49 protein-coding genes (2 of these 49 only partly in view) are annotated in these 56,721 nt (G+C 74.7%); 27 read left to right on the top strand and 22 right to left on the bottom strand.

Going from position 1 to position 56,721, the window contains the following annotated elements; genetic code table 11:
* The 3 genes from GA0070609_RS34800 to proC form a co-directional block, all read left to right on the top strand.
* Positions 1-111: the 3' portion of a hypothetical protein gene (locus tag GA0070609_RS34800; protein WP_269459275.1), read on the top strand. The gene continues 18 nt to the left of window position 1, outside the view; the window shows 111 of its 129 coding nt (coding positions 19-129); the start codon falls outside the window, past its left edge; the stop codon is at positions 109-111.
* Between the two features lie 167 nt (positions 112-278).
* On the top strand, positions 279-1,307 hold the full coding sequence (locus GA0070609_RS05070; RefSeq protein WP_088992713.1) for a 6-phosphofructokinase: 1,029 nt from the start codon (positions 279-281) through the stop codon (positions 1,305-1,307).
* Positions 1,308-1,377: 70 nt separating this feature from the next.
* Positions 1,378-2,184, top strand: coding sequence for a pyrroline-5-carboxylate reductase (gene proC / locus GA0070609_RS05075; RefSeq protein ID WP_088992714.1), 807 nt, complete (start codon positions 1,378-1,380; stop codon positions 2,182-2,184).
* Position 2,185: 1 nt separating this feature from the next.
* On the opposite strand, the gene GA0070609_RS05080 is transcribed toward proC, so the two are convergent.
* The gene (locus tag GA0070609_RS05080; RefSeq protein WP_088992715.1) at positions 2,186-2,773 is read right to left on the bottom strand and encodes a flavoprotein; all 588 of its coding nucleotides are present in this window, start codon (positions 2,771-2,773) and stop codon (positions 2,186-2,188) included.
* A 255-nt stretch (positions 2,774-3,028) separates the two neighbouring features.
* Positions 3,029-4,321 carry an exo-beta-N-acetylmuramidase NamZ family protein gene (locus GA0070609_RS05085; protein ID WP_088992716.1) on the bottom strand — a complete coding sequence of 431 codons (1,293 nt, stop codon included), beginning with the start codon at positions 4,319-4,321 and terminating at the stop codon, positions 3,029-3,031.
* Positions 4,322-4,454: 133 nt separating this feature from the next.
* Here GA0070609_RS05085 and GA0070609_RS05090 point away from each other — a divergent pair, with 133 nt between their 5' ends.
* Positions 4,455-4,805 carry a DUF2203 domain-containing protein gene (locus tag GA0070609_RS05090; RefSeq protein ID WP_088992717.1) on the top strand — a complete coding sequence of 117 codons (351 nt, stop codon included), beginning with the start codon at positions 4,455-4,457 and terminating at the stop codon, positions 4,803-4,805.
* 227 nt (positions 4,806-5,032) lie between these two features.
* Here the strand turns inward: GA0070609_RS05090 and GA0070609_RS34805 are convergent, their stop codons facing one another.
* Positions 5,033-5,893 (bottom strand): class F sortase, encoded by an 861-nt coding sequence (locus GA0070609_RS34805; RefSeq protein WP_269459276.1) that lies wholly within the window; start codon positions 5,891-5,893, stop codon positions 5,033-5,035.
* Positions 5,893-6,885, bottom strand: coding sequence for a DUF4397 domain-containing protein (locus GA0070609_RS05100; RefSeq protein ID WP_088992718.1), 993 nt, complete (start codon positions 6,883-6,885; stop codon positions 5,893-5,895). The genes GA0070609_RS34805 and GA0070609_RS05100 overlap by 1 nt, the downstream gene beginning before the upstream one ends.
* Positions 6,886-7,128: 243 nt before the next feature.
* Here GA0070609_RS05100 and GA0070609_RS05105 point away from each other — a divergent pair, with 243 nt between their 5' ends.
* Entirely contained in the window at positions 7,129-7,935 is an 807-nt protein-coding gene (locus tag GA0070609_RS05105; RefSeq protein ID WP_088992719.1) for an SGNH/GDSL hydrolase family protein, read from the top strand.
* A gap of 190 nt (positions 7,936-8,125) precedes the next feature.
* Here the strand turns inward: GA0070609_RS05105 and GA0070609_RS05110 are convergent, their stop codons facing one another.
* On the bottom strand, positions 8,126-8,620 hold the full coding sequence (locus GA0070609_RS05110; RefSeq protein ID WP_088992720.1) for a glutathione peroxidase: 495 nt from the start codon (positions 8,618-8,620) through the stop codon (positions 8,126-8,128).
* A 154-nt stretch (positions 8,621-8,774) separates the two neighbouring features.
* Here GA0070609_RS05110 and GA0070609_RS05115 point away from each other — a divergent pair, with 154 nt between their 5' ends.
* From GA0070609_RS05115 to GA0070609_RS05130, 4 genes are all read left to right on the top strand, one after another.
* Positions 8,775-10,400 carry a glycosyl hydrolase family 18 protein gene (locus GA0070609_RS05115; RefSeq protein WP_088992721.1) on the top strand — a complete coding sequence of 542 codons (1,626 nt, stop codon included), beginning with the start codon at positions 8,775-8,777 and terminating at the stop codon, positions 10,398-10,400.
* A 147-nt stretch (positions 10,401-10,547) separates the two neighbouring features.
* Complete coding sequence (locus tag GA0070609_RS05120) at positions 10,548-11,030, top strand: hypothetical protein (protein ID WP_088992722.1); 483 nt, start codon at positions 10,548-10,550, stop codon at positions 11,028-11,030.
* An 87-nt stretch (positions 11,031-11,117) separates the two neighbouring features.
* Complete coding sequence (locus GA0070609_RS05125; RefSeq protein ID WP_088992723.1) at positions 11,118-12,524, top strand: class II 3-deoxy-7-phosphoheptulonate synthase; 1,407 nt, start codon at positions 11,118-11,120, stop codon at positions 12,522-12,524.
* Between the two features lie 43 nt (positions 12,525-12,567).
* A complete protein-coding gene (locus tag GA0070609_RS05130; RefSeq protein ID WP_088992724.1) occupies positions 12,568-13,590 on the top strand; it encodes a threonine aldolase family protein in 1,023 nt (340 codons plus the stop codon).
* 75 nt (positions 13,591-13,665) lie between these two features.
* Here GA0070609_RS05130 and GA0070609_RS05135 read toward each other — a convergent pair whose 3' ends face one another.
* Positions 13,666-14,541 (bottom strand): deoxyribonuclease IV, encoded by an 876-nt coding sequence (locus GA0070609_RS05135; protein WP_088992725.1) that lies wholly within the window; start codon positions 14,539-14,541, stop codon positions 13,666-13,668.
* Positions 14,541-16,526 (bottom strand): Stk1 family PASTA domain-containing Ser/Thr kinase, encoded by a 1,986-nt coding sequence (gene pknB, locus GA0070609_RS05140; protein WP_088992726.1) that lies wholly within the window; start codon positions 16,524-16,526, stop codon positions 14,541-14,543. Before pknB ends, GA0070609_RS05135 begins: the two co-directional genes overlap by 1 nt.
* 153 nt (positions 16,527-16,679) lie before the next feature.
* Between pknB and GA0070609_RS05145 the strand changes: the two genes are divergently transcribed.
* A complete protein-coding gene (locus tag GA0070609_RS05145) occupies positions 16,680-17,072 on the top strand; it encodes an Rv2175c family DNA-binding protein (RefSeq protein ID WP_088992727.1) in 393 nt (130 codons plus the stop codon).
* Positions 17,073-17,221: 149 nt separating this feature from the next.
* Here the strand turns inward: GA0070609_RS05145 and GA0070609_RS05150 are convergent, their stop codons facing one another.
* The gene (locus GA0070609_RS05150) at positions 17,222-18,304 is read right to left on the bottom strand and encodes a polyprenyl synthetase family protein (RefSeq protein ID WP_088992728.1); all 1,083 of its coding nucleotides are present in this window, start codon (positions 18,302-18,304) and stop codon (positions 17,222-17,224) included.
* Positions 18,305-18,313: 9 nt separating this feature from the next.
* A complete protein-coding gene (locus tag GA0070609_RS05155) occupies positions 18,314-19,723 on the bottom strand; it encodes a helix-turn-helix domain-containing protein (RefSeq protein WP_231928539.1) in 1,410 nt (469 codons plus the stop codon).
* A gap of 262 nt (positions 19,724-19,985) precedes the next feature.
* Here GA0070609_RS05155 and metF point away from each other — a divergent pair, with 262 nt between their 5' ends.
* Complete coding sequence (gene metF, locus GA0070609_RS05160; RefSeq protein WP_088992729.1) at positions 19,986-20,903, top strand: methylenetetrahydrofolate reductase [NAD(P)H]; 918 nt, start codon at positions 19,986-19,988, stop codon at positions 20,901-20,903.
* Between the two features lie 44 nt (positions 20,904-20,947).
* Positions 20,948-21,670 (top strand): CDP-alcohol phosphatidyltransferase family protein, encoded by a 723-nt coding sequence (locus tag GA0070609_RS05165; RefSeq protein ID WP_088992730.1) that lies wholly within the window; start codon positions 20,948-20,950, stop codon positions 21,668-21,670.
* Between the two features lie 21 nt (positions 21,671-21,691).
* Here the strand turns inward: GA0070609_RS05165 and GA0070609_RS05170 are convergent, their stop codons facing one another.
* The 6 genes from GA0070609_RS05170 to GA0070609_RS05195 all read right to left on the bottom strand — a co-directional run bounded on the left by GA0070609_RS05170 (position 21,692) and on the right by GA0070609_RS05195 (position 27,079).
* The gene (locus tag GA0070609_RS05170) at positions 21,692-23,176 is read right to left on the bottom strand and encodes a phytoene desaturase family protein (RefSeq protein WP_088992731.1); all 1,485 of its coding nucleotides are present in this window, start codon (positions 23,174-23,176) and stop codon (positions 21,692-21,694) included.
* An 8-nt stretch (positions 23,177-23,184) separates the two neighbouring features.
* Entirely contained in the window at positions 23,185-24,312 is a 1,128-nt protein-coding gene (locus GA0070609_RS05175) for a glycosyltransferase (RefSeq protein WP_088992732.1), read from the bottom strand.
* A gap of 67 nt (positions 24,313-24,379) precedes the next feature.
* Positions 24,380-25,246 (bottom strand): carotenoid biosynthesis protein, encoded by an 867-nt coding sequence (locus GA0070609_RS05180; protein WP_088992733.1) that lies wholly within the window; start codon positions 25,244-25,246, stop codon positions 24,380-24,382.
* Positions 25,243-25,848 carry a GNAT family N-acetyltransferase gene (locus tag GA0070609_RS05185; protein WP_088992734.1) on the bottom strand — a complete coding sequence of 202 codons (606 nt, stop codon included), beginning with the start codon at positions 25,846-25,848 and terminating at the stop codon, positions 25,243-25,245. Before GA0070609_RS05185 ends, GA0070609_RS05180 begins: the two co-directional genes overlap by 4 nt.
* Positions 25,845-26,594, bottom strand: a complete 750-nt coding sequence (locus GA0070609_RS05190; RefSeq protein WP_088992735.1) for a monooxygenase — start codon at positions 26,592-26,594, stop codon at positions 25,845-25,847. The genes GA0070609_RS05185 and GA0070609_RS05190 overlap by 4 nt, the downstream gene beginning before the upstream one ends.
* The gene (locus GA0070609_RS05195) at positions 26,591-27,079 is read right to left on the bottom strand and encodes a YbaK/EbsC family protein (protein ID WP_088997510.1); all 489 of its coding nucleotides are present in this window, start codon (positions 27,077-27,079) and stop codon (positions 26,591-26,593) included. Before GA0070609_RS05195 ends, GA0070609_RS05190 begins: the two co-directional genes overlap by 4 nt.
* Before the next feature lie 437 nt (positions 27,080-27,516).
* Between GA0070609_RS05195 and GA0070609_RS05200 the strand changes: the two genes are divergently transcribed.
* From GA0070609_RS05200 to GA0070609_RS05215, 4 genes are all read left to right on the top strand, one after another.
* Positions 27,517-27,966 carry an SAV_6107 family HEPN domain-containing protein gene (locus tag GA0070609_RS05200; protein WP_088992736.1) on the top strand — a complete coding sequence of 150 codons (450 nt, stop codon included), beginning with the start codon at positions 27,517-27,519 and terminating at the stop codon, positions 27,964-27,966.
* Positions 27,967-28,062: 96 nt separating this feature from the next.
* Positions 28,063-28,854 carry a hypothetical protein gene (locus tag GA0070609_RS05205; protein ID WP_088992737.1) on the top strand — a complete coding sequence of 264 codons (792 nt, stop codon included), beginning with the start codon at positions 28,063-28,065 and terminating at the stop codon, positions 28,852-28,854.
* Positions 28,855-29,042: 188 nt separating this feature from the next.
* Positions 29,043-30,794, top strand: coding sequence for a DNA polymerase Y family protein (locus tag GA0070609_RS05210; protein ID WP_088992738.1), 1,752 nt, complete (start codon positions 29,043-29,045; stop codon positions 30,792-30,794).
* Between the two features lie 471 nt (positions 30,795-31,265).
* The gene (locus GA0070609_RS05215) at positions 31,266-34,625 is read left to right on the top strand and encodes an error-prone DNA polymerase (RefSeq protein ID WP_088992739.1); all 3,360 of its coding nucleotides are present in this window, start codon (positions 31,266-31,268) and stop codon (positions 34,623-34,625) included.
* 10 nt (positions 34,626-34,635) lie between these two features.
* On the opposite strand, the gene GA0070609_RS05220 is transcribed toward GA0070609_RS05215, so the two are convergent.
* A complete protein-coding gene (locus tag GA0070609_RS05220; RefSeq protein ID WP_157748063.1) occupies positions 34,636-35,355 on the bottom strand; it encodes a sulfite exporter TauE/SafE family protein in 720 nt (239 codons plus the stop codon).
* Positions 35,356-35,519: 164 nt separating this feature from the next.
* Between GA0070609_RS05220 and GA0070609_RS05225 the strand changes: the two genes are divergently transcribed.
* From GA0070609_RS05225 to GA0070609_RS05245, 6 genes are all read left to right on the top strand, one after another.
* Entirely contained in the window at positions 35,520-36,872 is a 1,353-nt protein-coding gene (locus tag GA0070609_RS05225; RefSeq protein ID WP_088992740.1) for an extracellular solute-binding protein, read from the top strand.
* Positions 36,873-36,880: 8 nt separating this feature from the next.
* Complete coding sequence (locus GA0070609_RS05230) at positions 36,881-37,834, top strand: carbohydrate ABC transporter permease (RefSeq protein ID WP_088992741.1); 954 nt, start codon at positions 36,881-36,883, stop codon at positions 37,832-37,834.
* Between the two features lie 76 nt (positions 37,835-37,910).
* Entirely contained in the window at positions 37,911-38,078 is a 168-nt protein-coding gene (locus GA0070609_RS33515) for a hypothetical protein (RefSeq protein ID WP_172899292.1), read from the top strand.
* Positions 38,075-38,998, top strand: coding sequence for a carbohydrate ABC transporter permease (locus tag GA0070609_RS05235; protein ID WP_088992742.1), 924 nt, complete (start codon positions 38,075-38,077; stop codon positions 38,996-38,998). The genes GA0070609_RS33515 and GA0070609_RS05235 overlap by 4 nt, the downstream gene beginning before the upstream one ends.
* A 9-nt stretch (positions 38,999-39,007) precedes the next feature.
* A complete protein-coding gene (locus GA0070609_RS05240) occupies positions 39,008-39,775 on the top strand; it encodes a methyltransferase domain-containing protein (RefSeq protein WP_088992743.1) in 768 nt (255 codons plus the stop codon).
* Positions 39,772-40,950, top strand: coding sequence for an alkaline phosphatase family protein (locus GA0070609_RS05245; protein ID WP_088992744.1), 1,179 nt, complete (start codon positions 39,772-39,774; stop codon positions 40,948-40,950). The genes GA0070609_RS05240 and GA0070609_RS05245 overlap by 4 nt, the downstream gene beginning before the upstream one ends.
* Before the next feature lie 104 nt (positions 40,951-41,054).
* Here GA0070609_RS05245 and GA0070609_RS05250 read toward each other — a convergent pair whose 3' ends face one another.
* Positions 41,055-41,621, bottom strand: a complete 567-nt coding sequence (locus tag GA0070609_RS05250) for a TetR/AcrR family transcriptional regulator (protein ID WP_088997512.1) — start codon at positions 41,619-41,621, stop codon at positions 41,055-41,057.
* Between the two features lie 83 nt (positions 41,622-41,704).
* Between GA0070609_RS05250 and GA0070609_RS05255 the strand changes: the two genes are divergently transcribed.
* From GA0070609_RS05255 to GA0070609_RS05265, 3 genes are all read left to right on the top strand, one after another.
* Entirely contained in the window at positions 41,705-43,237 is a 1,533-nt protein-coding gene (locus tag GA0070609_RS05255) for an MFS transporter (protein WP_197700216.1), read from the top strand.
* A gap of 88 nt (positions 43,238-43,325) precedes the next feature.
* Positions 43,326-44,585, top strand: coding sequence for a DNA polymerase IV (locus GA0070609_RS05260; protein WP_088992746.1), 1,260 nt, complete (start codon positions 43,326-43,328; stop codon positions 44,583-44,585).
* Positions 44,586-44,700: 115 nt separating this feature from the next.
* Positions 44,701-45,096 carry a DUF3040 domain-containing protein gene (locus GA0070609_RS05265; RefSeq protein WP_088992747.1) on the top strand — a complete coding sequence of 132 codons (396 nt, stop codon included), beginning with the start codon at positions 44,701-44,703 and terminating at the stop codon, positions 45,094-45,096.
* A 412-nt stretch (positions 45,097-45,508) separates the two neighbouring features.
* Here the strand turns inward: GA0070609_RS05265 and GA0070609_RS05270 are convergent, their stop codons facing one another.
* Genes GA0070609_RS05270 through GA0070609_RS05280 form a run of 3 tightly spaced genes read right to left on the bottom strand, consistent with a single transcriptional unit; the run spans position 45,509 to position 50,355 of the window.
* On the bottom strand, positions 45,509-47,986 hold the full coding sequence (locus tag GA0070609_RS05270; protein ID WP_088992748.1) for a transglutaminase TgpA family protein: 2,478 nt from the start codon (positions 47,984-47,986) through the stop codon (positions 45,509-45,511).
* A gap of 16 nt (positions 47,987-48,002) precedes the next feature.
* Entirely contained in the window at positions 48,003-49,301 is a 1,299-nt protein-coding gene (locus GA0070609_RS05275) for a DUF58 domain-containing protein (RefSeq protein ID WP_088992749.1), read from the bottom strand.
* 1 nt (position 49,302) lies between these two features.
* Positions 49,303-50,355: an AAA family ATPase gene (locus GA0070609_RS05280; RefSeq protein ID WP_088992750.1), complete on the bottom strand. Its 1,053-nt coding sequence runs from the start codon at positions 50,353-50,355 to the stop codon at positions 49,303-49,305.
* A gap of 446 nt (positions 50,356-50,801) precedes the next feature.
* On the opposite strand from GA0070609_RS05280, the gene leuS reads away from it, so the two are divergent.
* Positions 50,802-53,642, top strand: a complete 2,841-nt coding sequence (gene leuS, locus GA0070609_RS05285; RefSeq protein WP_088992751.1) for a leucine--tRNA ligase — start codon at positions 50,802-50,804, stop codon at positions 53,640-53,642.
* 108 nt (positions 53,643-53,750) lie between these two features.
* Here the strand turns inward: leuS and GA0070609_RS05290 are convergent, their stop codons facing one another.
* Both GA0070609_RS05290 and GA0070609_RS05295 read right to left on the bottom strand, forming a co-directional pair.
* A complete protein-coding gene (locus GA0070609_RS05290; RefSeq protein ID WP_088992752.1) occupies positions 53,751-54,605 on the bottom strand; it encodes an ABC transporter permease subunit in 855 nt (284 codons plus the stop codon).
* Positions 54,602-55,507 carry an ABC transporter ATP-binding protein gene (locus tag GA0070609_RS05295; protein WP_172899293.1) on the bottom strand — a complete coding sequence of 302 codons (906 nt, stop codon included), beginning with the start codon at positions 55,505-55,507 and terminating at the stop codon, positions 54,602-54,604. The genes GA0070609_RS05290 and GA0070609_RS05295 overlap by 4 nt, the downstream gene beginning before the upstream one ends.
* Before the next feature lie 131 nt (positions 55,508-55,638).
* Between GA0070609_RS05295 and GA0070609_RS33785 the strand changes: the two genes are divergently transcribed.
* Positions 55,639-56,721, top strand: the 5' portion of a protein-coding gene (locus GA0070609_RS33785) for a sensor histidine kinase (RefSeq protein WP_197700217.1). 135 nt of this gene lie beyond the right edge of the window; 1,083 of the gene's 1,218 nt are visible here — the first part of the coding sequence; its start codon is at positions 55,639-55,641; the stop codon falls past the right edge of the window.

Consider the following 56,721-nt stretch of genomic DNA (forward strand, 5'->3'; position numbering starts at 1 on the left):
GAGTACTGGGACTCGCCGGGCGGCGCGGTGGTCAACCTGCTCGGCTACGCCAAGGCCGCGGTGACCGGCACGCCGCCGGGGCCAGGGGAGAACCGCGAGGTCAGCTACTGACCGGTAGCCGGTCCGGCCCCGGGGTGCGGTGTCGACGCCCTGCCGCGCCGACTACAGTGCCCACTGACGGCCCGCCCCGGGCCGGCAACGGCGCCGATGGTCTGATCCGACACATATCCTGGGGCATATCGGGCTTCATCTGATGCTCCCAGGAGGATGAGCAGATCATGCGTATCGGCGTGCTCACCGGCGGCGGCGACTGCCCGGGTCTGAACGCGGTCATCCGGGCGGTGGTCCGCAAGGGCGTCGCCAGCTACGGCCACGAGTTCGTGGGTTTCCGGGACGGCTGGAAGGGTCCGCTGGAGGGCCTGTCCCGCCCCCTGGGCATCGCGGAGGTCCGCGGCATCCTGCCGCGCGGCGGCACCATCCTCGGTTCCTCGCGGACCAACCCCTTCAAGATCGAAAACGGCGTCGAGCGGATCAAGGACAACCTCGCCGCCCAGGGCGTGGACGCGCTGATCGCCATCGGCGGTGAGGACACCCTCGGCGTCGCCACCAAGCTGCACGAGCTCGGCGTCCACGTGATCGGCGTGCCGAAGACGATCGACAACGACCTCGGCGCCACCGACTACACCTTCGGCTTCGACACCGCCGTCAACATCGCCATGGAGGCGATCGACCGGCTGCACACCACCGCCGAGAGCCACCACCGCACCCTGGTGGTCGAGGTGATGGGCCGGCACGCCGGCTGGATCGCCCTGCACGCCGGCCTGGCCGGTGGCGCCAACGTGATCCTGCTGCCCGAGCGGCAGTTCGACGTCGACCAGGTCGCCGGCTACGTCGAGAAGCGCTTCCAGCACCAGTACGCCCCGATCGTGGTGGTCGCCGAGGGCGCGCAGCCGCTGGCGGGCCAGATGGTCCTGCAGAACCAGGAGCTGGACGCGTTCGGTCACGTCCGCCTCGGCGGCATCGGCCAGTGGCTGGCCGAGCAGTTGGAGGCGAAGACCGGCAAGGAGGCGCGTACCGTCGTGCTGGGCCACATCCAGCGCGGTGGCACTCCCACCGCCTTCGACCGGGTGCTGGCCACCCGGCTCGGCCTGCACGCGATCGACGCGGCGCACGAGGGCGACTGGGGCAAGATGGTCGCCATGCAGAGCACGGACATCGTCCGGGTGCCGCTGGCCGAGGCCACCCGCGAGCTGAAGACCGTGCCGCTGGAGCGGTACGCCGAGGCCGAGGTCTTCTTCGGCAGCTGAGTCGACCGGCGGCGGCGCGGCGGGCCACCCGGCCCACCGCGCCGCCGGCCACGGCAGGAGGGGGTACGCGGTGCACACGGTCGCCGTGATCGGCGCCGGCAAGATCGGTGAGCTGATGCTCTCCGGGCTGCTGCGCTCGGGTTGGCCGGTCGACCGGCTGCTGGCCACCGCCCGGCGCCCGGCCCGCGCCGAGGAGCTGACCGCCCGCTACGGGGTACGCGTGGTCGACAACCTCACCGCTGTCGACGAGGCGGAGGTGCTCGCCGTCTCGGTCAAGCCGCAGGACGCGGCGGCGCTGCTCGACGAGATCGGGCCCAAGGTGCCCGCCGACAAGCTGGTCATCTCGCTCTGCGCCGGCCTGCCGACCAGCTTCTTCAACCGGCGGCTGCCCGAGGGCACCCCGGTGGTGCGGGTGATGACCAACACCCCCGCCCTGGTCGACGAGGCGATGACCGCCATCTCCGCCGGCGCCCACGCCACCGGGACGCACCTGGCCCTGGCCGAGGAGATGTTCAAGCCGCTGGGCGCCACCATCCGGGTGCCCGAGTCGCAGCAGGACGCGGTCACCGCGCTCTCCGGCTCCGGCCCGGCCTACTTCTACCTGCTGGTCGAGGCGATGATCGACGCCGGCATCCTGCTCGGCCTGCCCCGACAGGTGGCGCACGAGCTGATCGTGCAGACCGCCATCGGCTCCGCGGTGATGCTGCGCGACTCCGGCGAACACCCGGTGAAGCTGCGCGAGGCGGTCACCTCGCCGGCCGGCACCACCATCTCCGCCGTGCGAGAGCTGGAGAAGCACGGCGTACGCGCGGCGCTGCTCGCCGCGCTGGAGGCGGCCCGGGACCGGGCCCGCGAGCTGGCCGACCAGGCCGACTGAGTCAACCGGACTGCAGGGCCAGCTCCTCGACGCCGCGCACCGGCTCAGCCGGCTGCTGGGCGGGGACCCGGGCGAACCGCGTCCACCCGGCGATCACCCGCACGGCGACGTGCCACGGCTCCGGGTCGTCGACGTCGCCCGGCTCGGCGGGCGAGGGGACCGCCACGCCCCAGTGCCGCAGCCGGTCCAGGCTCTCCAGGAAGGCGGGGTGCCGGGCGAACGCCGGATCCGGCGCCGGCACGGCGACGACCGGCAGGCCGATCGAGGTCGCCTCGTTGAGCAGCCGCAGGGCCAGGTTGTCGTTGAACCCGTACGCCCACTTGTTGACCAGGTCGAAGCTGGCCGGCGCGACCGCGTAGGCGTCGGCCGGCGGCAGCGGGTGCAGCGTCTCGGCCTGCTCGTCCGTCCAAATCGGATGGTCGGTGAGGTCGGTGAGGGCGGCGAGGTCGACCGACTCGGCGGGGGCGGCGACCGCGTGCACCTGCCAGCCCAGTTCCTGGCAGGCGGCGATGAACTCGGCGAGCTCGGCGGCGGGTTCGGTGTGGCAGACGATGAGGTGCAGGGCGGGGGATCGGGTCTTCCCGGGCATGGCGCTCCTATCGGCATGGGTGTCCCGCGCGCCAGTCGTACGGCCTGCCGCCGGTGTGTTCCGGCGGGACGTCGATCGCCTGGTCAGCGGCGATCGCGCCGATCGAGTGGCGGCCGGATGTCCGTGTGGGTCCCGAGGCCGAGGGTAGCGAGCCGCCCGCCGACGTGAGTCGGTTTCCGGTGAACTGGCCGGCTGATGAAAAGGCGGCGCCGGGCTGACCAACTGATCAGCCCGGCGCCCGCGTCGGATGCGTCCTCAGTAGAGCAGGTACGGGGCCCGTCGCCGGTTGAAGTCGGCCAGCTCGTCGGCCCAGGCGCCGACCACGTCGTCCACGTCGGCGCCCGCGTCGATCATCGTGCGCAGCCGGGGCGAGCCGGTCAGCTTGTCCACCCAGTACGGCCGGGCGGCGTCCCAGGAGTCCTGCCGCCAGGCGAACGCCGGGTACTTGTGCGCCTCGACCAGCATGGCCACCGCGGTGCGGATCGGGTCGTACGTCGCCCGGTCGACGACCTTCACCTCGACGCCGGCGCAGAGCTTGTTCAGCAGCGCCGGCTTCTGCCCGGCCGAGGTCGGCGTGAAGTACGCCTCGCGGAACTCGACGCCCGGCAGTTCGCGGGCGTTGAGCCGGTCGGACCAGTGGTAGTCGAAGTCGGCGGCCAGGCCGCCGATCAACTCGAACGGCCGGCAGGTGCCCCGCCCCTCGGTGATCGAGGCGACGCCCTCGAACAGCCCGGTGCCGGGGTAGACCAGCGCGGTGTCCGGAGTGGGCATGTTCGGGCTGGGCATCACCCAGGGCAGGTCGGTGTCGGCGGCCAGCTTGTCGCGCTTCCAGTGTCGACACCGGACGACGTGCAGGTCCACCTGGCCGCCGGCCTCGGCCGGCAGGAACTCGGCGTTGAAGAACCGGGCCAGCTCGCCCACGGTCATGCCGTGCTGCTGGACGATCTCCTTGAGCCCCACGCCGGAGGTGTAGGCGCTGGCCATCATCGGCCCGTACGCCCGGCCGCCGATCGGGTTGGGCCGGTCCAGCACGACGTACCGCTTGCCGGTCCGGGCGGCGGCCATCATCGAGGTGTACATCGTCCAGATGTAGGTGTAGAAGCGGGCGCCCACGTCCTGGATGTCGAAGACGACGGTGTCGACGCCGGCCTGGCCGAACATCGTCTCCCACTTGGCCAGCGACGCCCCGTACGCGTCGTAGACGGTGATCCCGGTGCGCGCGTCGATGCCGGTGCCCTCGCTGCCGCCGGCCTGCGCCGAGCCGCGGAACCCGTGCTCGGGGCCGAACGCGGCGGCCAACTGGACCGCGTCGGAGGCGTGCATCAGGTCAACCAGGTGCCGGTAGGACCCGTCGACACCGGTCGGATTCGAGATCACACCGACCCGCTGGCCGGCGAGTTCGGCGAAGCCGGACCGGACGAGCACGTCCAGGCCGGTCTCCACGCGGCGGATGCCGGGCGCTGCGGCGCCCGGTGAGCCGGGGGCCGCCGCCGCGACCGCTCCCGCGGTCACCGCACCCGCACCGGCCAGGAATTTCCTACGCTCCACGGTCGACCTCCCGTTCTGGTTTCGTTGAAACTTAACTACACGTCAATGGCCCGTCAAGGAAGGTTAGCTACAGAATCGGCGGGTGAACTGCGGGTGCTCCGGCGTCCGGCGCGAAGTGCCCCATACTGGCCGGGTGTTCACACTCGCCCAGGCCCGGCACCTGGTGGCCACGCTGCGCCCACGCGTCGACGAGCTGATCCGGCTCCGCGCCGACCTGGCCGAACTCCGCGCCGACCTGGCCCAGGACGGTGCCAGCCCGCTCGGCGGGCGGGCCGAGGTCAAGGGGCTGGAGGCGCGGCTGCACGCGGTGCTGGACGACCTGCACCAGCACGACATCCAGGTGAAGGGGATCGCCCCGGTGCTGCTCGACTTCCCCGGCGAGCGGGACGGCCGGCCGGTGCTCTGGTGCTGGCTGGAGGGGGACCCGGAGCTGAACTGGTACCACCGGGTGGAGTGCGGCTTCGCCGGCCGCCGCCCGGTCTGACCCGCTCCGCCGGCCGCCCACCGGCGTGGATCCGCTGCGGCCTGACCGACTCCGTACTCGCCGGCGGCCGGCATTGACGGGCTCTGTCCTGGTGGGGCATCGTCCCGGTCCGGCTACTCGGGGAGCGCCACTGTGGCCGGTTGGGTGCGCTCGGTAACCGGTGCCGGAGGTGTGGCCTGCGCGGCACCGCGTTGGACGCCACGCACGAGCACTTCTGGCCGCGCGGGTCAGCCGGCGGCCGACCGGGGCAGCGCGTCGCCGGTCGGCTCGGCGACGGCGAAGACCACCAGGTTGTCCCGGTAGTGGCCGCGGCGGCGGTCGAAGTCGCCACCGCAGGTGACCAGGCGCAGCTCCGGGCCCGGCGTCGGGCCGTACACGGCGGTGGTCGGGAAGCGGTCCTTGCCGGCGCGCAGCGTGCCGGTGACCCGGAACGACACCATCCGGTCGCCGCGCCACACCTGCACCCGGTCGCCCGGGCGCAGCTCGCCGAGCCGGGCGAAGACGGCCGGCCCGTCCCGCGAGTCCAGGTGGCCGGCGAGCACCGCCGGGCCCGGGTCGCCGGGGGCCGGGCCGCCGCCGTACCAGCCGGCGGTGTCGAAGTCGGACGGTGCGGCCAGGGCGCCGCTCGCGTCCAGTCCGAGCACGGTGAGCGGGGCGTCGACGCCGATCCGCGGCACCCGCACCCGGTTCGGCGGGCCGGCGGGTGCTGCGTCGGCCGATGCGCAGTCCGTCGCGCAGCCCGGCCCCGCCGCCGCCGCGGGCCAGGTGGCCCCTGGGGCCGGCGCGGGCGGGGCGGAGCCGCCCGCCGCCGGTAGGTCGGACCCGCCCAGGCCTGCCGGTAGGTCGGACCCGCCCAGGCCTGCCGGTAGGTCGGACCAGGCCAGGGCTGCCGGTAGACCGGACCGGCCCACGGCCGGACCGGGCGGGGCGGAGCCGCCGGGGGCACGTGGGGCGGAGTCGCCGGGGGCGGGCGGGGCGGAGCTGCCGGGGGCGGGCCCGACGCCGGCCGCCAGGCAGAGGGCCGTGCCGGCCGCGACCAGCGCCGCCGGGCGCCGCCGCCGCGGCCGGAGCGGCTGACCGCCGGTCATCAGGTGGTACGCCGCCGGCGCAGCAGCACCAGTCCCGCGCCGGCGATCATGGCTCCGGCCATACCGAGCAGCGGATAGGCCGACCGCTCCGGCCGCTGCGGCCGCGCGGTGCTACCCGCGCCGGTGTCCACGCCGCCGGCCGGCACGACGGAACCGCCGCGGGCGTCCTGGCGTAGTTCGGCGGTGAGCCCGCCCCGCTTCGCGTCGAGCACCAGCAGCGAGTAGACCCCGCCGCCGGCCAGGTCGACCTCGGTCTCGGTGGTCGGGCCAGCGGCGCCGCCGCCGAGGCGCAGCCGCCACCGGCCCGGCTTCAACTCCTGGTAGTCCGTGGTGGTGGCGAACGGCACGCCCTCGGCGATCCGTGGCCCGTCGGCGGCCGCCACGTCGAGCACCGGGGCGCGTACCGACGCCTGCACGACGCGGAGCTTGGCCCGACCGGGTGGTGGCGCGCTGAGGTCGTCGTGCAGCACCCGCAGCCCCAGGTCGGCGTGCCGCCCCACCCCAGCCACCGTGTACGCCGCGCCGCTGCTCACCGCCACCTCGGTGGTGAGCACCGGCGGTTCGTCGGCGGGTGCGCCCGCCTCCCGCATGGCCACCGCGTACCGCCCGGCCGGCAGCGGGAGGTACTGGGAGACGACTCCGTAGCCGACGGCCGGAAAGACCTGCGGCTTCGGCCGGTCGGGAGCGGCCAGGTAGACGTCCACGGCCGGGGTGTCGGGGGAGAGGTGCGCCAGCCGGACGTACCCGACGGTCGCCACGCCGACCTTGCTGGTGACGGCGTTGGCGGTGGTGGCGGTGGCCGTGGTCGTGGCGCTGGCGGCGGTGGCCGTGGTCGCGGCGCCGGCCGTGGTCGCGCCGGCGGCCGTGGTCGCGGCGGCGGCGGTGGTCGCGGCGCCGGCCGGCGCGGCGGTGGTGGTCGTCAATCCGGCGCCGAGCAGGAGCGTTCCGACGCCGGCGAGCAGGCGGCGCGGCGCGGTGCGGGGCAGATGCATGTCTCCTCCGGAGTGGACGGTGCGGACGCGTCCGGACGAGAGTCCCGTGAACGGGACTGCGGCGCAATTCTCGCGCCTTCGACACGCCGGGATTCCGTCCGATCACCCGGCGTCCGCAAGCCTCGGGCGGCCGGGGGTCGGCGGAAATCGCCAGAGATAAGCGGCGCGCCGCAGGATCTTTCCATCATCGATATTTAGTGATATCTATCTCGCACCGATCCTCCTAAGCCCCTGGAGCGCGACGTGCGGAGATCCCGTCTGGCGACCCTCGCCATCAGCCTGGTCACCACCGTGGCCGCCACCCTCACCATCGCGGCCGGCCCGGCGCAGGCCGCCCCCGCCGACCACTACGTCGCTCTCGGCGACTCGTACTCCTCCGGCGTGGGCGCCGGAAGCTACACCGCCGAGAGTGGCTCCTGCCAGCGCAGCACCAACGCCTATCCGGCGCTCTACGCCGCAGCCGTGCGGCCGGCGTCGTATCGCTCGGTCGCCTGCTCGGGGGCCACCACCAGCAGCGTCGTCAACACCCAGCTCGCCGCGTTGAGCGGCACCACCACGCTGGTCAGCGTCACGGTCGGCGGCAACGACGTGGGCTTCGCCAACATCATGACCACCTGCGTGCTCTACGGCACGACCGAATGCGTGGCGGCCGTGCAGGCGGCCGAGGACAAGGCCCGCGCCGAACTGCCCGCCCTGCTGCGTACCGTCTACACGGGAATCCGCAACCGGGCGCCCTCGGCCCGGGTGGTGGTCGTCGGCTATCCGGTCTTCTACCAGCTCGGCACGGTCTGTGTCGGACTCAGCGCCACCTCGCGGGCGAAGATCAACGAGGGCATCAACCTGGTCGACGACATCACCCGCAGCGCCGCCCAGGCGGCCGGGTTCACCTTCGCCGACGTCCGGTCCCAGTTCGTCGGCCACCAACTGTGCAGCTACGGGGAGAAGTGGCTGCACGCCCTCAACTTCGCCAACCTCGGCATCTCCTACCACCCGACGGCGGCCGGGCAGTCCGGCGGCTACTACCCGGTTTTCCGCTCCGTCGCCGGCTGACGCCGGTGGCTCGCGGGGCGTGACCGAAAGCGGTCACGCCCCGCGCGCCGTTCCGCCTCCACCACCGGCGCTGGCTGTGATCCCACACCGTGCCGGGGATATGGGGCTGTCCTCAGGCTCGGGACGCCGCCACATCGCCGACATGGGGTGGATCACGACGGGCCGCTGGGTTGACGCGGGACAGCGGCGGTCAGACCGCGTCCGGCAGCACCTTCTCGATCGCGGCGCGCAGCTCGGCGGAATCCGGGGTCACCGTCGGGGCGAATCGGGCGGCGACCGTGCCGTCCGGCGCGACGAGGAACTTCTCGAAGTTCCACCGCACGTCGCCGGTGTGCCCGTCGGCGTCCGAAGTGGACACCAGCGCCGCGTAGAGCGGGTGCCGGTCCGGGCCGTTGACGTCGACCTTTTCGGTCAGCGGGAAGGTCACCCCGTAGTTGACCTGGCAGAAGTCGCTGATCTCGGCGGCGGTGCCCGGCTCCTGTCCGGCGAACTGGTTGCACGGGACGCCGAGCACCACCAGGCCGCGCTCGGCGTACTCCTCGTGCAGCGCCTGGAGGCCGGCGTACTGCGGGGTGAGGCCGCAGCGGGAGGCGACGTTGACTACCAGCAGGGCCCGGCCGCGGTAGCGGGCGAGGTCGGCCGGGCCGCCGCCGAGGGCGTCGATCGGGGTGTCGAAGACGGTCATGCGCCGAGGCTACGCGCTCAGATCACCCGCCGGTCAGCCTCCCCGGCGGCGCGCCGGAAATCGAAACATGCGCATCTTGACGAAGTGATGACGTCGTGAGTAGCGTCTCAGCAATCATTTTGGAAAGTTTCCTAACTGTTTGGGGAGACGCCACATGAAGAGATCGCTCCGCCGGGCCCTCTGGGCCGGCGTCGTGGTCGCCGTCACCGTCGCCACGGTGCCGATGGCCTCGGCGTTCGGCGCCGGCACCGTCACCACCACATTCACCAAGGTGCAGGACTGGGGGACCGGTCACGAGACCAGGGTGACGATCACCAACGGCTCGGACGCCTCGGTCAGCACCTGGCGCATCGAGTTCGACCTGCCCGCGGGCACCAGCATCGGCAGTTCCTGGGACGCGGACGTCACCCGCACCGGCGACCACTACGTCGCGGTGAAGAAGAGCTGGGCCGGGCCGCTCGCCCCCGGCGCCAGCTTCAGCTGGGGCTACAACGGCACCGGACCGTACCGGGCCCCGCTGAACTGCACCATCAACGGCGCCCCGTGCGGCGGCGGCGCGCCGCCCACCACCACCGCCCCGCCCACCACCACGCCGCCGACGACGACCCCGCCGACCACCACCCCGCCCACCACGACCCCGCCGACCACCACCCCGCCGGACCCGGGCGGCAAGAAGGTTGTCGGCTACTTCGCCCAGTGGGGCGTGTACGCCCGCAACTACCACGTCAAGAACATCCACACCAGCGGCTCGGCCGCCAAGCTGACCCACATCCTGTATGCCTTCGGCAACACCACCGGCGGCCGCTGCACCATCGGCGACAGCTACGCCGACTACGAGAAGGCGTACACCGCGGCGGACAGCGTGGACGGCGTCGCCGACACCTGGGACCAGCCGCTGCGCGGCAGCTTCAACCAGCTGCGCAAGCTCAAGAAGATGTACCCGCACCTGAAGGTGATCTGGTCCTTCGGTGGCTGGACCTGGTCCGGCGGCTTCACCCAGGCCGCGCAGAACCCGGCCGCGTTCGCGGAGAGCTGCCACAACCTGGTCGAGGATCCGCGCTGGGCGGACGTCTTCGACGGCATCGACGTCGACTGGGAGTACCCGAACGCCTGCGGCCTCACCTGCGACAGCAGCGGCCCGAACGCGTTCAAGAACCTGGTCAGCGCGCTGCGCACCCGGTTCGGCTCGTCGGCGCTGGTCACCGCGGCGATCACCGCGGACGGCAGCAACGGCGGCAAGATCGACGCCACCGACTACGCGGGCGCCGCGACGCACCTCAACTGGATCATGCCGATGACGTACGACTACTTCGGCGCCTTCAACGCGCAGGGCCCGACCGCCCCGCACTCCCCGCTCTACTCCTACCCGGGGATCCCGCAGCAGGGCTTCTGGTCCGACGCGGCGATCCAGAAGCTGAAGAGCAAGGGCATCCCGTCCAACAAGCTCCTGCTCGGCGTCGGCTTCTACGGCCGGGGCTGGACCGGGGTGACCCAGAGCGCGCCGGGCGGCACCGCCACCGGCCCCGCCCCGGGCACCTACGAACAGGGCATCGAGGACTACAAGGTGCTCAAGAACAGTTGCCCGGCGACGGGCACCGTCGGCGGCACCGCGTACGCCAAGTGCGGCAGCAACTGGTGGAGCTACGACACCCCGTCGACCATCAACGGAAAGATGACGTACGCGAAGAACCAGGGCCTCGGTGGCGCGTTCTTCTGGGAGCTCTCCGGTGACACCGGCAACGGCGAGCTCATCGGCGCCATCAAGGGCGGTCTCGGCTAGGCCGCAGGCCGACGCACCACCCACACGGCGGGGAGGGACCACGCACCGGTCCCTCCCCGCCCGGCGCGCTCCGGGCGCGCCTGGCGGCCGGCCCGGCGGGTCCGTGTGACAGACTCGCGGCTCGATGGCCCGTCGACGGAGGTGGCGATGCGCGTGACGCACCGGAGGCTGGCGGCGACCGCCGCCCTGCTCGCGACCCTGCCGTTTGCCCTGCTCGGCTGCGGTCTGATCAAAAAAGACGACCCGGCGGCCAAGCCCGGCCGGGCGCCCGCCGAGGAGGCGAGCGCGCGGGCCCGGGAGCGGGTGCAGGCGTACCTCGACGCGATGACCGCCAAGGACGTGGCCGCCGGCCGCAGCCAGTTCTGCGCGACCGCGCACGAGAGCTTCGACGCCGCCGCGACCGGCCCGAACGGTGACTTCGCCGACCACTTCCAGGTGCCGCAGGCGGAGATCACCGACGTCCGGCCCGGCCCCCGGGGGCAGGAGGTCAGCACCTCCGTCTCGATCACCGCCGGTTCCCGCAAGGCCACCCGGCCGCTGCTGTTCACGGTCACCCGGGACGGCGCCGACTGGTGCATCGCCGCCGAGGAGCCGGGCGGGCACCCTCCGGCCCCCGCCGTCACGCCCTGACCTGCGGGTGGGTGAGACACCTCTCACCAGCCGGAACCGTGCCCCTCGGCGGTCGGCGGCCCCGGCGGTCGCCGTACGCTTTCTGGCATGCGCCATGAGTGGCACCAGCTGAGCCATCCCGCCGTGGGCAGCCCCGGCCTGCAGACCAGCCGTCCGACCGTCGACTCCGCCGAGGACGCGGCCCTCGGTCTGGACCGTTGGCGGGAGCTGCCCCGGGCGCAGACCCCGCCCTGGCCGGACCCGGCCCAGGTCGCCGAGGTCTGCAAGGTGCTCGACGTCGTCCCGTCGGTGGTGGCGCCGTACGAGGTCGACCAGCTCCGGCAGCGGCTCGCGCTGGTCTGCGAGGGCAAGGCGTTCCTGCTCCAGGGCGGCGACTGCGCGGAGACCTTCGCCGACAACACCGAGAGCCACCTGCTGGCCAACGCCCGCACCCTGCTCCAGATGGCGATCGTGCTCACCTACGGCGCGTCGCTGCCGGTGGTCAAGGTGGCCCGGGTCGCCGGTCAGTACACCAAGCCGCGCTCGCTGCCGACCGACGCCCGGGGCCTGCCGGCCTACCGCGGCGACATGATCAACTCGCTGGAGGCCACGCCGGAGGCGCGGGTCGCCGACCCGCAGCGCATGATCCGGGCGTACGCGAACTCGGCCGCCGCGATGAACATGCTCCGCGCGTACCTGGCCGGCGGGCTGGCCGACCTGCACGCGGTGCACGACTGGAACAAGGGCTTCGTCAAGAACTCGCCGGCCGGCGAGCGCTACGAGGCGATCGCCCGGGAGATCGACCGGGCGCTGGCGTTCATCCGGGCCTGCGGGATGACCGACGACGAGGCGCTCCGCACGGTCACCCTCTACTGCTCGCACGAGGCCCTCGCGCTGGAGTACGACCGGGCGCTGACCCGGGTCTCCGACCGCCGGGCGTACGGGCTGTCCGGGCACTTCCTCTGGATCGGCGAGCGCACCCGGCAGATCGACGGCGCGCACATCGACTTCATCTCCCGCATCGCCAACCCGATCGGCGTCAAGCTCGGCCCGACCACCACCCCGGACGAGGCGATCGAGCTCTGCGAGAAGCTCAACCCGGACAACATCCCCGGCCGGCTCACCCTGATCAGCCGGATGGGCAACCACCGGGTCCGCGACGCCCTGCCGCCGATCGTGTCCAAGGTCACCGCGGCCGGCGCCAAGGTGGTCTGGCAGTGCGACCCGATGCACGGCAACACGCACGAGTCGTCCAACGGCTACAAGACCCGGCACTTCGACCGCATCGTCGACGAGGTGCTCGGCTACTTCGAGGTGCACCGCGGCCTGGACACCCACCCCGGCGGGCTGCACGTCGAACTCACCGGCGAGGACGTCACCGAGTGCCTCGGCGGTGCCCAGGGCATCGAGGACCTCGACCTGCCCGACCGGTACGAGACCGCCTGCGACCCGCGGCTGAACACCCAGCAGTCGCTGGAGCTGGCCTTCCTGGTGGCGGAGATGCTCCGTGGCTGACGCGAGGAGTGAGCTGGCGAGCCCCGCGGCCGCGAGCGCAGACATGATCGTCGACCTTCGGTCGGACACGGTGACCCGGCCGACCGCCGGGATGCGGGAGGCGATGGCCACCGCCGAGGTCGGCGACGACGTCTACGGCGAGGACCCCACGGTCAACGCGCTGGAGGCCGAGATCGCCGCGCTCTTCGGGCACGAGGCGGCGCTGTTCGCGCCGAGCGGCTCGATGGCCAACCAGATCGCCCTGCAACTGGTGGTGCCGCCGGCCAACGAGCTGCTCTGCGACGCCGACGCGCACGTGGTCACGTACGAGATCGGCGCCGCGGCCGCGTACGGCGGCATCTCGTCGCGGACCTGGCCGGCGGTCGGCGCGGACCTCGACCCCGACGTGGTCGCCGCCATGATCCGGCCGGACGGCTACTTCGCGGTCCCGACCCGGGCGATCGCGGTGGAGCAGACCCACAACCGGGGCGGGGGCGGGGTGATCCCGCTGGACACCCTGCGTCAGCTGCGTCGGGTCGCCGACGACGCGCGGCTCGCGCTGCACTGCGACGGCGCCCGGATCTGGCACGCGCACGTCGCCGACGGCGTGCCGCTGGCCGAGTACGGCGCGCTCTTCGACACCCTGTCGGTCTGCCTCTCCAAGGGGCTCGGCGCGCCGGTCGGCTCGCTGGTGGTCGGCAGCGCCGAGAAGATCGAACGCGCCCGGTGGATCCGCAAGCGGATGGGCGGCGGCATGCGCCAGGCCGGCATCCTGGCCGCGGCCGGCCGGTACGCCCTCGCGCACCACATCGACCGGCTCGCCGAGGACCACGCCAAGGCGGCCCGGCTGGCCGAGGCGATCGCCCCGTTCGGGGTGCTCGCCAGCCCGGTGCGCACCAACGTGGTGCCGCTCGACCTGACCAAGGCCCCGCTGGACGCGCACGCGCTCGCCGCCGCCGCCCGCGCCGAGGGGGTGCTGGTCTCCGTGCTCGGCCCGCGCACCGCCCGCCTGGTCACCCACATGGACGTCGACGACGCGGGCATCGACCGCGCCGTCACCACCCTCACCGGCATCCTCCGCGCCTGACCACCCGCCCTCGTTCACGGAAAGAGTGGCTGTTCCGCGCGGAACAGCCACTCTTTCGCCGAAAGCGCCCGGTGCTCAGGGGTGGAGGCGGGTGAGGGTGGCGATGTCGGCGGCGTGGCCGACGTGCTTCTCCGTCGGGGTCTCCACCACGATCGGCAGGCCGGCGGTGGCGGGGTGCCGCATGAGCTCCGCGAACGCCGGCTCGCCGATGGTGCCCTTGCCGATGTTCTCGTGCCGGTCCCGGGTCGAGCCGCACAGATCCTTCGAGTCGTTGGCATGCACCAGCTTCAGCCGGTCGGCCCCGACCGTCGCCACCAGGGTGTCCAGCGTCGCGGTCATGCCGCCCTCGGCGGCCAGGTCGTGCCCGGCGGCCCAGGCGTGGCAGGTGTCGAAGCAGACCCCGAGCCAGGGGTGCCCGTCCACGGCGTCGAGGTAGGGCCCGAGGTGCTCCACCCGGGAGGCGAGCGACCGGCCGCCGCCCGCGCTCGGCTCCACCAGCAGCATCGGCCCACCCTCGGCGGCGGCACCGTCCAGCAGCGGCAGCAGCGTCTCGCGGACCTGCCGCATCGCCGCCTCGGCGTGCCCGGCGTCCACCGCGCTGCCGGCGTGGAACACCACCCCGCGGGCGCCGATCGCGGTGCCCCGGCGCAACGCGTGGGCCAGCGTCAACGCCGACCGCTCGACCGTCGCGGCGGTCGGCGAGCCGAGGTTGACCAGCAGCGAGGCGTGGATGAAGACCGGTACGTCCCGTTCGGCGCAGCCGTCGCGGAACAGCCCGTCCTGCACCGGGTCGCCCGGCGGCAGCGCCCAGCCGCGGGAGTTCGAGACGTAGACCTGCACGACCTCGGAGCCGGCCGCGTCCAGGTACGGCAGGGCCGCCTTCGCCAGGCCGCCGGAGGTGGGCGTGTGCGAGCCCACCCGCCGGCGCCCGCCGGGTCGCGCCCCGGTCATCACAGGCACCCGAGGGTGACCTGGGTGCCCGGCGGCACCTGGCTGTTCTCGTTCGGGTTCTGGAAGCGCACGATGCCGTTCGGGTTGAACTGCACAGCGACCGGGAAGCCCTGGCTCTCCAGCAACTGCTTGGCCTGCGGGCAGGGCAGGTCGATCACCCGGGGCACCACCGTCAACGGCGGGCCCTTGCTGACCTCCAGCTTGACCTGGGCGCCCTTCTCGACACCGGTGCCGTCGGACGGGCTCTGCCCGAGGACCTCGTCCCGGGGCTTGTCGGAGTCCTTGTAGTTCTCCACCGGCACCAGGCCCAGCTTGGTCAGGGCCTCCCGGGCCTCGGTGAGGCTCTTGCCGACGAGGTTGGGCACCGAGACCGGGGCCCGGCCCTTGCTCAGGATGAGGGTGACCTTGGCGCCCGGTTTGACCTCCGTGCCCACCTTCGGGTTGGTGTCGATGACCACTCCGGCCGGCAGGTTGTCGTCGTAGCGCGCCGCGCCCTTGACCGCCACCAGCTTGAGGTTGGCCAGATCCGCCTCGGCCAGTTCGAAGTCCTTGCCCACCACGTCCGGCACCGGGAACCGCTCCGGACCCAGGGAGAGGGTGAGGGTGATCGTCCCACCCTTGACGATCCGGGTCGCCGAGGCCGGATCCTGCACCAGCACGGCGTCCTTCGGGACCTGCTCGTCGTAGCGCGGCTCGGCGTACACCAGGGTGAAGCCGGCGCGCTCGGCCTGCGCCGCCGCCTCGGCCTTGGTCAGGCTCACCAGCTGCGGGGCGACCGTGTAGCGACCCACCCCGAACCACCATCCGGTCAGGGCGGCCACCAGGCCGAGCACCACCACGGCCGCGGCGACGGCCTGCCGGCCGCGCCGGTCGGCCATCACCCGGGTGCGCAGCGCCACCAGCCGGGACCACAGGTCCTGCCCGTCCTCCGGGACGGCCCGCCGCCGGCCGGTACGGGGTCCGCCGTCGGAGGGCAGCCGGGCCCAGGACGGCCGTTCGGCCGGCTTGACCGCCGCGACCACCATGGTCGGCTGGGCCACCGGCGGCTCGTCGGTCACCCGGCGCAGCACGGCGGTACGGGTGTTCGGGTTGCCCAGGTCGTCCCGGGCCACCTGCACCTCGGCCAGCAGGGCACCGGCGTCGGTGGGCCGGGCGCCCGGATCACGTCGGGTGGCCCGGCCGACCAGGTCGTCGAGGACCTTCGGCAGGACGGGCACCAGCGTCGACGGCGCCGGTACGTCCTGGTCGACGTGCTGCCAGGCGACCTCCACCGGGCGGTCCCCGTCGTACGGGACCCGGCCGGTGAGCATCTCGAACAGCACGATGCCGGCCGAGTAGACGTCGGTGCGCGGGTCGGCGTGCCCGTCGGTGACCAGCTCCGGCGCGACGTACGCCACGGTGGCCATCAGCTGGTTGCCCTGCGTCTCGTCGGCGCTCGCCTCGACCGCCCGGGCCAGCCCGAAGTCGGCCACCTTGACCACGCTGTCGACCAGGTTCGCCACGCCGCCGGTCGGCGCCTCGGCGACCAGCACGTTCTCCGGTTTGACGTCCCGGTGCACCAGCCCGGCCCGGTGCGCGGCGGCGATCGCGGCGAGCATCTGCTCGAAGATGGCCAGCGCCTCGTCCGGGTTGAGCCGGCGCCGCTCGGCGAGCACCTCGCGCAGGGTGCGGCCGCGCACGTACTCCATGACCAGGTAGGGCAGCCCGTTGTGGGTGCCCTGGTCGTAGACCGCCACCACGTTGGGGTGGGTGAGCCGGGCGATGGTCTTCGCCTCGTCGGTGAACCGCTCGAGGAACCCGGCCAGGCGGGCCCGCGCCTCCGGGGCCTGGGTCGGATGAATGATCTTGACCGCCACGGTGCGCTCGAGGCGCTCGTCGGTGGCGGTGTACACGGTCGCCATGCCGCCACGGGCCACGCGACCGCGAATGCGGTAGCGCCCGTCGATCAGCGAGCCCAGCAACGTGTCGGCGACCTGTGTGTCCATCGGCAGGGAGTCTATGTGTCCGGAGGGTGAAGGTTGAACAGGATGCTACAGCCGGGGGGCGAACACACCGCTGCCCGCCGCGCGCCACCTGCGGACATGGCCCGCCCGGGGTGCCGTTGACGCAGGCCGGGCAGGGCATGGCAGGGTGGTCGGGTGACCGACTCCGTACCCGCCGACCGGGCCGTGCCCGGCCCCGATCTCGCCGGCCCGGCCGACCCGGCCGACTGGCTGACCCTGCCGGACGTCGCCGAGCGCCTCGACGTGTCGATCAGCAAGGTGCACCAGATGGTCCGGGACCGGGAGCTGATCGCGGTCCGCCGCGACGGCGTCCGCCGGATCCCCGCGGACCTGGTGGCCAACCGTACGGTGCTCAAGCACCTGCCCGGCGTGCTCACCCTGCTGGCCGACGCCGGTTACGACGACGAAGCCGCGCTGCGCTGGCTCTACGAGCCCGACGACTCCCTCCCCGGCGCCACCCCCGCCGCCGCCCTCGCCAGCGACCAGGCCCGCGAGATCAAACGCCGCGCCCAAGCCCTCGGCTTCTAACCCACCCCACCCCACCCGCCCTCCTGCCCCCCGCCCCTCCCCGCCTCCGTTGATCATGAGGTTAGCGGGGGGAAATGTCCGTTACCGGACCGCTAACCTCATGATCAACGGCGCGGGGGGCGGGGGTGGGGTGGGGACGGGGGCGGGGGTTAGTCGGCGCGGCGGGTGGCGGCGATGGCCAGGTCGACCAGGGCCTGGCGGGCCTCGGTGTCCAGGTCGACGGTGGTCAGGGCGGCCAGCGCGGCGTCGGTGAGGGTGACGATCCGCTGCTCGGTACGGGCCAGCGCGCCGCACCCGGTGATCAGCTCGCGGAGCCGGGCCACGCCCTTCTCGTCCAGTTCCGGGTCGCCCAGCCGGCCGAGCAGCAGCTCCCGGCCCGCCTCGTCGGTCGCCTCCAGGGCGGCCGCCACCAGGTAGGTGCGCTTGCCCTCGCGCAGGTCGTCGCCGGCCGGCTTGCCGGTCTGGGCCGGGTCGCCGAAGACCCCGAGCACGTCGTCGCGGAGCTGGAACGCCTCGCCCAGCGGCAGCCCGTACGCCGAGTACGCCGTCCGCACGTCCGCCGACGCGCCGGCCAGCGCGGCGCCGAGCAGCAGCGGCCGCTCGACCGTGTACTTCGCCGACTTGTAGCGGGCGACCTTGCCGGCCCGCTCCACCGAGGTGTCCCCGGTGGCCTGGGTCAGCACGTCGAGGTACTGCCCGACGGTCACCTCGGTGCGCATCTCGTCGAAGACCGGCCGGGCCCGGGCCACCGTGTCCGGCTCCAGTCCGGCCGAGTGCAGCAGCTCGTCGGACCAGACCAGGCACAGGTCGCCGAGCAGGATCGCCGCCGCGTCGCCGAAGCCGTTCGGGTCTCCGCGCCAGCCGGCCGACCGGTGCTGGCCGGCGAACCGGCGGTGCACCGCCGGCTCGCCCCGCCGGGTGTCGGAGCGGTCCATCAGGTCGTCGTGGATCAGGGCGCTGGCCTGGACGAACTCCAGCGCGGCCAGGGCGCTCACCACCTGGTCGGAGTCCACCCCGCCGGCGCCCCGGTAGCCCCAGTAGGCGAACGCCGGCCGGAGCCGCTTGCCGCCGCCGAGGACGAACGCCTCGATCGCCTCGGCGACCGGTGCCAGGGCGTCGTCGACCCCGGCCATCCAGGTGCGTTGGGTGGCCAGGAACTCGGCCAGGGCCTTGTCGACCCGTTGGCGCAGCCCGGCGCGGTCGACGGGGGAAACAGGAGCAGCGTCGGTCACGCCCCGACGCTAGCCGGTCCGCCCCCGCGCCGCCGTACCCGTGGGTATCCGACTCGCCGTGACGACCCTGCCGCGACCCGGTGGCGCGCCCGAGCGGGCCCGGCCCGGCGGTGCCGCCGGCGCGCGGGGCAGGTACGGCCCGGCCGCCGCGACGAGCGCCGTGTACCGCCGTGCGGCCGGCTCGTGCGGGTGCCCGGCGAGCCGGCGGCGCAGCTCGGACAGCGGGCCGAGCGCCCGCGGCGAGCCGGCGCGGACCGCGTCGAGCAGCGCCTCGCCGGCCACCGCGCCGGCCCGCTCGACCTCGCCGAGTTGCAGGTAGCCCCGGGCCAGCCAGCCGCCGTAGATCGCCGCGCCGCGCGGGTGCCCGCGCCGCCGAGCGGCGACCAGCGGCGCCTCGGCCGGGCCGGGGTGGCCCAACGCGACCAGCGTGCGCCCGGTCATCGCCGCCAGTTCGACGCCGTCGAGCCAGTAGAGCCAGGACGGCTCCCGGCCCGGTTCCGGCGGGTCGCCGCCCGCGCGCCGCGCCCCGTCGAGCGCCTGCCGGGCCGCGGTGGCCCGCCCGTCGAGCGCAGCCGCCAGCGCCACCCGGTGCAGCAGCAGCGCCCGCAGGCCCGGCGTGGCGTGCCGGCGCACCCCGGCGTACCCGGTGTGGGCCAGCACCAGCGCGCCGGCCGGGTCGCCGAGGCCGGCCAGCAGGTGGCTGGCGGAGCCGAGCACGTGCCCGGCGAGCGCCACGTCCCCGGCCGCCGTGGCGGCCCGCAGCGCCAGGCGGTAGGCGTCCAGCCCGCCCACCGGGTCCCCGGCGTCGGCGGCGAGCCAACCGGCCAGCTGGGCGGACTCGGCCAACACCGGCAGCAGCCGGCGGCGGGCCACCGGGGCCGCACCGGACAGCGCCCGGACCGCCCGCCGCATCCGGCCGGCCGCCAACCCGGCCAGGTCGGCCCCGCCGCACAGGTCGTCGAGCCGGCGCAGTTCGTCGGGCGGCCGCCGGTCCCGGTCCGGCGGGTCGGATTCGGCGGGCCCGGGTGGCGCGCCGACCGCCAGCCCGGCCGGCGCGCCGACCAGGAGCGGGGCCTGCGGGTCGGCCAGCCACCGCTGGGCCAGCGCGAGCAGCGCGGCCCGGGACCGGGCGCCGGCACCGGGCACGGCCGGCGGGGCGCCCAGCGCCCGGGACCGGGTCGCGGCGGAGCGCAGCAGCTCGACCGGCGCGCCCAGCACGACGGCGAGCCAGCCGAGCCAGAAGTCGCCGGGCACCCGCAGCTGGCGTTCCCACCGGGAGACCTCGTGCCGGCTCAGCGTCGGCACGCCGGCGGCCGCGCAGAGCTCGGCGGCCAGCCGTGGCTGGCTCCAGCCCCGGGCCAGCCGGAGCTGGGCGAGCAGCGGCCCGAGCAGCCGCGGGCCGGGCGGGAACGGGGTCATGGGTCCTCCGGACGGGCGTCGGCACGGCGGCGGCGCGCCCCGCCGGGCGGGACCGTGCGCCACCGATCGGATCTCGACCCCCGCGCGCCCCCCGGTGCGGCCGGCCCCGGCCGGCCCACCCGCGCTGACCCCGTTCCTACCCCGCGGGTACGACGCTCTCCGGCGCCCGCCGGCCCGATCACGGTGTCATCGGGGGTGGCCCGGTGTCCGACGGGGTGGGAAGGGCGTGGGTGCGACCGGCGCCGCCCGCTAGAGTCGGGGCGTGGCGCTCGGTCTTCCCTCCGTCCTTCCCCAGTCGCAGCCGGCGATCGGGGAGCTGATCCGTGACCGCCAGCCGACCTTCTCCTTCGAGTTCTTCCCACCGAAGACCGAGCAGGGCGAGCGGCTGCTCTGGCAGGCGATCCGCGAGCTGGAGCCGTTGCGGCCCTCGTTCGTCTCGATCACCTACGGCGCGGGCGGGTCGACCCGGGACACCACGGTCGCGGTCACCGAGCGGATCGCCACCGAGACCACCCTGCTGCCGATGGCCCACCTCACCGCGGTCAACCACTCCGTCGCCGAGCTGCGGCACGTGATCGGCCGGCTCGCCGGGGTCGGCGTGCGCAACGTGCTGGCGGTGCGGGGCGACCCGCCGGGCAACCCCGGCGGCGAGTGGGTCCGCCACCCCGAGGGCGTGCTCTACGCCGAGGAGCTGGTCCGCCTGGTCCGCGAGTCCGGTGACTTCAGCGTCGGGGTGGCCGCCTTCCCGTACAAGCACCCCCGGTCGCCCGACGTGGCCAGCGACACCGAGCACTTCGTCCGCAAATGTCGGGCCGGTGCCGAGTTCGCGATCACCCAGATGTTCTTCGACGCCGACGACTACCTGCGGCTGCGTGACCGGGTGGCGGCCGCCGGCTGCGACACCCCGATCCTGGCCGGCGTGATGCCGGTGACCCAGATGAGCACCATCGAGCGGTCGGTGCAGCTGTCCGGGGCGCCGTTCCCGCCGGCCCTGGCCGAACGGTTCGAGCGGGTCGCCGACGATCCGGAGGCGGTGCGCCGGCTCGGCATCGAGCAGGCCAGCGAGATGTGCCGGCGGCTGCTCGACGAGGGCGTGCCGGGGATCCACTTCATCACCCTCAACCGCTCCACGGCCACCCGCGAGGTCTGGCAGAACCTCCAGGTGGGCGCGCGGGTGTGAGCGTACGGGCCGCGACACCTCGGCCGCGGTGCGACGGTTGATCTGTGGTGGGCACACAGCTGCTGAAGTGGGACGACTACGCGACCGCCTGGGCCCGGCTGCACGGCGGGTTCGATCCCCGGGTGGCGGCTCCGGTGGTGCGCGCCTGGCTGCGGTTCGCCTACCACGTCGGGTACGTGCTCGGCCGGCTCCGGATCGGCCCGACCCCGGTGACGGCGGCCGGCGTGCTGCTCTGCGTCCTCGTGCCGGTGTTCGCGGTACGCCCGGGGGACGGGCCGTTCCTCGGGGCGTTGTTCGTGCTGCTCGCCGCGGTGGCGGACAGCGTCGACGGCGCGGTGGCGGTGGCCACCGGCCGGACCACCCGGCTCGGCTACGTCTACGACTCGCTCGCCGACCGGCTCGGTGAGGTCGCCTGGCTGGTCGCGTTCTGGCTGGTCGGCGCGCCGGGCGCGTTGGTGGCCACGGCCGGCGCGCTGTCCTGGCTGCACGAGTACGTCCGGGCCCGGGCGGTCGCCGCGGGCATGCGGGAGATCGGCGCGGTGACCGTGGGGGAGCGCCCCACCCGGGTCTCGGTGGCCCTGGCCGGGCTGCTGCTGGCCGGGCTGACCGGGCTGATCGAGCCGGACCTCGCCGCCGGCACCATCACCATGGCCACCGCCGTCTGGGTGCTGCTGGCCGCCTTCGGCCTGGGTCAGCTCCTCTCCGCCGTCCGCCGCGCCCTGCTCGACGCGGAGCGGCCGCCGGACCGGGCCGCGGCCCCGCGATGACCGGCAGCGGGTGCGGCCCGGTCACCAGGCGGGGCCGATCTCGTCGGCGACGATCTGCGCGGAGAGGGTGACCATCGGCAGGCCGCCGCCGGGGTGGCTGGAACCGCCGACCAGCCACAGCCCGCGTACCGGGCCGCGGTTGGCCGGGCGGAGCAGCCCGCCGGCCGTACCGTAGATCGACCCGCCGGGCGCGCCGGTCGCGGTGTCCAGGTCGGCCGGGGTACGGATCTGGCGGAACAGCAGCCGGTCGCGCACGTCAACGCCGCGCTCGGCCAGCACGTCCAGGATCCGGTCGGCGTACGCCTCGGCCAGCCCGGGCCGCCGCCAGTCCACGGCGCCGGCGGCGGTGCCCTGCCGGGGCGCGTTGACCAGCACGAACCAGGCCTCGTGCCCGGCCGGCCGGACCAGTGGGTCGTCGGCGACGGTGACGAACACCGTCGGGTCGGGTGCCGGGCGGGCGCGCACCCCGCGCCCCGGGTCACCGAAGACCGCGTCGAACTCGGCGTCGTAGTCGCGCGGGAAGAACACGGTGTGGTGGGCCAGGCCGGACTCGCCGGTGACCCCGAGCAGCAGCACGAAGCCGGCCAGGCTGCGGTCGGCGAGCCCGGCCAGCCGGCGCGGGCTGGGCAGCAGGTCCCGGTAGACGGTGAGCGCGTCGGCGTTGGCCACCACCACGTCGGCCGGGACCGGCGTGGCGACGCCGGCGAGGCGTACCCCGGTCACCCGGCCTCCGGCGGCGTCGATCCGGGTGACCTCGGCGCCGGTCTGCACCACCACGCCGAGGTCCAGGCAGCGGGTCAGCAGCGCGTCGGCGAGGGTGCCCAGCCCGCCGCGCAGGTACCAGCCGCCGAAGGCCAGCTCGGCGTAGGGTACGGCGACCAGCGCGGCCGGGGCCCGGCGCGGGTCGGCGCCGGTGTACGTGGCGTACCGGTCCAGCAGCATCCGCAGCCGAGGGTCGGACAGGTGGCGACGGCCCAGCCCGCGCAGGCTCCGGCCGGGGGCGATCGCGGTCAGGTCGCCGAGCCGCCAGGCCAGCGCGGCCAGGTCCCGCGGGGAGCCGACCGGGCGGCGCAGGATGTCCTGGTGGGAGGCCTGCCAGACCCGGCCGGCCCGGCGCCACAGCCGCTGCCAGTCGGCCGCGGCCCGGTCGCCGAGCGCGGCGCCGATCCGGGCGGCGAACTCGGCCGGGTCGGCGCACGAGTCCAGCGCCGGGCCGCCGGGGAAGACGTGCCGGACGATCGGGTCCAGCGGCGTGAGGTCGAGGTACTCGTCGAGCTTCGCCCCGGTCGCCTCGAACAGGTCGTGGAAGACCTCGGGCAGGGTGAGCAGGCTGGGTCCGGTGTCGAAGTGGAACGGGCCGGCCGGCGTGTCGTGCAGGTACCGGCCGAGCTTGCCGCCCACCGTGTCGGCCCGTTCGAAGACGGTGACCTGGTGCCCGGTGACGGCCAGCCGCGCGGCGGTGGCCAGCCCGCCGACTCCGGCGCCGACGACCACGATCCGCGCCATGCCGCCTCCTAGGTGACCGGGCGGCCCCGCCAGGTCAGCCGGCGCCGCTTCCGCAGATGGTACGACCGCAGGGTCAGCCAACCGAGGACCACGACCGACACGGGGTGTGCCAGCGAGTCGGGCCACCACCGGCCGCCGGTCGCCCGGGCGCTGATCGCCCGTCCGGCCACCCCGAGCAGGTACGCCGCCGCGGCGGCGGCCGCCACCGGCGCCGCCCCGGCGGCGAGCGCGCCCACCGCCAGCAGCGGCGGCGCGGTGTAGAGCAGGAGCAGCAGCGCCACCACCACGGCCGCCGCCACCGGGTGGCCGAACGAGGCCCAGAGCGACTTGGTGTAGCCGTCGCGCAGCTGCGGCCAGTTGTCGTACATCCGGCAGGTGGCCAGCCGCGAGCCGTCGGCCAGGGCGATCCGGCCGCCGGCCCGCTTGACCGCCCGGGCCAGCTCGACGTCCTCCAGGACCTTGTCGGCCACCGCGACGTGCCCGCCGGCCCGTTCGTAGCCGGCCCGGTCCAGCACCAGGAACTGCCCGCCGGCCGCGGCAAGCGACGGCCGCGGTGAGCGCTCCATCGCGCGCAGCGGCAGGAAGGTCAGCCACAGCCACTGCAGCAGCGGCTGGACCAGCCGGTCCGCCGCCGTGACCACCAGGATCCTCGGGTACGGCGACAGCAGCGCCAGCCGGGCGGCGCGCAGTTCGGTGACCGCCGCCGCCACCGCGTCCGGGGCGAGCACCACGTCGGCGTCGACGAAGACCAGCGCGGTGGCCGCCGGGTCGGCCCGGCTGGCCAACTGCCAGCAGGCATACGGCTTGCCCAGCCAGCCCGGCGGCGGGGCGGCTCCGCGCAGCAGGGTGACCCGCGGGTCGTCGCCGGCCACCGCCCGGACCACCTCGGCGGTGCCGTCGGTGGACCCGTCGTCGAGCACCACGACGCGCAGCCCCGGCACGCCGCGCTGGGCGAGCAGCGCGCGCAGGCACGGGGTGACCCGGGCGGCCTCGTCGCGCAGCGGCAGCAGCACCGCGACCGGCTCGTCCACCGGGGCCGGCGGTACGGCCGGGCGGCGCAGCCAGCGGCCGGCGTTGACCAGCGTGTGCGCGGTCAGCACGGCGACGCCGAGCAGCAGGACGAGCACGCCGCTCATGCCGGCACTCCGCTGCGCTGCGTGCCGGCCTGAGGCATGGCGGCGCTGAGTTCGCTGATGCGCTCGCTCATGCCGGTGCGTCGGCGTCGGCGCGCCGGGGCGGGTGGGACGCCGGCCGGTCGGCGCGGCGGGTCCGCAGCAGCGTCAGCGCGAGCGGCACCGCGGTCACCGACATGCCGGCCGCGCCCCACAGCGCGGAGGCGGGCAGGTCGAGGAAGATCGCGTGGGCCAGCATGCTGGAGCCGTACGTCCACAGGTAGAGCGCGAACATCGGGTGGTCCCGCCGGTCGGTGCCGGCCACCGCCGACCCGGCCAGCGGGCGCAGCGCGGTCATCAGCAGCACCGCGAAGAGCAGCCAGCCGAGGTAGTTGCTGACCGGGACGCCGGGCAGGCCGGGCAGCGCCGGGGTGGCGTCGCGCCAGACCCAGTGGCCCTCGGCCACCATCTGCGGGTCGAGGAAGAGGTCCCAGGTGGCCAGCCCGAGCGCGGCCAGCGCGATCCGCCGGACGGCGAGCGCGACCGGTGACCCGGGGTGGTGGTCGCCGGCCGGGCCCACGGGGTCGGGCGGCGTGGTGAGCCGGACCGCGGTCAGCCAGGCCGGCCAGGCCATCCAGGTCCACGCCAGCGGAATGACCAGCGGCACTCCGGCCAGCTTCGGGCCCAACTGGCCGGAGTAGTCGTAGCTGCCGAACGGGAAGCCGGTGGCCACCCCGAGCGCCTCGATGGCGAACCCGCCGCCGGTGGCCACCGCCACCAGCGCCACGGCGGTACGCGCACCCCGGTTGAGCAGCGCGTGGCCGACCGAGAGCAGCCAGCCGAGGCCGACGGTGGCCACGGTCAGCCGGGCCCGGGTCGTGCCGGTGGTCAGCGGGTAGCAGATCTGCGCGAGCACCAGCACGGCCAGCAGCGCCCAGCAGGCCCGCTGCCGGTTCACGACGCGGCCGGGCCGGGCGGGGCCTGCGCGGAGGAGCGCGGCGGGGCCGGCGCCGGGCCGGGAGGCGGGAGGGGGAGGTCCCGGCCGAGCACGCCGAACGGGCGCTCGTCGCCGGGGAAGTGGAAGTCGCGCAGGATGTCGACGAACCCGAACCGGCGGTACAGCCGCCAGGCCCGCGACCGCTGCTCGTCGGCCTCCGGGGTGGACAGCAGGGTGGTGGCCCCCTCGGCCATGGTGAGCAGGGCGCGCAGTTGCCCCGCGCCCAGGCCGTGCCCCTGCGCGGGCGGCCGGACGTGCAGCTCGACCACCTCGAAGCAGTCGGCCAGCCAGCGCTGCCGGGTGGCCGGGTCCAGCGCCCGCCAGACCTGGTCGTGCCACCACTGCCCGGGGGCGCCGAGGTAGCCGTAGCCGAAGCCGGCCAGGTGCCCCTCGGTGGTCAGGCTGGCCACGGCCCGGAAGCCGGGGCGGCGGACGTGGGTGGCGATGTAGCCGCGGCGGGCCTCCAGCAGGTCGGTGCGGTAGCCCATCGCCTCGCCGTAGACGGCCACCACGTCGTCCAGCCGCCGGACGAGATCGTCCGGTGTCCACCGCACCAACCTCATGCCCGCGCGCCCTTCGCCGTCTCCGCGTCGCCGTCCGCGACCCATCCCAGCACCGTCCGGTCACCGACCACGTCGCACACCGCGAACCGCGCGAAGAGCTCCTCCGCGTACCACCCCTCGGTGGGGGTCCGCATGATCGCGGCGCGGTGCTCCGGGTGACGGTACGCGAACGCCACCAGGTCCGCCGGGTCACGCCACACGCTCACCGTGCCCTGCCAGCCCACCGGGGCCTCGCCGACGCCGAACCGGGCGAGCAGGCCGGGCGCGGCGTGCAGGGCGGCGGCCACCGGCGGGACCGCCCGCCAGAAGGTGACCGCCCGGCGGGGCCGCAGCCGGGCCCGGGTCAGCGCCAGCACCGGGCCGTCGGCGCGGCCGCCGGGCGGCTCGCCGAACGGCCGGCGGCCGGACCACTCGCCCCGGCTGGTCAGCGGGCGCAGGTCGAGCCGGACGGCGGAGCGGGCGATCCGGGACCAGGCCCGGCCCACCGGCGAGGCGTCGAAGCCGGCCGCCGCGGCGGGGGAGTCCCACACCGCCAGCGCCGCCCACCGGGTCAGGTCGGCGTCACCCGGGCCGAAGCCGGTGCCGGTCCCGGTGCCGAGGAGCTTGCCGAACCGTACGCCCGGCACGACGCGCAGCCGGCGCGGGTCGAGCGCCATCCGGGCCAGCGCCCGGGGCAGCGCGGGCCGGGAGGTCCGCCACACGTGCAGGGTGACCAGGCCCGGTACGGCGTGCGCGGGGTCGCTCACGCCACCTCGGCCGGGGCGCCGGCGGTGATCCGGAGCAGTTCCCGGTACGTGGTGGGGAAGACCGCCTGCGGCACCCCGCCGGCGGCCCAGATCTCGTCGTACCCCGCCAGGGCGGTGTCCACCAGGGTGCGCAGCGGCTTCGGGTGGCCCAGCGGGGCCACTCCGCCGATCACCTGCCCGGTGTGCGTGCGGACGAAGTCGGGGGTGGCCCGGCGCAGCCGGGTGACCCCGATGCCGGCGGCCAGCCCGGCGGTGTCCACCCGGTGCGCGCCGGAGGTGAGCACCAGCAGCGGCTCGCCGTCCGCCTCGAAGATCAGCGAGTTGGCGATCTGGCCGACGCCGACGCCGAGCGCCTCGGCGGCGGCCGCGGCGGTGTGCACCGCCTCGGGCAGCAGGCGGACCACGCTGGGCGCGCCGGAGCCGTTCCGCGCGTCGGCGGCGTCGAGCGCGTCCTGCACCGCCCGTACGTTCGGGTGTGACTGCATGCCCGCCATTCTTCCCGGTACGCCGGGCCGGTCCGCGACCGGCCGCGCGTCACACGTTGCATTTTCGTCGGAGGGAGGGTGTACTGTCAGCAGTAGTTAGAACGAGTGTTCGATTGCCTCGTACGCTCGTTCCAACCAGCCCGGGGCGGTGTTTCGCGGCGCCGGCTCCGGGCGGTGCGGCTCCGCGGGCCGCACCTGGGTTCCGGGCAGTCGCGAGCCCGGTCCCGTCAGGCAGGAGCGTCGCCCGCCGCCCACGACCCCCGGGCGGCGGGCGACGAACCCGCCGGTACGCCGGCCGGGTGTGGTGTGGGGAAGCGTCCACACCCGGCCGGCCCCCATCCGGTGCGTCTTCCTCCGCACCACTCGATCCGGCGCCCCGCCGGCGGTCCGTCCGTCGCGGTGGGGTGGCGACCCGGCCACGTGGAGGAGACAGTCCCATGCCGACCAACCCGGCTCAGGCACCGACGGTGCCGGCGCACGTGCTGCCGCACCGCACTCCCGCCCAGCTTCTCGCGGTGGCCCGCCAGGGGCTCGCCGAGGCCGCCCGGACCCGTCCCGACGGCCTCCGTTACGCGGCCGCCCACCTGGCCGCCCTGCGTGCCGCCGCCGCCCTGCTCGGCGCCCGGGCCCGCCCGGCACCGGCCCGGCGCAACCGGATCACCAGCGTCTGGGTCCTGCTCTCCGGGGTCGCCCCCGAGCTCGACGAGTGGGCCCGGTTCTTCGCCGCCGGCGCCGGCAAGCGGGCCGCCGCCGAGGCCGGCATCCCCCGGGTGGTGACCGCCCGGGAGGCCGACGACCTGCTGCGCGCCGCCGAGCAGTTCGTCACGGTGGTGGAGACCGCGCTCGGCGTGGCCCACCAGCCGGCGCTCGACGGTCTGGCCGCCTGACACCTGTGACACCCCGACCGCCCGGCGGGGGGAGCCGGGCGGCCGGGGCGCCCACGCGCACATCTGATCCGAACAGCACGACGGGGGGTAGGTCCGATGGCGGGCCGCATGGTGGTCGGTTCCGCCGCACTGGCCGGCCTGGTCCGTCCGGCGAGCGCGCCGGACCCGGCGGGCGGCCACCGGGTGCTGCCGGTGGCCCCGGAACTGACCGGCCTGCTGCCCAACCGGGGGTTGCGCCGCGGCAGCACCGTCGCGGTCGCCACCGGCCAGCCCCGACGCAGTGGCGGCACCTCCCTGGTCCTGGCGCTGCTCGCCGAGGCGTCCCGGGCCGGCTCGTGGTGTGCCGTGGTCGGGGTGCCGACGTTCGGTGCGGGGGCGGCCGCCGAGTACGGCATCGCCCTGGACCGGCTCGCTCTGGTGCCCAACCCGGGTCCGGAGTGGGCCACCGTCGTCGCCGCGCTGATCGACGGGGTGGACGTCGTGGTCACCGCCGTGCCGGCCGCGGTCTCCGCCTCGGTCGCCAACCGGCTGGCCGCCCGGGCCCGCCAGCGGGGCAGCGTGCTCGTCCCGTACGGCCGGTGGGACGGCGCGGACGTGACGTTGCAGGTGGTCCGGGGGGTGTGGGAAGGGCTCGGGCCGGGCCGCGGGCGGCTGCGCCGCCGGGAGGTCACCGTCTCGGCGCGCGGGCGCGGGGCGGCCGCCCGCCCCAAGGAGGTCAAGGTCTGGCTGCCCGGTGACGGGCTCACCCGGGTCATCCCGCGACCGGTGGCCACCTCCGTCGCCTCCGTCACCGGCCGGTCGGCCGCCGGCCGGCTCCGCCCGGTGCCGTCGGGCCCGTCCGACCCCGTCGGGCGGTGCGGCACGCTCACCCTGGTCGGTCCGGCATGAGCGACGCCGCTCCGGCGCATCCCGACCAGCCCGGTGGGCCGTCGGCCCGCGCTGACCGGTCCGGTGGGTTGCCGGCCCGCATCGACCGGTCCGGTGGGTTGCCGGCTCGCGCTGACCAGCCCGGTGCGTCGCCGTCGCGCACCGACCGGTCCGGTGCGTCGTCGGCTCGGCCTGGGGGTGCCGGGCCGGTGCGGACCCTGCTGCTCTGGTGCCCGGACTGGCCGGTGCTCGCCGCCGAGATCGTCGAGGGGGTGCCGGCCACCGATCCGGTGGCGGTGCTGCACGCCAACCGGGTGGTCGCCTGCTCCGAGCGGGCCCGCGCCGAGGGGGTGCGCCGCGGGCTGCGCCGGCGGGAGGCGCAGGGACGGTGCCCGCAGCTCACCGTCGTCGACCACGACCCGGGGCGGGACGCCCGGGCGTTCGAGCCGGTGGTCGCCGCGGTCGAGGAACTGGTCGCCGGGGTGGAGGTGGTCCGCCCCGGCTCCTGCGCGGTGGCGGCCCGCGGCCCGGCCCGCTACCTCGGTGGGGAGGAGGTGGCGGCCGAGCGGATCGTCGAGCACGTCGCGCAGACCTGCGCGGTGGAGAGCCAGGTCGGCATCGCCGACGGGGTGTTCGCCGCCGGGCTGGCCGCGCGCAGCGGTCGGGTGGTCCCGCCCGGTGGCACGCCGGAGTTCCTCGCCGCGTTGCCGGTCGAGGCACTCGGCCGCCCGGCGCTGGCCGACCTGCTGCGCCGGCTCGGCGTACGCACCCTGGCCGACTTCGCCGCGCTGCCGGCCGGGGACGTGCTGGCCCGGTTCGGCTTCGACGGCGCGCTGGCCCACCGGCTCGCCGCGGGGCGGGACCACCGCCCGCTCGCCGTCCGCCAGCCCCCGGTCGACCTGGCGGTCACCGCCGGGTACGACGAGCCGCTCGACCGGGTCGACGCCGCGGCCTTCGCCGCCCGCGCGCTGGCCGAACAGCTGCACGACCGGCTCGCCGGGCACGGGTTGGCCTGCACCCGGCTCGGCATCGAGGCGGTCACCGCGCACGGGCAGGAGCTGCACCGGGTCTGGCGGCACGACGGCCTGCTCACCGCCGCGGCCATCGCCGACCGGGTGCGCTGGCAGCTCGACGGGTGGCTCTCCGGCAGCAACGGCCGGGCCGGCGGCCGAGCGGCCCGGCCAACGGCCGGCATCATCCGGCTGCGGCTGGTCCCAGACGGGGTGATCGCCCAGGCCGGCCTGCAACCCGGCCTCTGGGGGGAGGCCGGCGAGGAGCGCGAGCGGGCACACCGGGCGTTGAGCCGGGTGCAGGGCATCCTCGGCCCCGAGGCGGTGGTCACCGCGGTGCTCGGCGGTGGACGATCCCCGGCCGACCAGGTGCGCCTGGTGCCCTGGGGGGACGAGCGACTCCCCGCCCGGCCCGGGCAGCCGATGTCGCTGGCCGGCCCGGTGCCGCCGGGTGGGCCGGTGTCGTCGGGCGTGCCCGACCAGTCGGCGTCGTCGGGCCGGCCGGCATTGCCCGGTCAGTCGGGATCGTTGGCTCAGTCGGGGGCGTCGGGTCAGGGGGCGCAAGCGGGCCGAGGGGGGTCGGGCCGGGCGGCGCGGTCGCCCCGGTCGGCGGGGCGGGTTGAACCGCCGTGGCCGGGCCAGCTTCCGCCGCCCGCACCGGCCGTGGTGCTGCCCCAACCACTCGCCGCCACCGTGCACGACGACGCCGGCGAGCCGGTCGTGGTCAGCGCGCGGCTCCAGCTGAACGCCGCCCCGGCCCGGCTGACCGTCGGCACGGGCCAGCCGGCCGAGATCGTCGGCTGGGCCGGCCCATGGCCCGTCGACGAGCGCTGGTGGGCGCCGGCCGAGGCCCGGCGCCGGGCCCGATTCCAGGTCTGCCTCGCCGACGGCGCCGCCCTGCTGCTGGCCGTCGAGGCGGGGCAGTGGCTGGTGGAGGCGATCTATGACTGAGCGTTCCGGCACGCCGGCCCGGCCCGGCAGGGTTGGTCAGGTTGGTCCGGGCGGTCTTCGTCATGCCGGCGTGGTCCGGTGCGGCCGGGTCGGCCAGGCGGATCGGCGGCCCCTCCGTCGCTGCGGTGGCCAGCTCGCCCGGCCACACCTACCTCGCACGGTGATACCTGTGCGTCATATTGATGACGCACAGGTATCACGCTCGTCGGCGAAGGGCCGCCGGCCGGCCCGCTGCATGGGGCGGCGCCGGGCGGCGGTGCCGTCGGGTGGCGGTGGTCGGCCGGCCGATTCGCGGACGGAGCGCCCGGTGGCAAGCGGCCGGGCCGGTGGGAGCGGCCCACCGGTCCGCCCCGGTGGTGACCGGCGGGCCGGACCGAACTCGCCGATCGGGAGCTCGCCCCGGCGGAGCCGCCCGGCCGGCAGTGGCTGGGCCGGGAGCGGCTGGGCCGGGAACAGCCGGAGGGGGGCCGGGTGAGCTTCCACAACCCCAAGCTGCCCTGGTCCGAGCTGGAACGGGTGCTCTCCGGCCGGTCCGGCGGAGACCGGCCGGAGCGGCACCTGCACGTGGTGGACCCGCTGGCCGTCGACGCCGACGGCGGGGACTCGCCGGCCTGGACCCGCAAGCGGCAGCAGTACCAGCCACCCAAGCTGGCCCGCCCGGACGCCGCGGTGCCGTACGCCGAACTGCACGCGCACACCAACTTCAGCTTCCTCGACGGCGCCAGCCACCCCGAGGAGCTGGCCGAGGAGGCGACCCGGCTGGGGCTCACCGCGCTCGCCGTCACCGACCACGACGGCTTCTACGGCGTGGTGCGCTTCGCCGAGGCGGCCCGCGCGCTGCACCTGCCGACGATCTTCGGTGCCGAGTTGTCGCTCGGCCTGCCCGGTCCGCAGAACGGCGAGCCCGACCCGCTCGGCCGGCACCTGCTGGTGCTCGCCCACGGCCACGAGGGGTACGCCCGGCTGGCCGCCACCATCGCCCGGGCCCAGCTGCGCGGCGGGGAGAAGGGCCGCCCGGTCTACGGCGAGCTGGAGGAGGTGGCCGCCGAGCTGCGCGACCACGTGCTGGTGCTCACCGGCTGCCGCAAGGGCCACGTGCCGGCGGCGCTGCTCACCGAGGGGGTCGAGGCGGCCGCCCGCGAGCTGGACCGGCTGACCGCCCTGTTCGGCGCGGAGACGGTCGCGGTGGAACTCACCGACCACGGGCACCCGGTCGACGCCGACCGTAACGACGCGCTCGCCGACCTGGCCGCGGCGGCCGGCCTGCCCACCGTGGCCACCAACAACGTGCACTACGCCACCCCCGCCCGGCGCCGGCTGGCCACCACCGTCGCCGCCGTCCGGGCCCGGCGCAGCCTGGACGAGATCGACGGTTGGCTGCCCGCCGCCGCCACCGCCCACCTGCGCAGCGGCGCCGAGATGGCGGCCCGGTTCGCCGCGTACCCGGGTGCGGTGGCCCGGGCCGCCGAGTTCGGCGCCGAACTCGCCTTCGACCTCCAACTGGTCGCGCCGAAGCTGCCCGCGTACCCGGTGCCGCCGGGGCACACCGAGATGAGCTGGCTGCGCCACCTCACCTACGCCGGCGCCCAGGAGCGTTACGGCCCGCGCGCGGCGCACCCGAGGGCGTACGAGCAGCTCGAACACGAGCTGAACATGATCGAGGAGCTGGGCTTCCCCGGCTACTTCCTGGTGGTCTACGACATCGTCGCGTTCTGCCGGGAGCAGGACATCTACTGCCAGGGCCGGGGCTCGGCGGCGAACTCGGCGGTCTGCTACGCGCTGCGGATCACCAACGTCGACGCGGTCCGGCACCGGCTGCTCTTCGAGCGCTTCCTCGCCCCGGAGCGGGACGGCCCGCCGGACATCGACGTGGACATCGAGTCCGACCGGCGGGAGGAGGTCATCCAGCACGTGTACGCCCGCTACGGCCGGGAGCACACCGCCCAGGTCGCCAACGTCATCTCCTACCGGCCCCGCTCGGCGGTGCGGGACGTGGCCAAGGCGTTCGGCTTCTCGCCCGGGCAGCAGGACGCCTGGAGCAAGCAGATCGACCGCTGGGGCAGCGTCGCCGCGGTCGACGTGGAGGACATCCCCGAGCAGGTCGTCGCGTACGCGAACGAGCTGCAGACCTTTCCCCGGCACCTGGGCATCCACTCCGGCGGCATGGTGATCTGCGACCGGCCGGTGATCGAGGTCTGCCCGGTGGAGTGGGGCCGGATGCCCGGGCGCAGCGTGCTCCAGTGGGACAAGGACGACTGCGCCGCGGTCGGCCTGGTCAAGTTCGACCTGCTCGGGCTCGGCATGCTCTCCGCGCTGCACTACGGCTACGACATGATCGGCATGAGCCTGGACCTCGGCGACATGACGCTGGACGACCCGGAGGTCTACGACATGCTCTGCCGGGCCGACTCGGTCGGGGTGTTCCAGGTGGAGAGCCGGGCCCAGATGGCCACCCTGCCCCGGCTCAAGCCGCGGGTCTTCTACGACCTGGTGGTCGAGGTGGCGCTGATCCGCCCGGGCCCGATTCAGGGCGGTTCGGTGCACCCGTTCATCCGGCGCAAGAACGGCCAGGAGCCGGTGGAGTACGCCCACCCGCTGATGCGTAACGCGCTGGAGAAGACCCTCGGCGTGCCGCTGTTCCAGGAGCAGCTGATGCAGCTCGCCATCGACCTGGCCGGCTTCGACGCCGCCGAGGCCGACCAGTTGCGCCGGGCGATGGGGGCCAAGCGCTCGGCCGAGCGGATGGCCCGGATCGCCGACCGGCTCTACGCCGGGATGGCCGAGCGGGGCATCACCGGCGACCTCGCCGACGACGTCTACCGCAAGCTCTCCGCGTTCGCCAGCTACGGCTTCCCGGAGAGCCACGCGATGAGCTTCGCCTACCTGGTCTACGCCAGCTCCTGGCTCAAGCGCTACCACCCGGCCCCGTTCCTGGCCGCGCTGCTCAACGCCCAGCCGATGGGCTTCTACTCGCCGCAGACCCTGGTCGACGACGCCCGCCGGCACGGGGTGGAGGTACGCCGGCCGGACATCAACGCCAGCGGCGCCAAGGCGGTGCTGGAATCCACCCCGCAGACCCGGTGGGGCAGTGAGCCGGGGGAGCCGCCGCACGCCTGGGGGCTGGGCGGGCCGGCCGTCCGGCTGGGGCTGTCCAGCGTGCGTACCCTCGGCGACGAGGTGGCTGAGCGGATCGAGGCCGAGCGGACGGCGCACGGGCCGTACCGCGACATGCCGGACCTGGCCCGGCGCGTGGGTCTCACCGCCGCGCAGCTGGAGGCGCTGGCCACCGCGGACGCCTTCGCCTGCTTCGGGCTCACCCGGCGCCAGGCGCTCTGGGCCGCCGGGGCGGCGGCCCAGGACCGGCCCGGCCGGCTGCCCGGCACGGTCACCGGCGCCGCCGCGCCGACGCTGCCCGGCATGGAGGCGGTGGACCGGCTGGTCGCCGACGTCTGGGCCACCGGGCTGTCCCCGGAGACCCACCCGGCCAGCTTCATCCGCCCCCAGCTCGACGCCCTGGGCGCGGTGCCGATCGCCCGGCTCGGCCGGGTGGAGCCGGGCCAGCGGATCCGGGTCGGCGGGATCGTCACCCACCGGCAGCGCCCGGCGACGGCCGGCGGGGTCACCTTCCTCAACCTGGAGGACGAGACCGGCATGCTCAACGTCACCTGCTCGCCGGGGCTGTGGCAGCGCTACCGGCGGGTGGCCCGGACCAGCACCGGGCTGGTGGTGCGGGGCCGGTTGCAGCGGCACGAGGGCGTGCTCAACCTGGACGCCGACCGGCTGGACGCGATCGAGCCGCCGGTCAGCCCGGCCTCCCGCGACTTCCGCTGACCGGCCCGGCTCAGCCGGCCAGGCCGGCGAGCGCCGTGCCGGCGCTGCCGAGCAGCCCGATCAGCACGATCCGCCGGAACAGCAGCGGATCGATCCGGCGGAACAGCCGGTTCCCCAACCACCAGCCCAGCGGTACGGCGGGCAGCGCGATCAGGGCGGTCCGCGCCACGTCGAGGTGCAGCTGACCGGTCGCCGCGAACCCGGCCAGCCCCATCAGGCCGGTGCCGGAGAACGTGGCGGCCAGGGTGGCCCGGAAGGTGCGCGGATCGTAGCCGAGGGAGTGGAACGCGGCGACCAGCGGCGGCCCGTTGGTGCCGGTGGCGGCGGTGAGCACCCCGACGAGCACCCCGACGGCGCCGAGTCCGGCCCGGCCGGTGCGGAGCCGGACGCCGGACCAGACCAGGACGACGCAACCGAGCACCACCACCGCGATCAGCGCGCTGAGCGCGCGTTCCGGTGCCCGGGCGAGCACCAGCAGACCGAGCGGCAGGCCGAGCAGCGCGGCCCCGGTCAGCGTCGCGGCCACCCGCCACCGGGCGTACCCGCGTTCCCGGACGGCGGCCACCAGGGTCAGCCCGATGCCGGTGAGCGCCGAGAGCACCACCGCGGCGCGCGGATCGACCACGACGGTCAGCAGCGGCACGGTCACCAGCGCGTAGCCGAAACCGCTGACCGCCTGCGCGAAGGCACCGAGCAGCACGACGCCGAAGACGGTGAGCAGCAGGAGCACGGGACCAGCCTGACCAGCCCCTCGGCCGGGCCGGGCACCGACCGCTCCGGCGGAGATCCGCGCCACACGCCGATCCCGACGCCGCCGGGTTTGAAACGTCGGCGAACCGGAGAACTGCTGCTCCGCGCGGGCAGGGTGGCCCGTGCGGTCCCGGGGAGGAAACCATGTCACGGACACTGCGGGCGACCGCGCTCGCCGGAGTGCTCGCCCTGGCCGTCACCGGTTGCGGGGGAGTCGGCGGCGGCGATGACGACGGCGGGGGCGGCACCGCGACCAGCGGCACGCTGACCACCATGGGCTTCGGCCTCTCCGACGAGATCGCCACCACCCGGGTGGACGCCTTCAAGCGGGACCACCCCGGCGTCGACCTGAAGATCACCGAGGGTGCCTTCGACGAGCAGCAGTTCCTCTCCGCGGTCGCCTCGGGCAACCCGCCGGACCTGGTGTACATGGACCGCAAGCTGATCGGCACGTACGCCAAGCGCGGCTCCATCCAGCCGCTCACCGACTGCGTCGAGAAGCAGGGCATCGACCTGGCGCAGTACCGGCCGGCCGCGAAGGACCAGGTCACCCTCGACGGCACCGTGTACGGCATCCCGGAGTTCTCCAGCGTTCGGGTGGTCTACCTCAACGAGGCGCTGCTCCGGCAGGCCGGCCTGACCGTCGACGACGTCGACCTGGCCGACTGGGCGGCGCTGCCGGCGCTCAACGCGAAGCTCGCCAAGGTCTCCGGCAACCGGCTCTCCCGGATCGGCATCGACCCGAAGATCCCGGAGTTCCTGCCGATGTGGGCCAAGGCCAACGGCGCCGACATGATCTCGGCGGACGGGACGAAGGCGAACCTCACCGACCCGAAGGTGGTCGAGGCGCTCACCACCGGCCTACAGCTGATCCAGGACCAGGGCGGGTTCGGCAGGTTCAAGTCGTTCCGGGACACCTTCGACTTCTTCGGGGCGGAGAACCCGCTGACCAAGAGCCAGATCGTCGCCTGGCCGATGGAGGAGTGGTTCCTCAACCAGGCCGCCAAGAACAGCCCGAAGGCGGAACTGGTGGTCAAGCCGTTCGTCGACCGGCAGGGCAAGCCGCTGACCATGTCCTCCGGGCAGGCCTGGGTGATCACCAAGGGGGCGAAGAACCCGGACGCCGCGTGCGCGTTCGCCAAGCAGATGACCGCCACCGACACCTGGCTCGCCGCGGCGAAGGCCCGGGCCGACGCCCGCAAGGCCGCCGGCCAGCCGTTCACCGGCGTCTGGACCGGCAACCTCAACGCCGACAACAAGATCTTCGACGAGCTGTACCAGCCGACCGGCAACAAGCGGTTCGACGACGCGGTGGCCACCATCCGCTCGGTGCAGGACGCCGCCTTCGCCATGCCCGCCTCGCCGGCCGGGGCCGAGTTCGACAAGGCCTGGTACGACGCGGTGAACCGGGTGCTCGCCGGGCAGGCCCAGCCGGCCGAGGCGCTGGCCCGGGCCCAGCAGGAGGCCACCGCCGCGCTGGACGAGGCGTCGAAGTAGGCGCCGGGATGGCCAGCACCGCCACCGCTCCTCCCGTACCGGGCCGGCGCCGCCGTACGCCGCTGGCCCGGCGGGAGGCGCGCTGGGCGTACCTGTTCCTGGCGCCGTGGATCATCGGGTTCCTGGCGTTCACCGCCGGCCCGATGATCGCCAGCGCCTGGCTCAGCTTCACCGAGTACGACGTGATCAACCCGCCGGAGTACACCGGGCTGGACAACTACCGGGAGCTGATGGCCGACCAGCAGGTGGCCCGCAGTCTCGGCAACACCGTCTACTACACGGCGCTGCACGTGCCGCTGGTGATGGCCGTCTCGCTCGGGCTGGCGCTGCTGCTCAAGCGGGTGGGGCGGTGGCAGGGCTTCTTCCGTACCGTCTTCTACCTGCCGGTGATGACCCCGGCGGTGGCGGTCGGCATCCTGTTCCTGCTCCTGCTCAACACCCAGGACGGCCTGATCAACCGCGGGTTGGCGCTGGTCGGGATCGCGGGGCCGAGCTGGACCACCGACCCGGACTGGGTGATGCCCGGCATCGTGCTGATGAGCCTCTGGAGCCTCGGCTCCACCGTGATCATCTACCTCGCCGCGTTGCAGAACGTGCCGCGCGACCTGTACGAGGCGGCCAGCATCGACGGGGCCGGCGGCTGGGCCCGGTTCCGCCACGTCACGCTGCCGATGATCTCCGGTGCGCTGTTCTTCACGCTGATCGTCAACACGATCGCGTCGCTGCAGATGTTCACCGAGGTCTACACCATGTACTTCGGCAACCGGGAGACGCAGAACCGGTTCAACAGCGACGCGGCATCGTTCTACGTGATCCATTTGTTCCAGGAAGCGTTCCAGTTCCTGCACATGGGCTACGCCTCGGCCATGGCCTGGCTGCTCTTCGTGATCATCCTGGTGGTCACGTTGGTGCAGGTGAAGCTCAGCAACCGGTTCGTGTTCTACGAGGGGGAGGACCGATGAGCGAGCGAAGCGAGCGAATCATCAGGTTCAGGGCGATGGTGCCTCATGACGGCACGCAGCGGAGCGGAGTGCCGGCATGAGCGAGACGTACCACGAGGTGGCCAACAGCCGGCGGACCCGGCTGGCGGCCGACTGGCGCCCGCACCAGTGCGAGGCCCGGGAGTACCCGGTCACCGGCGGACCGGTGGCCAACGCCCGGCGCTCGCGGGTCGAGAAGGACCCCGAGGGCGGGGCGGAGTCGTGACCACCGCGGTCGAGCGGACCGCCGCCGCGCCGGTGCCCGCGGGCGGGCCGGCGCCGGCGGCGGCCCGCCGGCCGCCCGCCGAGGACGCCCGGCGGCCGCTCTGGCAGCGGGTGGCGTTCGTGGCGGCGCTCACCGGCGCGTCCGTGATCTTCATGCTGCCGTTCGTCTGGCTGGTCAGCGCCTCGCTGCGCCCCCGCGAGTACGTCTTCGCCCCCGGCTTCCTGCCGGTGCCCTTCGCCCCCGACAACTACGCCGAGGCATGGTCGGCGGCGCCGCTGCTGACCTGGCTGGTCAACAGCGTGGTGGTCGGCGTGGCCGCCGCCGCGGCGGTCACCATCTCCAGCGCCTGGGTGGCGTTCGGCTTCGCCTACTTCCGCTTCCCCGGCCGGGACCTGCTCTTCGGGCTGGTGCTGGCGACCATGATGCTGCCGTTCGCGGTGACCATGATCCCCACCTACCTGATCTGGTCCGAGCTGCGGCTGACCGACACCCAGGTGCCGCTCTGGGCCGGCAACCTGTTCGGCTCGGCGTTCTACATCTTCCTGCTGCGGCAGTTCCTGCTCTCGCTGCCCCGGGAGTACTTCGAGGCGGCCCGGGTGGACGGGGCGAGCTACCCGCAGCTGTTCTGGAAACTGGCGTTCCCGCTGATCCGCCCCGCGCTGCTGGTCGCCTTCGTCTTCGAGTTCAAGGCCAGCTGGACGGACCTGATGAAGCCGCTGATCTACCTGCGCAACGAGGAGCTGTTCACCCTGCCGCGCGGGCTGAAGGTGGTGCTGGACCGGTTCGGCTACGGCGGCGAGCAGCAGTGGGAGGTGGTGCTCGCCGGCAGCGTGCTCGCCACCGTCCCGATGATCATCCTGTTCTTCCTCGCCCAGCGGCACTTCGTCGAGGGGATCGCCACCACCGGCCGCAAGGGGTGACTGGCGCGGGTGACTAGGCTCGACCGGGTGGAGCAGACCCCAGGCCGGATCGCCGGGCCGCCGCTGACCCCCCGTACCGCCGTGATCTGGTCGGTGCTGCGCGCCGAGCTGGACCGTCGTGGCGACGCCGAACTGACCGTGCTCGACGTGGGCGGCGGCACCGGCGGGTTCGCCGTTCCGCTGGCCCAGGCCGGGCACCGGGTCACCGTGGTCGACGCCAGCCCGGACGCGCTCGCCGCGCTGACCCGCCGGGCCGCCGAGGCCGGGGTCGCCGGGCGGGTGCACGCCGTGCAGGGCGACGGGGACGCGCTCGCCGGGCTGGTCGAGCCGGCCGGGGCCGACCTGGTGCTCTGCCACGCCGTGCTGGAGGTGGTCGACGACCCCGCACCGGTGGTGGCCGCGCTGGCCACCGCGCTGCGCCCCGGCGGCGCCGCGAGCGTGCTGGTCGCCGGCCGGGCCGCCGCCGTGCTCGGCCGGGCGATGAACGGGCACCTGGACACCGCCGCCACGCTGGCCGCCGACCCGGCCGGCACCGCCGGGCCCCGGGACACCCTGCGCCGGCGCTACGACGCCGACGGCGCCGCCGCGCTGCTCGGCGCCGCCGGGCTGGTGGTCGAGGAGATCCACGGGGTACGCGTGCTCGCCGACCTGCTCCCCGCCGCCGTCGCCGACGGCCAGCCGGGCGCCCTGGTCGAGTTGGAGCGGACGCTCGCCGGGCGGTCGCCCTGGCGTGACCTGGCCGCCCAGCTGCATTTGTTCGCCCGCCGGCCGGCATGACCCGACCCGCCGCACCGGCCGGCGCGCCCGACCCGCTGGCGGTGGTCGCCCCGCGCTATGGCACCGGCAGCCTGGCCGACGTGCTGCCCAGCGCGCTGGCCGTGCTCGGCGTGCCCGGCGCCACCGACCCCCTCGGGCTCGCCGAGGCGCTGGCCGGGGTACGCCGGATCGCGGTGCTGCTGGTCGACGGGCTCGGCTGGTACCAGATCCCCACCGCCGCCCCGTACGCGCCGACGCTGGCCGGGCTGGCCGCGACCGCCGGTCGGCCGCTCACCTCGGGCTTCCCGTCCACCACGCCGACCAGCCTGGTGACCCTCGGCACCGGCGCCGCCCCCGGCGCGCACGGCGTGCTCGGCTTCACCGTCCGGGTGCCGGGCAGCGACCGGGTGCTCAACCACATCGAGTGGGCCGCCGACCCGGCTCCGCTGCGCTGGCAGCCGGTCCGTACCCAGTTGGAGCGGGCCCGGGCCGCCGGGGTCGCGGTGACCGTGGTGAGCCGGCCGGAGTTCGGCGGCAGCGGGCTCACCGTGGCCGCCAACCGCGGCGGCGACTACCGCGGCGCCGCCGGCGTCGACGCGCTCGCCGAGGAGATGCTGGCCGCGCTCGCCGCCGGCGCCGGGCCGACCCTGGTCTCCGGCTACCACCCCGACCTGGACCGGCACGGCCACCTCACCGGCGTCGACTCGATGCCCTGGCGGCACGCCGCCGCCGAGGTGGACGGGCTGCTCGCCCGGCTGGTGGACGGCCTGCCGGCGGACGCCGCGCTGCTGGTCACCGCCGATCACGGGCAGCTCGACGTGCCGGCCGGGCACCGCTTCGACCTGGACACCGACCCGCGGCTGCGGGCCGGGGTGCGGGTGGTCTCCGGCGAACCCCGGGTCCGCTACCTGCACGTCGCCCCCGGCGCCACCGACGACGTGGTGGGCGCCTGGTCGACGGTGCTCGGTGCCGCGGCCCGGGTACGGACCCGGGACGAGGTGGTGGCCGACGGCTGGTTCGGACCGGTGCCCGAGGAGCACCTGAGCCGGATCGGCGACGTGGTGGTGATCTGCAACGACACGTACGCGGTGATGGCCACCCGGTCGGAGAAGCCGCTGGCCTCCCGGCTGGTGGCCTACCACGGGGCGGACACCGCGGCGGAGATGACCATCCCGCTGCTGGTGGTCCGCGGCTGAGCGGGTCGGCGGCCGCCCGTCCCGCTCGGTGACGCGGTCACCGGCTGACCGAGCCCGGTCCCGCCGGCGACGCTGGTCGACGGCGGGCGGCCGGTGCGGTCCGGTCAGCGCCCGCTGAGCCCGCCGAGCGCCCGCGCGAGGTCGTCGGCGGTGGGTGCGGACGCGGGGTCGATCAGCCACTGGATCATGGCGCCGTTGACCATCGCCATGGCGAGTCCGCCGTAGGCGCGGGCCTGCTCCTCCGAGACCTCCGCCGGTGGGATGCCGAGCACCAGCGCGGCCAGGTCCCGCCGGCCGGCGGCGTAGCCGGCCACCAGCTGCGCCCGGACCTCGGGCGCGAACTCCGCCTGGGCGTACGCCTGCACGCTGGCCACCAGGATGGCCCGCTGCTCGGGGGCGGCCGCCAGCAGGCCGTCGACGAACCCACGCAGCCGGTCCAGCGGGGTGCCGCCGGCGTCCGGTACGACAGCCGCCGCGATGGCGTCGCCCCAGGCGTCGAAGGTCTCCATGACGGCGGCGTTCAGCAGGGCGTCCTTGCTGCCGAAGTGGTAACCGATGGAGCCGAGATGAGCACCCGCCGCCGCCACGATGTCGCGGGCCGTGGTGTGCGCGTAGCCCTTCTCCACCAGGCACTTCTTCGCCCCCGCCAGCAGGTCCTCGCGCTGTCCCATGCCGGCAGTGTAGTCCACCTCTTGAACATCCGTCTTGTACAGGTGTCTTGTACAAGCGTCTTGTACGAATGTACATTCGCCGCGTGACGACCACCATTCCCTCCCGTGCCCGGGGCCGCGACTGGGTCGGCCTCGCCGCCCTCGTCATTCCCGCCCTCCTCGCCTCCATGGACCTGTCCATCCTGTTCATGGCCGCGCCCCTGATCAGCGCCGAACTCGGCCCCACCGCCGGCCAACACCTGTGGATCGTGGACATCTACGGGTTCGTGATGGCCGGCCTGCTGGTGACCATGGGCAGCCTCGGCGACCGCATCGGGCGCCGCCGGCTGCTGCTCCTCGGCGCCGCCGCGTTCGGGGCGGCGTCGCTGCTGGCCGCCTTCGCCACCAGCGCGGAGCTGCTCATCGCCGCCCGCGCCCTGCTCGGTCTGGGCGGCGCCACCCTCGCCCCGTCGACCCTCGCCCTGATCCGCGGGATGTTCACCGACGAGAACCAACGCCGGACCGCGATCGGGATCTGGACGGCCGGCTTCACCGGCGGCATCGCGATCGGGCCGATCATCGGCGGCTTCCTGCTGGAGCGGTTCTGGTGGGGCTCGGTGTTCGTCGTCAACGTCCCGGTCATGCTGCTGCTGCTCGTCGTCGGGCCGCTGCTGCTGCCCGAGTCGAAGGATCCGAACCCGGGGCGGTTCGACCCGCTCAGCTCGCTGCTCAGCCTAGGCGCGGTCCTGCCGGTCATCTACGCGGTCAAGCACTTTGCCGAGGTGGGGGCGAACCCGTCCTCGCTGGTCGCCCTCCTCGCCGGGCTGGCGGTCGGCGCCCTCTTCGTACGCCGGCAGCGCCGCAGCGAGCGGCCCATGATCGACGTCCGGCTCTTCTCGACGGGCTCCTTCTCGGCGGCCATCGGTGCGAACACGGCGATCACCTTCGCCAGCGCGGGCATGGGCCTGCTCGCCGTCACGTTCATGCAGACGGTGCTCGGCCTCAGCCCGTTCGACGCCGCGCTCTGGACCCTGCCCACCATCCTGGGCAGCGTGGTCGGCGTCGCCCTCGCCTCCGCCCTCGCGCCGAGCATCCGGCCCGCGGTCCTCGTCAGCACCGGGCTCGTCCTCGCCGCCGCCGGCTTCCTGCTGGTCAGCACGATGCGGGTCGACTCGCCGGTCTGGTGGCTGGTCACCAGCTACGGACTGCTCACGCTCGGCGTCGGGATGACCAGCACGTTGGCGACCTCGCTCGTGCTCACCACGGCGCCGCCCGAGCGGGCGGGAGCCGCGTCGGCGCTCTCCGAGACGAGCACCGAGTTCGGTGGCGCGCTCGGCATCGCCGTGCTGGGCAGCATCGCCGCCGGCATCTACCGGGCCGAGATGGACGCCCAGACGCCGGCCGGCCTCGACGACGGGCTCGCCGGCGCGGCCGTCGACACCGTCGGCGGTGCCCTCGCCGCGGCCGGCGAGCTGCCGGCCGAGGTGGCCGGCGCGCTGCTCGACCGCGCCTTCGCCGCCTTCACCGACGGCTTCACGGTCACCGCCGTGGTCGGCGCGGCGATCCTCCTCGTCGGAGCGCTCGCCAGTGGCGTCGCCCTGCGTCGCGTACCCGCGGGAACGGCGTCGGCCGACTGAGGCCAACGGGACCGCCCGGACGGACCGGTGTCGCGTTGGCGCCGGACCGTCCGGGCGGAGTGTCGCAGGTGCCGGTTAGCCTGCGGCAATGGGTCGGAGTCAGTCGTTGCCGCGGGGCGGTGATCCCCGCTTCGGGCCGGACGCCGACGACTCCGGCTGCCCGATCCTGCACGTCGACATGGACGCCTTCTTCGCCTCGGTGGAGGTGCGCCGCCGGCCCGAGCTGCGTGGCCGGCCGGTGGTGGTCGGCGGGCTCGGCCCGCGCGGGGTGGTCAGCTCGGCCAGCTACGAGGCCCGGCGCTACGGCGTACGCAGCGCCATGCCCATCATGCGGGCCCGGGCGCTCTGCCCGGACGCGGTCTACCTCCCGCCCGACTTCACCCAGTACACGGCGGCCTCCCGGGCGGTCATGCAGATCTTCCGGGATTTCACCCCGCTGGTCGAGCCGCTCTCCCTGGACGAGGCGTTCCTCGACGTGGCCGGCGCCCGGCGGCTGTTCGGCCCCCCGGCCGCCATCGCCCGGCTGATCCGCGAGCGGGTCGCCGCCGAACAGGGGCTGACCTGCTCGGTCGGGGTGGCGCCGAGCAAGTTCGTGGCCAAGCTCGGCTCGACCCGGGCCAAGCCGGACGGCCTGCTCGTCGTACCGGCCGGGCGGGTGCTCGAATTCCTCCACCCGTTGCCGGTGGCGGCGCTGTGGGGCGTGGGGGAGCGGGCCGCCGAGGCGCTGCGCCGGCTCGGCCTGAACACCATCGGCGATCTCGCCGAGGCGCCGCTCGGCATGCTGCGCCGCGCGGTCGGTGAGGCCTCCGCCACGCACCTGCACGAGCTGGCCTGGGGCCGTGACCCGCGCCGGGTCAGCCCGGAGCACGTGGAGAAGTCGATCGGCGCGGAGGTGACCTTCGACGCCGACGTGGCCGATTCGCTGGAGATCCGGCGAGCCCTGCTCGCCCTGGCCGAGAAGGTGGGCGCCCGGCTGCGCCGGGCCGGTCAGGTGGGGCGGACGGTGTCGCTGAAGGTGCGGCTGACCGACTTCCGCACCGTCAACCGCTCCCGCACCCTCGCCGTGCCCACCGACACCGCCCGCGAGGTGTTCGACACAGTCTGGGCGCTCTACACCGCGCTCGATCCGGGCGACCGGATCCGCCTGGTCGGCGTCCGGGTCGAAGGGCTCGCCGGGGCGGCGGGCGCCCCGCGCCAGCTCACCCTCGGCGCGCCCGAGCGCGGCTGGCGGGAGGCGGAAGCTGCCGCCGACGCCGCGGCTGCCCGTTTCGGGCGGTCCGTCATAGGTCCGGCCAGTCTGCTCGGTGGCCGCGACGTGCGTCGAAATGAAAATCCCCGCCGGCCATAGGTCGTCCCGCTTTCCGACGCGCGACCCCCCTCGTAGACTTGCGGGTAAGCAGCCGGTTGGCTGCCACGGTCTGTCGGTCCGACCGGGCCGACCAACGTGACCGGGGAGGAGTGCCGTGCCGCTCTCGGAGCACGAGCAGCGGCTGTTCGAGCAGATCGAGCGGTCGCTTGCCGAGGACCCCAAATTCGCCTCGGCCGTGCGCGCCAGCGACCCGCGTTTCCACGCGCGGCGTCGCCTGCTCGTCGCTGCCGGCGTGATCATCGCTGGCCTGGCCCTGTTGGTCTACGGCGCGGTGATCAAGACTCCGCCGCTGGCGGTGGCGGGTTTCGTCGTCATGCTGGCCTCGGCCGCGTTCGCGGTGCAGTCGCACCGCCGAGCGCAGTCACCCGACCTGCACGTCGTGGGCGGTACGACGAGTCGTCGCCGTCCCCGCGGCCGTGCCGGTCGACGGCCGTCGATCCTGGATCGGCTGGAGGATCGGTGGCGGCAGCGCCCGGAGGGGCACCGCTGACGCCGACCCGCCGCTGAGGCGGGCACCCCCACCGCTCCAGGCGGATCGCCGGGACGTCCCGGCGACCTTTGACGTTCCTCCGCGCCCCGACCCGTCGACAGTCGGCACGCCGGCCGCCTCAGCAGGACCGCGAGGTCCAGCCAAGGGGCCGCCCCGCGCAACCCGCCCGCCGTCGCTCGGCCGACTGGCAGTCCCGTCGCGGCCCGTCCCGCCGGGCTCATTCCACCGGCGATGCGCGACGCGGCCCGCCGTCGCAGCGCAAGGTCGTGCTACTTCACGGATGTAGGGGTATCCCGCCGCGGGGAGACCACTACATCCAGGAAAGGGCGCGATCTTCGCGGTGGGCCAGCGGGCCTCGCGTTGGGCGTGGTCCGGATGGGCGGCGGGGCGACCGCCGCCCACCCGGCGTGGATCAGCGGGCCATCCGGCTGGCGAGCAGGCGGCGCGGGCTCCAGCGCAGCAGCCGGTAGCGGACCCGTCCCGTCGCCGTCACCAGGCGGGACGAGGTGTCCGCCGTGGCGAGCCGCCAGCGCAGCAGCACCGACGGCGGGAGCACCGCCGCCAGCAGCCGGGTACGCCGGTCGGCCTGCGCGGCGAGCGCGCCGCGTACCGACCGCAGGGCCGGGAGCAGCCGCTCGCCGGTGAGCGGGTCCCGCGCGTAGCGGGCACGTTCCTCCGCCCGCCCGAGCAGACGTACCGCCGTGACGGCCCCCGCGTCGGCGCTCAACGCCTCCCGGACCAGCCGGTCGGCGGTGGCCCGGGGGGTTTCGGTGCGGTCCACCCGGACCCGGTAGTCGACCAGCGTGTCGAGCAGTTCGTCCCAGGCCGCGTGGGCGTCCGCCCGGGCCCGGGCGGCGTCCACGCCGAGCACGACCATCCGCGGCCCGTCGGCGGGCGCGTCGCCGCCCGCCGACCGCACCGTCGCCGGGGCGGCAGCCGTCGCGACGCTGCGCCGCCGGCGTAGCGCCAGCCGGCGCAGCGCCGGCAGGGCGAGCAGGGCGAGCAGGGCCAGCGCGCCGCCCGCCCACCAGGGCCAGACCGGGGCCTGCTCGGCCGGGGCGGTGCCGCCCAGCGCCAGGCCGGAGTCCGGGTCCTCCTCCGGGGAGTCCGGGCCCTGCGGGCCGGCCGATGCCTCCGTGTCGCCCGGCGCGCTGGTGCTGCCCGGCGCGGGGTTCGACTCCTCGGGAGCGTCGATGTCCGGCGCCCAGGCCGAGCGGGTCGACCCCGCCACGCCGTACGCCGGGGTGGCGTCGAACGGCACCCACCCCATCTGGTCGAAGTAGACCTCGGTCCAGGCGTGCAGGTTCCGGTTGGTCAGCGTGTACGTGTCGCCGGACCGGTTGCTGCCGTTGGTGAAGCCGAACGCCACCCGGGCCGGGATGCCGGCGGCCCGGACCAGCCAGGCCATCGCGGCGGCGTACTGCTGGCAGTAGCCGGCCTTGTTGGTGAGGAAGTCGAGGATGTCCTGGCCACTGGTGCCGGTCTCGGTGCTCAGCCGGTAGACGAAGCCGTTGTCCGCCGAGAAGTAGTCGTAGATCGCCCGGACCTTGTCGTACTCGGTGTTCGCGCCGCGGATCAGCCGCTCGACCAGCGCGTCGACCTCGGGCACGTCCGGCTTGATCGTGTAGTGGACCCGCGCCGGGTGGGAGGACCCCAGCTCTCGCGCCTGCCGCAGCACGCTCGGTGTGTAGGTCAGCCGGACGTACTCGAACGAGTACTTCTTGCCGCGCGCGGACTCCCGGCCGGAGAAGACGATCTGGCGATCGGCGTCGTAGAGCCACCGGTCGTTCAGGTCCTCCGTGCGGACCGGCTGGGCGTAGACCGGCAGCAGCGGCATGTCGAGGTTGTCGGTCACCTCGACGGTGGCCCGGTAGCGGTTCTGCCCGACACCCGACCGGAGGTCCCGCGTCGGGTCCGGCAGGTCCCGGTTGGCCGCCCGGCCGCTGGGATCGTTGACCCGGAAGCCGTCGTTGCTCAGCCGGTCGGCCACCCCGAAGCGCAGGTAGAACGGCTGCTGCTCGTTGGTGGTGACCTTCACCAGGTCGGCGACCTCGGACTGGTTCAGCTGCCCGCTCAGCGCCGCGAACAGGTTGATCCGGCCGGGATTGGTGCCGACCCCCGGCCGGCCGGTGCCGGTGCCGTTGCCGGCGCCGGTGCCGAGGGTGTCCAGCAGCCCGCCGGTCATCCCCGGCACGGCCAACGGCAGCACCACCGCCAGCGCCACGCCGAGCACCGCGAGCCGCCGGCCGGCGGCGGCCAGCGGGCTGGACTCCCAGACGTCCACGTCCCGGCCGTCGCCGGTGAACCGGCGGCCGAACCGGCGTACCCGGTCCACGTTGTCGGTGACCAGCAGCCAGAGGTAGCCGGCGGCGCCGACGACGAACGGCACCGGCGGGACACTGTCCACGTAGACCGCCACCGGCACCGAGTAGATGGCGAGCATCGGCAGCCCGGCCAGCGCCGGACGGCGCAGCCCGACGGCGAGCACGTCGACCACCACGGCCACCCCGCCGATGCCGAGCACGGTGAGGAAGAGCAGCGGGTCGGTGTCCGGGACCTTCACGCCGTACGAGCGCATGTCCTGCATCGAGGCGGACAGCAGGTCGGCGAAGTGCCCGAAGGTGGCCGGGGTCGGGATGAAGGCGACCAGTTCGGTGCCGCCCGGGAAGAGCCAGGTCAGGGCCAGCGTCAGGCCGGCCACCATGGCCACCACCTGGGCCCAGAGCGGGAACCGGGCCAACCGGGCCAGCGCGGCCACGGCGGCCACCACCGCCACCGCGATGGTGGCCTGGATCAGCCACGTCCAGCGTTCGAAGATGGCCGACAGCGGCGCGGCGGCGAGCAGCGTCGCCGCCGCGGCGACGAAGCCCAGGTTCCGGTGGGCGATCATGAGGGGAGCCTTCCGTTCATCGCATGCCGCCGGCCACCGTCTCGGCCAGCGCCGCCCGCAACGCGAAACCCTGCGAGCCCCGGGCCGCCTGCGGCCAGAGCGCCGGCAGCCGGCCGCCGTGGTCGACGCCGATCACCCGCCAGCCGCTCTGCAGCAGCGCCAGCGCGGCGGCGCCGTGCGCCTGGTCGGCCTCGGCCCGGGCCTTCTCCGGCAGGTTGAGCCAGGTGGAGCTGTGCAGCAGGAAGCCCACGCAGGTGGCGCCGTTGCCGCGCAGCCCGGCCAGCAGTTCGGCCTCGGCGGTGCTCAGCGAACCGAACAGGCCGATGATCAGGCCGCCGTCCGAGCGCTGCCGTACCCGCTGCACCAGCGTGGTGAGCTCGACGTTCTTGTCCAGCCGGACCTCGGCGAGGTGGTCCAGCAGCAGGCCGTCGCCGCTCACCTCGGAGGCGTCCACGTCCGCCCCCGAGCCGGTGACCAGGCGCAGCTTGTAGCCGGCCTGGCGCAGGTGCACAGCGATGCTCGCGGCGGCCGAGACCGCCCACTCGAAGCTGGCCGTCGGGCCGTCGCCGCGGTGGCCGTACGCCCGGGTGTCCAGCACCACGGTGGCGCGGCTCTCCCAGGGCTGCTCCTCCCGCCGCACCATCAGCTCGCCGGTGCGCGCGGTCGACTTCCAGTGCACCCGGCGCAGGTCGTCGCCCATCCGGTACTCGCGGGTGGCGGCGTCGTCCTCGCCGTGCACGGCCACCGACCGGGCCCGGCTGTCGCCGCTGCCGGCGTACTCGCCGGGCAGCCGCACCGAGGGCAACGGGGTGACCTGCGGGATGACGGTCAGGTGGTCGGTGCTCGGGAAGGCACGGCTGAGCTCGCACAACCCGAACGGGTCGGTCATCCGGACCACCAGCGGCCCCACCTCGTACCGGCCGCGCACGTCCGCCCGCACGGTGTACGCCACCGAGCTGGCCTGGTGCGCGCCGAGCCGCTCCAGCACCACCCGCGGCCGGCTGCCCAGCGCGTACGGCAGCCGGTCCTCCAGCAGCAGCGTGCCGGTCGGCAGGCGGGACATGTTCTGCAGCCGCAGCACCACCCGCGAGCTGGCCCCGACCGGCACCCGGTGCGGGTCCAGCGACCGGTTGCAGGCCAGCTTGTAGCGGCTGCGCCCGACGTAGGCCGCGGCGAGCAGCGGCAGGATGGCGAGCAGCACGGCGACCCGGAGCAGGTCCTTCTCGCCGAGGATCGCCGACGAGATCGCGGCGGCGACCGCGGCCGCCAGGAACGAGCGGCCCCGGGTGGTCAGCCCGCGCAGCCCTTCGCGCACCTCACGGCCTCCGCGGCTCGTACGGCGGCCGGCCGTGGCCCTGGCCGGGCCGGGTGTCGTAGGGGGAGCGCTTGCGGTCGTGCGGCAGCGGCAGCCGGTGCACCAGCTCGGCGACGATGGCGTCGGTGGTGCGGCGGGCCAGCTGGGCGTCGGCGGTGGGGATGATCCGGTGCGCCAGCACCGGCACGGCGAGCACCTGGAGGTCGTCGGGGAGGACGTAGTCACGCCCCTCCAGGGCGGCCACCGCGCGGGCGGTGCGCAACAGCTGGAGGGTGGCCCGCGGCGAGGCGCCCAGCCGCAGGTCGGGAGCCTCGCGGGTGGCGGTGACCAGGTCGATCGCGTACTGCTTGACGGCGTCGGCGACGTGCACCTGGCGGACGTGCCCGATCAGCCGGCGCACGGTGTTGGCGTCGGAGACCGGCCGCAGGTCGGTGAGCGGGTCGGTGGCGCCGTGCCCGTCCAGCATCGCCAGCTCGGCGCCCGGGTCGGGGTAGCCCATCGCGATCCGGGCGGTGAACCGGTCGCGCTGTGCCTCGGGCAGCGGGTAGGTCCCCTCCATCTCGATCGGGTTCTGGGTGGCGATGACCATGAACGGCGTCTGCAGCTGGTAGGTCACGCCGTCGACGGTGACCTGCCGCTCCTCCATGCACTCCAGCAGCGCCGACTGGGTCTTCGGCGAGGCACGGTTGATCTCGTCGCCGACCACCAGGTTGGCGAAGACGGCGCCCGGGCGGAACTCGAAGTCGTGCGTCTCCTGGTTGTAGACGCTGACCCCGGTCACGTCGCTGGGCAGCAGGTCGGGGGTGAACTGGATGCGGCGCACCGAGCAGTCGATCGACCGGGCCATCGCCTTGGCCAGCTTCGTCTTGCCGACGCCCGGAACGTCCTCGATGAGCAGGTGGCCCTCGGCCAACAGGACCGCCAGGGCGAGCCGCACGGTGGCGGTCTTGCCCTCGATGACCTGCTCGATGTTCGAGACGATGGCTTCGCTGGCGGCGCGGAACTCGTCGTGCGGCAGCAGACCGCCCACCTCGTCCCAGGTCTGTTGTGTCACGGGCCTCCTCCTCGTCGCCGATCACGGCAGCTCTGTATAGAGCACCTGGACCCGCCGTTGGGTTCGCGACGCCGAGCCTCGTCTGCCGCAGAAATCTCACTGGCCTCTCAGGCTAACCATGTTTGTCGTGATCGCCGACCCCCGCAGGTGGACCGCCGGTTACGCCCCGAATATTCGCCGGGACGGGGGACGCGCGACCGCGCACCGCCGTCCCGACCCGTGGTGGCGGGCGTCGCCCGCCTCCGGGCTGGGGGTACACTGCCGTCATGGCCGGAGTCTTCCTGCTTCTTACCGAGCCGTGCTGATGCGCTGAACGCGCGACAGCACGGCGGCCCCTCATGCGTGAGGGGCTTTTTTGTGCCCGTCGCCGGCCGGCCCGGCGTTCCGGGCCGCCGCACCCACCAGACAGCACGAGACCACCGCGCCGAGCGACGCGAGGAGACGCCATGAGTGAGGCAGCCGCACCGGCCAGCGACATCCCCCCGTTCCGGTACACAGCGGCCCTGGCCGACGAGATCGAGAACCGCTGGCAGGACTTCTGGGAACGGGAGGGCACCTTCCACGCCCCGAACCCGACCGGCCCGCTGGCCGACCCCGACCACCCCCGGTCGGGCGCCGAGAAGCTGTACGTGCTGGACATGTTCCCGTATCCGTCCGGTGCCGGGCTGCACGTCGGGCACCCGCTGGGCTACATCGGCACCGACTGCTTCGCGCGCTACCAGCGGATGGCCGGGCGCAACGTGCTGCACGCGATGGGCTTTGACGCCTTCGGCCTGCCCGCCGAGCAGTACGCGGTGCAGACCGGCACCCACCCCCGGACCACCACCGAGGCGAACATCCAGCGGTACAAGTCCCAGCTGCGCCGGCTGGGTCTGGCGCACGACGAGCGCCGCTCGGTGGCCACCATCGACACCGACTTCTACCGCTGGACCCAGTGGATCTTCCTGCAGATCTTCAACTCCTGGTACGACCCGCAGGCCCGCAGGGCCCGGCCGATCGCCGAGCTGATCAGTGAGTTCGAGGGGGGCACCCGGCCCACCCCGGACGGCCGGCCGTGGGCCGAGCTGACCGTGGCCGAGCGCCGGCGGATCGTCGACGACCACCGGCTGGCGTACGTCTCGGAGGCCCCGGTGAACTGGTGCCCGGGGCTGGGCACCGTGCTGGCCAACGAGGAGGTCACCGCGGACGGCCGCTCGGAGCGGGGCAACTTCCCGGTCTTCAAGCGGAGCCTGAAGCAGTGGATGATGCGGATCACCGCGTACGGGGACCGGCTGCTGGACGACCTGGACACGCTGGACTGGCCCGAGGCGATCAAGCTGATGCAGCGCAACTGGATCGGCCGTTCCCAGGGCGCGCACATCGACTTCCCGACCCCGGTCGAGCCGATCCGGGTGTTCACGACCCGGCCGGACACCGTCTTCGGCGCCACCTACATGGTGCTGGCGCCGGAGCACGAGCTGGTCGACGCGCTGGTGCCGGCGGCCTGGCCGGAGGGGACGAAGGACGTCTGGACCGGCGGGCACGCCAACCCGCGGGCGGCCGTCGAGGCGTACCGGAAGGCGGCGGCGGCCAAGACCGACGTCGAGCGGCAGGCCGAGACCAAGGAGAAGACCGGCGTCTTCGTCGGGGCGTACGCCACCAACCCGGTCACCGACGCGCAGATCCCGATCTTCATCGCCGACTACGTGCTGGCCGGCTACGGCACCGGCGCGATCATGGCGGTGCCCGCCCAGGACGAGCGGGACTGGGAGTTCGCCGAGGTCTTCGAGCTGCCGATCGTGCGTACCGTGCAGCCCGCGGAGGGCTTCACCGGCAAGGCGTACACCGGGGACGGGCCGGCGATCAACAGCGCTGCGCCGGACCGCGGCCTGGACCTGAACGGCCTGGGGGTGGCCGACGCCAAGGCGCGGATCATCGAGTGGCTGGAGGCCGCCGGGCACGGCCAGGGCGCGGTCACCTACCGGCTGCGCGACTGGCTGTTCAGCCGGCAGCGGTACTGGGGCGAGCCGTTCCCGATCGTGTACGACTCCACCGGCGCGGCGATCGCGCTGCCCGAGGAGATGCTGCCGGTCGAGCTGCCCGAGGTGGACGACTTCTCGCCGAAGACGTTCGACCCGGAGGACGCCGACTCGAACCCGGAGACGCCGCTGTCGCGCCGCCGCGACTGGGTCGAGGTGGAGCTGGACCTGGGTGACGGCCCGAAGCGGTACACCCGGGAGACCAACGTGATGCCGCAGTGGGCCGGCTCGTGCTGGTACGAGCTGCGCTACCTGGACCCGACCAACGCCGACCGGTTCGTCGACGCGGAGAACGAGCGGTACTGGATGGGCCCGCGCTCCGCCGGCGACTGCGGCGGCACCGACCTGTACGTGGGCGGCGCCGAGCACGCCGTGCTGCACCTGCTGTACGCCCGGTTCTGGCACAAGGTGCTGTTCGACCTGGGGCACGTCACGTCGTTCGAGCCGTTCCGCAAGCTGTTCAACCAGGGCTACATCCAGGCGTACGCGTACACCGACGCGCGCGGCGCGTACGTGCCGGCGGAGGAGGTCGTCGAGCGTGACGGCGGCTTCTACCTGGGCGACACCCAGGTCAACCGCGAGTACGGCAAGATGGGCAAGTCGCTGAAGAACGTCGTCACGCCGGACGAGATGTGCGCGGCGTACGGCGCGGACACCTTCCGGGTCTACGAGATGTCGATGGGCCCGCTGGAGGTGTCCCGGCCGTGGGAGACCCGCGCGGTGGTCGGCTCGTACCGGTTCCTGCAGCGGGTCTGGCGGGCGATCGTCGACGAGCAGACCGGTGCGGTGCGGGTCACCGACGATCCGGCCGACGAGGCGACCCGGCGGCTGCTGCACAAGGTGATCGACGGGGTCCGCGGCGACATGGAGGCGATCCGGTTCAACACCGCGATCGCCAAGCTGATCGAGCTGACCAACGGGCTGACCCGGCTGCCGGCGACCCCGCGCGAGGTGGCCGAGCCGCTGGTGCTGATGCTGGCGCCGTTCGCCCCGCACATCGCCGAGGAGCTGTGGCGGCGGCTGGGGCACGACACCTCGCTGACCTACGTGGACTTCCCGGTGGCCGACCCGGCGCTGCTGGTGGCCGAGACGGTGACCTACCCGGTGCAGGTCAACGGCAAGGTCCGCGGTCGCGTCGAGGTGCCCGCCGACGCGCCGGAGGAGACCGTCCGCGCGGCGGCCCTGGAGGCGGTCGCGTCGTCGCTGGCCGGCAAGGAGCCCCGCAAGGTCATCGTGGTCTCCGGCCGGATGGTCTCCGTCGTCGCCTGACCCGCCGCCGGGCGGGGCCGCCGCGTCTTCCGCACGCGAGCGTCCCCGCCCGGCGCCGGCGCGGCCGGGCATGGCCTGCCCGGCCGGCGACGGCCCCGCCGGTGGCGGCTACGGGTCCCGGCGGTGGACGACGGCCACGGCGACCAGCGTCGCGGCCAGGGACCACCCGGCGAACCCCAGCCAGGCGCCGGTGACGGTGGCCGGGAACGGGTCCGGGTTCAGCACGTCCGGGTGCACCTCGATCAGCCGTTGCCAGGCCGGTACGGGCAGCGCGTGCCGGAGTTCGGCGATCCACCGGTGCTTGTCGCTGTCCACCATCAGCGGCAGCAGCACGAGCACCGCGGTGGCCGCCACGACGGCCCCGGCGGCGTGCCGGATCACCGCACCGAGCCCCATCCCGATCAGCGCGCAGACCGGTACCAACAGGGCACTGCCCAGGACCGCCCGGGCCACCCCGGGGTCGCCGATCGACCAGCCGGCGTCCCGCCCGGACAGGATCGCCTGGGACACCCAGAACGCGGTCGCCGCGGTGACCAGGCCCAGCACTAGCATCACGGCGGTCAGCACGGCCGCCTTCGCGGCCACCACCGAGCGGCGGGCGGGAACGGCGGCGAACGTGGCCCGGATCAGCCCGCTCTGGTACTCGCCGACGAGGGTCAGTGCCCCGACGCTGGCGGCGGCGAGCATCAGCAGCAGGTAACCGGCCTCGGGGAAGGCGTCCCGCGCCGGCCCGTACAGGTGGAACAGCTCCCGCGTCCCGGCCGGGTACCGCGGCCAGTTCCGGTAGTCGGCGAGGCTGGCGTGCACGCTCACCCCGACCACGAAGAGGAACACCAGCGGCAGCGTCCACCGGGTCGAGCGGAGCGACCACAGCTTGATCCACTCGGCGGCGAGCAGGTCGCGGAACCGGGCCGGCGCGTCGGTCACCGGCGTGCGGGTGGGCAGGGGCGTCACGGTGGTCATCGGGTCTTCCCTCCGGGGTACTCGACGCTGGCGGCGGTGAGTTCCATGAACGCCTCCTCCAGGGAGGCCGTCCGGGTGGTCAGCTCGTGCAGCGCGATCCGGTGGGCGAGCGCCAGGTCGCCGATCCGCTCGGCGGTCAGGCCGGTCACCACGAGCCCGCCGGCGTCGTCCGGGTGCGCGCTGCCGCCCTCGGCCGCCAGCACCGCGGTCAGCGCCGCCGCCTCGGGCGTACGGACGGCGACGCTGGTCCGGGTGCCGGCGAACTCGGCGAGGCTCTGCTCGGCGATCAACCGGCCCCGGCCGATCACCACGAGCCGGTCGGCGCAGTTCTCCATCTCGCTCATCAGGTGGCTGGAGACGAACACCGTCCGCCCCTCGCCGGCCAGCCGCCGGAACAGGTCGCGCACCCAGCGGACCCCCTCCGGGTCGAGCCCGTTGAACGGCTCGTCGAAGAGCAGCACCGGCGGGTCGCCGAGCAGCGCCGCGGCGATGCCGAGCCGCTGCCGCATGCCCAGGGAGAACCCGCCGATCCGGCGCCGGGCCACCCCGGCCAGCCCCACCTCCCGCAGCACCTCGTCGACCCGGGCCCGGCCGATGCCGTTGCCGCGGGCCAGCGCGGTCAGGTGGGCGGCCGCCGACCGGCCGCCGTGCACGTCGCCCGCGTCCAGCAGCGCGCCGGCGTGCCGCAGCCCGCGCGGCCGGTCGACGAACCGGACGCCGGCCACGGTGACGGTGCCGCCGGTCGGCCGGGTGAGACCGAGGATCATCCGCAGAGTGGTGGACTTGCCGGCCCCGTTCGGGCCGAGGAACCCGGTGACGTGGCCGGGTCGGACGGTGAGGGTCAGGTCGTCGACGGCCGTGGTCGGGCCGTACCTCTTGGTCAGAGCGTGGAGTTCGATCACCTCACCCACGCTGCCGGGCCGGTGCCGCGCCGGCGTCGCGCCGGCGGCCACATCCGGCGGCCCCGCACCCGCCCCGGGGCGTACGCCCGTGGGCCGATGCCGGGCCCCGGCCCGGTGGCTACCGTGTCCGCATGCACGTCACCCTGCCGCCGCCGCGCGACGCCCGGTGGCTGGCACGCGTGGTGCTGCCCTGGGTCGGCGTCGCGCTGCTGCCCGTCGCCCTGCTCCTCGCCCCGCTCCTGGCGTCCAGCCCGATGGGGATCGGGTTCGGCGACTGGTGGCTTGCCGAGCGCTACCTGGTGCCGCTGCTGGCGCTCGGCCTGCCCGCCGGCCTGCTGGGCCGCCGACCGCTGCTCGCCCTGGGGCTGATGCTGGTCGCGGCGTGCCTGGTCACCGTGACCGTCCACGTCCCGGAGAACGGCTACCTGCGCGACATCTGGTACGCCCAGTTCCTCGGCATCGACCTGGTGGTCGGGCTGGTCGCGGCGCGCCGGCCCCGGCGGGTCTCGGTGCCGGCCGCGGTGGTCGTGCTGCTGGTGCAGGTCGCGGCCAGCTTCGTGAACCCGGCCGAGGACCCGCTGAGCCGGGCCACCCTCTCCGTGCTGGCGGTGGTCACCGCGTGGACGGTCGGCGACTCGGTGGCCGCGCGCCGCCGGCACGCCGAGGCGCTGCGGGACCACGCCGCCGCCGAGGCGCTCACCGCCGAACGGCTGCGCATCGCCCGGGAACTGCACGACATGGTGGCGCACAGCATCGGGGTGATCGCCATCCAGGCCGGCATGGGCGCGCGGGTGATCGACAGCCAGCCGGCGCAGGCCCGGGCGGCGCTCGCCACCATCGAGGCCACCAGCCGGGAGACCCTGGCCGGCCTGCGCCGTACGCTCGGCGCGCTGCGCCGCCCACACGGGGAGCCGGCGGCACTGGACCCGACGCCCGGGCTGGCCGACCTGGACCGGCTGGTCGCCGCGGCGGCGGACGCCGGGGTCCGGGTACGGCTGCACCGGCGGGGCGAGTCCGGCCCGCTCCCCGCCGACCTCGACCTGGCCGCGTACCGGATCGTGCAGGAGGCGCTCACCAACGTGGTCCGGCACGCCGGCACCGCCGAGTGCCGGGTCACCGTGACGCACGGCCCGGACGAGCTGACCGTGGCGGTGGTCGACGACGGCCGGGGCGGGCCGGTCGGCGGCGAGGGACACGGCATCGTCGGCATGCGG

It is taken from the genome of Micromonospora echinaurantiaca (assembly GCF_900090235.1).
Lineage (GTDB): Bacteria > Actinomycetota > Actinomycetes > Mycobacteriales > Micromonosporaceae > Micromonospora > Micromonospora echinaurantiaca.

Excerpts from the sequence above, each read along its gene's own strand:
- GA0070609_RS05070 (WP_088992713.1), top strand. The coding sequence starts at position 279 with ATGCGTATCGGCGTGCTCACCGGCGGCGGCGACTGCCCGGGTCTGAAC.
- GA0070609_RS05080 (WP_088992715.1), bottom strand. The coding sequence starts at position 2,773 with ATGCCCGGGAAGACCCGATCCCCCGCCCTGCACCTCATCGTCTGCCAC.
- GA0070609_RS34805 (WP_269459276.1), bottom strand. The coding sequence starts at position 5,893 with ATGACCGGCGGTCAGCCGCTCCGGCCGCGGCGGCGGCGCCCGGCGGCG.
- GA0070609_RS05100 (WP_088992718.1), bottom strand. The coding sequence starts at position 6,885 with ATGCATCTGCCCCGCACCGCGCCGCGCCGCCTGCTCGCCGGCGTCGGA.
- GA0070609_RS05110 (WP_088992720.1), bottom strand. The coding sequence starts at position 8,620 with ATGACCGTCTTCGACACCCCGATCGACGCCCTCGGCGGCGGCCCGGCC.
- GA0070609_RS05115 (WP_088992721.1), top strand. The coding sequence starts at position 8,775 with ATGAAGAGATCGCTCCGCCGGGCCCTCTGGGCCGGCGTCGTGGTCGCC.
- GA0070609_RS05120 (WP_088992722.1), top strand. The coding sequence starts at position 10,548 with ATGCGCGTGACGCACCGGAGGCTGGCGGCGACCGCCGCCCTGCTCGCG.
- GA0070609_RS05125 (WP_088992723.1), top strand. The coding sequence starts at position 11,118 with ATGCGCCATGAGTGGCACCAGCTGAGCCATCCCGCCGTGGGCAGCCCC.
- GA0070609_RS05130 (WP_088992724.1), top strand. The coding sequence starts at position 12,568 with ATGATCGTCGACCTTCGGTCGGACACGGTGACCCGGCCGACCGCCGGG.
- GA0070609_RS05135 (WP_088992725.1), bottom strand. The coding sequence starts at position 14,541 with ATGACCGGGGCGCGACCCGGCGGGCGCCGGCGGGTGGGCTCGCACACG.
- pknB (WP_088992726.1), bottom strand. The coding sequence starts at position 16,526 with ATGGACACACAGGTCGCCGACACGTTGCTGGGCTCGCTGATCGACGGG.
- GA0070609_RS05155 (WP_231928539.1), bottom strand. The coding sequence starts at position 19,723 with ATGACCCCGTTCCCGCCCGGCCCGCGGCTGCTCGGGCCGCTGCTCGCC.
- GA0070609_RS05170 (WP_088992731.1), bottom strand. The coding sequence starts at position 23,176 with ATGGCGCGGATCGTGGTCGTCGGCGCCGGAGTCGGCGGGCTGGCCACC.
- GA0070609_RS05175 (WP_088992732.1), bottom strand. The coding sequence starts at position 24,312 with ATGAGCGGCGTGCTCGTCCTGCTGCTCGGCGTCGCCGTGCTGACCGCG.
- GA0070609_RS05185 (WP_088992734.1), bottom strand. The coding sequence starts at position 25,848 with ATGAGGTTGGTGCGGTGGACACCGGACGATCTCGTCCGGCGGCTGGAC.
- GA0070609_RS05195 (WP_088997510.1), bottom strand. The coding sequence starts at position 27,079 with ATGCAGTCACACCCGAACGTACGGGCGGTGCAGGACGCGCTCGACGCC.
- GA0070609_RS05200 (WP_088992736.1), top strand. The coding sequence starts at position 27,517 with ATGCCGACCAACCCGGCTCAGGCACCGACGGTGCCGGCGCACGTGCTG.
- GA0070609_RS05205 (WP_088992737.1), top strand. The coding sequence starts at position 28,063 with ATGGCGGGCCGCATGGTGGTCGGTTCCGCCGCACTGGCCGGCCTGGTC.
- GA0070609_RS05225 (WP_088992740.1), top strand. The coding sequence starts at position 35,520 with ATGTCACGGACACTGCGGGCGACCGCGCTCGCCGGAGTGCTCGCCCTG.
- GA0070609_RS05230 (WP_088992741.1), top strand. The coding sequence starts at position 36,881 with ATGGCCAGCACCGCCACCGCTCCTCCCGTACCGGGCCGGCGCCGCCGT.
- GA0070609_RS33515 (WP_172899292.1), top strand. The coding sequence starts at position 37,911 with ATGAGCGAGACGTACCACGAGGTGGCCAACAGCCGGCGGACCCGGCTG.
- GA0070609_RS05245 (WP_088992744.1), top strand. The coding sequence starts at position 39,772 with ATGACCCGACCCGCCGCACCGGCCGGCGCGCCCGACCCGCTGGCGGTG.
- GA0070609_RS05250 (WP_088997512.1), bottom strand. The coding sequence starts at position 41,621 with ATGGGACAGCGCGAGGACCTGCTGGCGGGGGCGAAGAAGTGCCTGGTG.
- GA0070609_RS05260 (WP_088992746.1), top strand. The coding sequence starts at position 43,326 with ATGGGTCGGAGTCAGTCGTTGCCGCGGGGCGGTGATCCCCGCTTCGGG.
- GA0070609_RS05270 (WP_088992748.1), bottom strand. The coding sequence starts at position 47,986 with ATGATCGCCCACCGGAACCTGGGCTTCGTCGCCGCGGCGGCGACGCTG.
- leuS (WP_088992751.1), top strand. The coding sequence starts at position 50,802 with ATGAGTGAGGCAGCCGCACCGGCCAGCGACATCCCCCCGTTCCGGTAC.
- GA0070609_RS05290 (WP_088992752.1), bottom strand. The coding sequence starts at position 54,605 with ATGACCACCGTGACGCCCCTGCCCACCCGCACGCCGGTGACCGACGCG.